53 protein-coding genes and 2 tRNA genes (2 of these 55 running past the window's edge) are annotated in these 55558 nt (G+C 62.7%); 34 read left to right on the top strand and 21 right to left on the bottom strand.

The genetic code is table 11. The features are described from left to right. The 5 genes from Q1K29_RS08975 to Q1K29_RS08955 form a co-directional block, all read right to left on the bottom strand. Window positions 1-301 carry the 5' portion of a YbjN domain-containing protein gene (locus tag Q1K29_RS08975; protein ID WP_300393577.1) on the bottom strand. 182 nt of this gene lie to the left of the window's left edge, so only the first 301 of its 483 coding nucleotides appear in the window; the start codon lies at window positions 299-301; the stop codon falls past the left edge of the window. Window positions 302-366: 65 nt separating this feature from the next. After that, window positions 367-843: a YbjN domain-containing protein gene (locus Q1K29_RS08970; RefSeq protein WP_300393574.1), complete on the bottom strand. Its 477-nt coding sequence runs from the start codon at window positions 841-843 to the stop codon at window positions 367-369. 111 nt (window positions 844-954) lie between these two features. Beyond that, window positions 955-1857 (bottom strand): endonuclease/exonuclease/phosphatase family protein, encoded by a 903-nt coding sequence (locus Q1K29_RS08965; RefSeq protein ID WP_300393571.1) that lies wholly within the window; start codon window positions 1855-1857, stop codon window positions 955-957. Between the two features lie 71 nt (window positions 1858-1928). Next, on the bottom strand, window positions 1929-4085 hold the full coding sequence (gene scpA / locus Q1K29_RS08960; protein ID WP_300393568.1) for a methylmalonyl-CoA mutase: 2157 nt from the start codon (window positions 4083-4085) through the stop codon (window positions 1929-1931). Continuing rightward, entirely contained in the window at window positions 4082-6022 is a 1941-nt protein-coding gene (locus Q1K29_RS08955; protein ID WP_300393565.1) for a methylmalonyl-CoA mutase family protein, read from the bottom strand. The genes scpA and Q1K29_RS08955 overlap by 4 nt, the downstream gene beginning before the upstream one ends. Before the next feature lie 176 nt (window positions 6023-6198). Between Q1K29_RS08955 and Q1K29_RS08950 the strand changes: the two genes are divergently transcribed. Together Q1K29_RS08950 and Q1K29_RS08945 are read left to right on the top strand one after the other, a co-directional pair. Further along, entirely contained in the window at window positions 6199-6423 is a 225-nt protein-coding gene (locus Q1K29_RS08950; protein WP_300393562.1) for a hypothetical protein, read from the top strand. Between the two features lie 263 nt (window positions 6424-6686). Next, window positions 6687-7310, top strand: a complete 624-nt coding sequence (locus Q1K29_RS08945) for a hypothetical protein (protein ID WP_300393559.1) — start codon at window positions 6687-6689, stop codon at window positions 7308-7310. Here Q1K29_RS08945 and Q1K29_RS08940 read toward each other — a convergent pair. Next, on the bottom strand, window positions 7307-8053 hold the full coding sequence (locus Q1K29_RS08940) for a pyridoxine 5'-phosphate synthase (protein ID WP_300393556.1): 747 nt from the start codon (window positions 8051-8053) through the stop codon (window positions 7307-7309). The genes Q1K29_RS08945 and Q1K29_RS08940 overlap by 4 nt on opposite strands. 90 nt (window positions 8054-8143) lie before the next feature. Then, window positions 8144-8497: a hypothetical protein gene (locus tag Q1K29_RS08935; protein WP_300393553.1), complete on the bottom strand. Its 354-nt coding sequence runs from the start codon at window positions 8495-8497 to the stop codon at window positions 8144-8146. Between the two features lie 271 nt (window positions 8498-8768). On the opposite strand from Q1K29_RS08935, the gene Q1K29_RS08930 reads away from it, so the two are divergent. After that, complete coding sequence (locus Q1K29_RS08930) at window positions 8769-9719, top strand: calcium/sodium antiporter (RefSeq protein ID WP_300393550.1); 951 nt, start codon at window positions 8769-8771, stop codon at window positions 9717-9719. A 62-nt stretch (window positions 9720-9781) separates the two neighbouring features. Here the strand turns inward: Q1K29_RS08930 and Q1K29_RS08925 are convergent, their stop codons facing one another. Next, a complete protein-coding gene (locus Q1K29_RS08925) occupies window positions 9782-10552 on the bottom strand; it encodes a hypothetical protein (RefSeq protein WP_300393547.1) in 771 nt (256 codons plus the stop codon). Window positions 10553-10777: 225 nt separating this feature from the next. Here Q1K29_RS08925 and Q1K29_RS08920 point away from each other — a divergent pair, with 225 nt between their 5' ends. Both Q1K29_RS08920 and Q1K29_RS08915 read left to right on the top strand, forming a co-directional pair. Next, on the top strand, window positions 10778-11338 hold the full coding sequence (locus tag Q1K29_RS08920; protein ID WP_300393544.1) for a carboxymuconolactone decarboxylase family protein: 561 nt from the start codon (window positions 10778-10780) through the stop codon (window positions 11336-11338). Continuing rightward, window positions 11335-12150 carry an SDR family NAD(P)-dependent oxidoreductase gene (locus Q1K29_RS08915; protein WP_300393542.1) on the top strand — a complete coding sequence of 272 codons (816 nt, stop codon included), beginning with the start codon at window positions 11335-11337 and terminating at the stop codon, window positions 12148-12150. The genes Q1K29_RS08920 and Q1K29_RS08915 overlap by 4 nt, the downstream gene beginning before the upstream one ends. On the opposite strand, the gene Q1K29_RS08910 is transcribed toward Q1K29_RS08915, so the two are convergent. Then, window positions 12147-13724 (bottom strand): ABC-F family ATP-binding cassette domain-containing protein, encoded by a 1578-nt coding sequence (locus Q1K29_RS08910; RefSeq protein ID WP_300393540.1) that lies wholly within the window; start codon window positions 13722-13724, stop codon window positions 12147-12149. The two genes, Q1K29_RS08915 and Q1K29_RS08910, sit on opposite strands and share 4 nt — an antisense overlap. A gap of 184 nt (window positions 13725-13908) precedes the next feature. Between Q1K29_RS08910 and Q1K29_RS08905 the strand changes: the two genes are divergently transcribed. Then, on the top strand, window positions 13909-15198 hold the full coding sequence (locus Q1K29_RS08905; protein WP_300393537.1) for an NADH:flavin oxidoreductase/NADH oxidase family protein: 1290 nt from the start codon (window positions 13909-13911) through the stop codon (window positions 15196-15198). Window positions 15199-15297: 99 nt separating this feature from the next. After that, entirely contained in the window at window positions 15298-16017 is a 720-nt protein-coding gene (locus tag Q1K29_RS08900; RefSeq protein ID WP_300393534.1) for a LuxR family transcriptional regulator, read from the top strand. Between the two features lie 9 nt (window positions 16018-16026). Here Q1K29_RS08900 and Q1K29_RS08895 read toward each other — a convergent pair whose 3' ends face one another. Together Q1K29_RS08895 and Q1K29_RS08890 are read right to left on the bottom strand one after the other, a co-directional pair. Beyond that, window positions 16027-16839 carry an SDR family oxidoreductase gene (locus tag Q1K29_RS08895; protein ID WP_300393532.1) on the bottom strand — a complete coding sequence of 271 codons (813 nt, stop codon included), beginning with the start codon at window positions 16837-16839 and terminating at the stop codon, window positions 16027-16029. Between the two features lie 58 nt (window positions 16840-16897). Further along, the gene (locus Q1K29_RS08890) at window positions 16898-17338 is read right to left on the bottom strand and encodes a hypothetical protein (RefSeq protein WP_300393530.1); all 441 of its coding nucleotides are present in this window, start codon (window positions 17336-17338) and stop codon (window positions 16898-16900) included. Between the two features lie 275 nt (window positions 17339-17613). Between Q1K29_RS08890 and Q1K29_RS08885 the strand changes: the two genes are divergently transcribed. From Q1K29_RS08885 to Q1K29_RS08875, 3 genes are all read left to right on the top strand, one after another. Then, on the top strand, window positions 17614-18633 hold the full coding sequence (locus Q1K29_RS08885) for a nitronate monooxygenase family protein (protein ID WP_300393527.1): 1020 nt from the start codon (window positions 17614-17616) through the stop codon (window positions 18631-18633). A gap of 109 nt (window positions 18634-18742) precedes the next feature. Next, window positions 18743-19171, top strand: coding sequence for a D-Ala-D-Ala carboxypeptidase family metallohydrolase (locus Q1K29_RS08880; protein WP_300393525.1), 429 nt, complete (start codon window positions 18743-18745; stop codon window positions 19169-19171). After that, complete coding sequence (locus tag Q1K29_RS08875) at window positions 19159-19629, top strand: hypothetical protein (protein ID WP_300393522.1); 471 nt, start codon at window positions 19159-19161, stop codon at window positions 19627-19629. Before Q1K29_RS08880 ends, Q1K29_RS08875 begins: the two co-directional genes overlap by 13 nt. 67 nt (window positions 19630-19696) lie before the next feature. Here Q1K29_RS08875 and Q1K29_RS08870 read toward each other — a convergent pair whose 3' ends face one another. The 3 genes from Q1K29_RS08870 to Q1K29_RS08860 all read right to left on the bottom strand — a co-directional run bounded on the left by Q1K29_RS08870 (window position 19697) and on the right by Q1K29_RS08860 (window position 25585). After that, on the bottom strand, window positions 19697-21685 hold the full coding sequence (locus Q1K29_RS08870; RefSeq protein WP_300393519.1) for a prolyl oligopeptidase family serine peptidase: 1989 nt from the start codon (window positions 21683-21685) through the stop codon (window positions 19697-19699). A gap of 134 nt (window positions 21686-21819) precedes the next feature. Continuing rightward, window positions 21820-25083: a TonB-dependent receptor gene (locus Q1K29_RS08865; RefSeq protein ID WP_300393516.1), complete on the bottom strand. Its 3264-nt coding sequence runs from the start codon at window positions 25081-25083 to the stop codon at window positions 21820-21822. A 427-nt stretch (window positions 25084-25510) separates the two neighbouring features. Next, a tRNA-Thr gene (locus tag Q1K29_RS08860) sits at window positions 25511-25585 on the bottom strand. Window positions 25586-25662: 77 nt separating this feature from the next. Here Q1K29_RS08860 and Q1K29_RS08855 point away from each other — a divergent pair. From Q1K29_RS08855 to Q1K29_RS08835, 5 genes are all read left to right on the top strand, one after another. After that, on the top strand, window positions 25663-25812 hold the full coding sequence (locus tag Q1K29_RS08855; protein WP_300393514.1) for a hypothetical protein: 150 nt from the start codon (window positions 25663-25665) through the stop codon (window positions 25810-25812). A 78-nt stretch (window positions 25813-25890) separates the two neighbouring features. Beyond that, window positions 25891-27171, top strand: a complete 1281-nt coding sequence (murA, locus tag Q1K29_RS08850) for a UDP-N-acetylglucosamine 1-carboxyvinyltransferase (RefSeq protein ID WP_300393511.1) — start codon at window positions 25891-25893, stop codon at window positions 27169-27171. Window positions 27172-27185: 14 nt separating this feature from the next. Continuing rightward, window positions 27186-27641 carry a DUF2948 family protein gene (locus Q1K29_RS08845; RefSeq protein ID WP_300393508.1) on the top strand — a complete coding sequence of 152 codons (456 nt, stop codon included), beginning with the start codon at window positions 27186-27188 and terminating at the stop codon, window positions 27639-27641. Then, complete coding sequence (gene hisD / locus Q1K29_RS08840) at window positions 27641-28948, top strand: histidinol dehydrogenase (RefSeq protein ID WP_300393506.1); 1308 nt, start codon at window positions 27641-27643, stop codon at window positions 28946-28948. Before Q1K29_RS08845 ends, hisD begins: the two co-directional genes overlap by 1 nt. Further along, a complete protein-coding gene (locus tag Q1K29_RS08835; RefSeq protein ID WP_300393503.1) occupies window positions 28941-29429 on the top strand; it encodes a UPF0262 family protein in 489 nt (162 codons plus the stop codon). Before hisD ends, Q1K29_RS08835 begins: the two co-directional genes overlap by 8 nt. Window positions 29430-29504: 75 nt before the next feature. Here Q1K29_RS08835 and Q1K29_RS08830 read toward each other — a convergent pair whose 3' ends face one another. Beyond that, window positions 29505-30527: an HWE histidine kinase domain-containing protein gene (locus Q1K29_RS08830; RefSeq protein WP_300393500.1), complete on the bottom strand. Its 1023-nt coding sequence runs from the start codon at window positions 30525-30527 to the stop codon at window positions 29505-29507. A gap of 206 nt (window positions 30528-30733) precedes the next feature. On the opposite strand from Q1K29_RS08830, the gene infA reads away from it, so the two are divergent. Both infA and Q1K29_RS08820 read left to right on the top strand, forming a co-directional pair. After that, a complete protein-coding gene (gene infA, locus Q1K29_RS08825) occupies window positions 30734-30952 on the top strand; it encodes a translation initiation factor IF-1 (protein WP_084394245.1) in 219 nt (72 codons plus the stop codon). A gap of 1 nt (window position 30953) precedes the next feature. Then, window positions 30954-31529: a nucleoside triphosphate pyrophosphatase gene (locus tag Q1K29_RS08820; protein ID WP_300393491.1), complete on the top strand. Its 576-nt coding sequence runs from the start codon at window positions 30954-30956 to the stop codon at window positions 31527-31529. On the opposite strand, the gene Q1K29_RS08815 is transcribed toward Q1K29_RS08820, so the two are convergent. Further along, window positions 31526-32323 (bottom strand): hypothetical protein, encoded by a 798-nt coding sequence (locus tag Q1K29_RS08815; RefSeq protein ID WP_300393488.1) that lies wholly within the window; start codon window positions 32321-32323, stop codon window positions 31526-31528. The genes Q1K29_RS08820 and Q1K29_RS08815 overlap by 4 nt on opposite strands. A gap of 169 nt (window positions 32324-32492) precedes the next feature. Between Q1K29_RS08815 and Q1K29_RS08810 the strand changes: the two genes are divergently transcribed. From Q1K29_RS08810 to Q1K29_RS08790, 5 genes are all read left to right on the top strand, one after another. Further along, the gene (locus tag Q1K29_RS08810; protein ID WP_300393486.1) at window positions 32493-33209 is read left to right on the top strand and encodes a sulfur transferase domain-containing protein; all 717 of its coding nucleotides are present in this window, start codon (window positions 32493-32495) and stop codon (window positions 33207-33209) included. Window positions 33210-33284: 75 nt separating this feature from the next. Beyond that, window positions 33285-33593 (top strand): hypothetical protein, encoded by a 309-nt coding sequence (locus Q1K29_RS08805; protein WP_300393482.1) that lies wholly within the window; start codon window positions 33285-33287, stop codon window positions 33591-33593. A gap of 88 nt (window positions 33594-33681) precedes the next feature. Further along, window positions 33682-33984 (top strand): hypothetical protein, encoded by a 303-nt coding sequence (locus Q1K29_RS08800; RefSeq protein ID WP_300393479.1) that lies wholly within the window; start codon window positions 33682-33684, stop codon window positions 33982-33984. A 120-nt stretch (window positions 33985-34104) separates the two neighbouring features. Then, window positions 34105-34992, top strand: a complete 888-nt coding sequence (locus Q1K29_RS08795) for a hypothetical protein (protein ID WP_300393476.1) — start codon at window positions 34105-34107, stop codon at window positions 34990-34992. 39 nt (window positions 34993-35031) lie between these two features. After that, window positions 35032-36015 carry a hypothetical protein gene (locus tag Q1K29_RS08790; RefSeq protein ID WP_300393473.1) on the top strand — a complete coding sequence of 328 codons (984 nt, stop codon included), beginning with the start codon at window positions 35032-35034 and terminating at the stop codon, window positions 36013-36015. A gap of 3 nt (window positions 36016-36018) precedes the next feature. On the opposite strand, the gene uvrA is transcribed toward Q1K29_RS08790, so the two are convergent. Then, window positions 36019-38946, bottom strand: a complete 2928-nt coding sequence (uvrA, locus tag Q1K29_RS08785) for an excinuclease ABC subunit UvrA (protein ID WP_300393470.1) — start codon at window positions 38944-38946, stop codon at window positions 36019-36021. Between the two features lie 213 nt (window positions 38947-39159). Between uvrA and ssb the strand changes: the two genes are divergently transcribed. From ssb to Q1K29_RS08765, 4 genes are all read left to right on the top strand, one after another. Then, the gene (gene ssb, locus Q1K29_RS08780; RefSeq protein WP_300393467.1) at window positions 39160-39645 is read left to right on the top strand and encodes a single-stranded DNA-binding protein; all 486 of its coding nucleotides are present in this window, start codon (window positions 39160-39162) and stop codon (window positions 39643-39645) included. Between the two features lies 1 nt (window position 39646). Then, window positions 39647-41092, top strand: coding sequence for an amidohydrolase family protein (locus tag Q1K29_RS08775; RefSeq protein WP_300393463.1), 1446 nt, complete (start codon window positions 39647-39649; stop codon window positions 41090-41092). Between the two features lie 96 nt (window positions 41093-41188). Beyond that, window positions 41189-41722 (top strand): hypothetical protein, encoded by a 534-nt coding sequence (locus tag Q1K29_RS08770; RefSeq protein ID WP_300393460.1) that lies wholly within the window; start codon window positions 41189-41191, stop codon window positions 41720-41722. A 60-nt stretch (window positions 41723-41782) separates the two neighbouring features. After that, a complete protein-coding gene (locus Q1K29_RS08765; RefSeq protein ID WP_300393456.1) occupies window positions 41783-42520 on the top strand; it encodes a hypothetical protein in 738 nt (245 codons plus the stop codon). Between the two features lie 89 nt (window positions 42521-42609). Here Q1K29_RS08765 and Q1K29_RS08760 read toward each other — a convergent pair whose 3' ends face one another. Both Q1K29_RS08760 and Q1K29_RS08755 read right to left on the bottom strand, forming a co-directional pair. After that, entirely contained in the window at window positions 42610-43236 is a 627-nt protein-coding gene (locus Q1K29_RS08760; RefSeq protein ID WP_300393452.1) for a YitT family protein, read from the bottom strand. Window positions 43237-43269: 33 nt separating this feature from the next. After that, window positions 43270-44295 (bottom strand): kelch repeat-containing protein, encoded by a 1026-nt coding sequence (locus tag Q1K29_RS08755; RefSeq protein WP_300393449.1) that lies wholly within the window; start codon window positions 44293-44295, stop codon window positions 43270-43272. 175 nt (window positions 44296-44470) lie between these two features. Here Q1K29_RS08755 and Q1K29_RS08750 point away from each other — a divergent pair, with 175 nt between their 5' ends. The 6 genes from Q1K29_RS08750 to tgt all read left to right on the top strand — a co-directional run bounded on the left by Q1K29_RS08750 (window position 44471) and on the right by tgt (window position 52496). Beyond that, the gene (locus Q1K29_RS08750) at window positions 44471-45706 is read left to right on the top strand and encodes an acyl-CoA dehydrogenase family protein (protein WP_300393446.1); all 1236 of its coding nucleotides are present in this window, start codon (window positions 44471-44473) and stop codon (window positions 45704-45706) included. Between the two features lie 261 nt (window positions 45707-45967). Further along, window positions 45968-48742, top strand: a complete 2775-nt coding sequence (gene gyrA / locus Q1K29_RS08745) for a DNA gyrase subunit A (RefSeq protein ID WP_300393443.1) — start codon at window positions 45968-45970, stop codon at window positions 48740-48742. Between the two features lie 49 nt (window positions 48743-48791). Then, window positions 48792-49286, top strand: a complete 495-nt coding sequence (gene coaD / locus Q1K29_RS08740; protein ID WP_300393440.1) for a pantetheine-phosphate adenylyltransferase — start codon at window positions 48792-48794, stop codon at window positions 49284-49286. Between the two features lie 2 nt (window positions 49287-49288). Further along, window positions 49289-50194: a peptidylprolyl isomerase gene (locus Q1K29_RS08735; protein ID WP_300394059.1), complete on the top strand. Its 906-nt coding sequence runs from the start codon at window positions 49289-49291 to the stop codon at window positions 50192-50194. 11 nt (window positions 50195-50205) lie between these two features. Then, window positions 50206-51258, top strand: a complete 1053-nt coding sequence (queA, locus tag Q1K29_RS08730; RefSeq protein ID WP_300393437.1) for a tRNA preQ1(34) S-adenosylmethionine ribosyltransferase-isomerase QueA — start codon at window positions 50206-50208, stop codon at window positions 51256-51258. Between the two features lie 92 nt (window positions 51259-51350). Next, complete coding sequence (tgt, locus tag Q1K29_RS08725; RefSeq protein WP_300393434.1) at window positions 51351-52496, top strand: tRNA guanosine(34) transglycosylase Tgt; 1146 nt, start codon at window positions 51351-51353, stop codon at window positions 52494-52496. Here tgt and Q1K29_RS08720 read toward each other — a convergent pair. After that, window positions 52441-53292, bottom strand: coding sequence for a hypothetical protein (locus tag Q1K29_RS08720; RefSeq protein WP_300393431.1), 852 nt, complete (start codon window positions 53290-53292; stop codon window positions 52441-52443). The genes tgt and Q1K29_RS08720 overlap by 56 nt on opposite strands. 113 nt (window positions 53293-53405) lie before the next feature. On the opposite strand from Q1K29_RS08720, the gene Q1K29_RS08715 reads away from it, so the two are divergent. Both Q1K29_RS08715 and Q1K29_RS08710 read left to right on the top strand, forming a co-directional pair. After that, window positions 53406-53481 (top strand) — tRNA-Lys (locus Q1K29_RS08715). Between the two features lie 217 nt (window positions 53482-53698). After that, window positions 53699-54772, top strand: coding sequence for an acyltransferase (locus Q1K29_RS08710; protein ID WP_300393428.1), 1074 nt, complete (start codon window positions 53699-53701; stop codon window positions 54770-54772). Window positions 54773-54947: 175 nt separating this feature from the next. Here the strand turns inward: Q1K29_RS08710 and Q1K29_RS08705 are convergent, their stop codons facing one another. Then, on the bottom strand, window positions 54948-55558 hold the 3' portion of the coding sequence (locus Q1K29_RS08705; protein WP_300393425.1) for an ABC transporter ATP-binding protein. It continues 151 nt past the right edge of the window; the window shows 611 of its 762 coding nt (coding positions 152-762); its start codon lies off the right edge, out of view; it ends in the stop codon at window positions 54948-54950.

Here is a 55558-nt window from a genome sequence, read left to right as displayed (position 1 = left end):
AGGCATTCGCCTTCTGAAGCAGGCCTTCCCAGCCTTCGGGAGAGATCTGGAAGGTTGCAAACGTCATGACCCAGCTGCAGCTGCCGGCTTCCGTGCAGGCGCCTAGCCGGACCGAAAAATTCATGTTTGTATCGGCCCAGCTGGCATCGATGACGTAGACATCTGAGCCAACCGCATTCTCGTCGCTGATGATCGCGCCGGACGCCTCGATGGCAGCCTTTGCCGCCTCAGGCGTGATAGGGGCGGCGTGAGCGGTGAAGGCTGCTGCCGAGGCAGCAAGAGACAGAAGCGTATATTTCAAGGCATCACCTCATTTGGCGAAAGGGACTGCAACCGTTTGGGGTGCGGGGAGCCGGCGTTGCCGGCCTAGCTTTCGTTGCTCGTCCAGTGATCGACATAGGCCCTGACGGCGCGCTCGAAGCGCTGCAGGTCACCCGAATCGATGACCGATTCACCGGAGACATCGATGACATAATCGATGCCGATCATGTTGCCGCCAGCCTCCGACGGGTACACGAAAGCGCGCCCGATCGGATAGCTGTCATTATAGCGATTGGTCTTCTGCAGCGTTTCCGCGTCGATCTCATCCTCGATCTCGAAAGCCGTGAACAGGACGACCAGGCCGCACTCGTCGAAGCTGTCGCACTCATCGAGGCGTACATACATGGCGAGGTCATCAAGCTTTGCATTGATGACATGGGCATTCTCGCCGACGCCCTGTGAACTGGCGACAGTGGCGCCGTAGTCCTCAAGCACCATTTCGACCTCGCTCGGCGTGACGGGGCCGGCCTGGGCCACCATGGGCAGGCAGGCGGCTGCGGCGATCGCGTACACAGCTTTCATGAAGGCATTCCTCGGTCTGTTTGCGGACTGGAGCGTGGGCGAAGACTGGCATGGGCAGGCCTCACGCGCAAGCAAGTGGCCGCCTTAACCGGTGCCCCGCGCCGTCCCGGTTCACTGCGCCGTACCGCTCCCGGCTAGCCGAACATTGAAGCTGACCGCGCGGTGGTCAGAGCCGTGTAAGCCGGCGACGCTATGGTCGCTGCAAATCGCGCCGTCGCGGCAGAAAGCGAGGTCTATCGGGATCATGGCGAGATGTGGCCATGTGGGAACGTGGCGATGGTTCACGAGCTGGAAGTCCTGCTCGTGGACTATCCGCTGCGCCAGCCGACCCCAGGCAGCGGAGTTGAAGTCGCCCAGCACAATGAGCGGTCCGTCTTCCTCCTTGATCCATTCGAGAAGGCCTGAAAACTGCCGAATCTGGGCGTTTGGCGTGTCGAAGGGCCATGGGCGGGTCATGTGGACGACGATGACGGTCAGCGCGCCGTCCGGCGTGGCAAGCCTTGCGCGAAGGAGCGCAGGGGACTTGCGGGGGCGGCGCACGTCCCAGCTTTCGATCTCGTGTTTCGACAAGAGCCTCAGGCGGGCGTAGCGCATGGGCGAGTTGTCCGACCAGGCCTGATGCGGCCAGTGCTCGGCGAGGCGGCGTTCGAAAGGTGCAAACCGGTCAGGACGGGCCTCGACCAGCGCGACAATGTCGGCATCGGCCGACTCCATGGCGCGAACCAGCCCGTCCATGTCCGGATTCCGGACCCAGATATTGTGCTGGTAGACGGATATGGCCTGAGCGCTCTGCGGATTGGCGGGTCCTGGCGGGGTCCTGAGGGTCAGGCCGCCACCGGCGAGGGCCAGCAGGGCGACCGCGATGAAGACACCGTGACCCGCGCCATCGGGCTGGATCAACGTCAGTACGATCAGCAAGACGAAGACGGCGAGCAGGATGCACAGCGCCGGCAGCAGAAACTGGCCGGCAAGGTCGAACGTCCAGTGCAGGCGGGACAGGAGGGCGCCCAGCACGCTGAGGCTGCACAGGATGACCAGGCCATCCAGCAGCGCAGCAAAGCGGGTAAGGGTCTTGTCCAGCCTGTCTATTCCGCGGCTGCGTTGACGGGGTCGTCTTCCAGCGACTCCAGCATCGCCCTGGCGGCATCGGCGATCACCGTGCCCGGCGGGAAGATGGCCGAAGCGCCCGCTGTGCGGAGGGCATCATAGTCGCCGGGCGGGATGACGCCGCCGGCGATGATCTGTGTGCTGGCCGCGCCCTCATTGCCGAGCGCGCGCCTGAGTTCAGGGATCAGGGTGAGGTGACCAGCTGCAAGCGACGAGGCGGCGACAATGTCGACACCAGCCTTGCGGGCGTCACGGGCGGCTTCTTCCGGGGTCTGGAAGAGGGGGCCGATCTCGACATCCCAGCCGAGGTCCATCAGGGCCGAAGCGACGACCTTCTGGCCGCGGTCATGCCCGTCCTGACCCATTTTCGCGATATAGATCCTGGGCCTGCGGCCCTTCTTCTTCTCGAAGGTCTCTGCCAGCGCGCGCGCTTCATTCGCCTTCTCGTCCTTGCCGATGGAGCCGCCATAGACGCCCTTGATCGAGCGGATGACCGCCTGGTGGCGGCCCTGACTGCGTTCGACGGCTTCGGAGATTTCGCCAACCGTGGCCTTGGCGCGGGCCGCATCGACAGCCAGCGCGAGCAGGTTGCCTTCGGTGCCGGCGGCCGCTTCGGCGATGGCGTCGAGCTTTGCCTCGACTTCCGCCTGGTTCCGGTCCTCCTTGAGGCGGGCGAGCTTGTCGAGCTGCATGCGGCGCACGGTGGCGTTATCGACCTTCAGCACCGGCACGTCTTCGTCCTGGTCGAGCTGGAACTTGTTGACGCCGACCACGGTCTGTTCGCCGCTGTCGATACGCGCCTGCGTGCGGGCGGCCGCTTCCTCGATGCGCAGTTTCGGGACGCCTTCCTCGATCGCCTTGCGCATGCCGCCGAGCTTTTCGACTTCCTCGATATGCTCCAGCGCCTTCGCGGCGAGATCATGGGTCAGGCGCTCGACATAGTAGGAGCCGCCCCACGGGTCGATGGTCTGGCAGGCGCCGCCTTCCTGCTGCAGGAAGAGCTGCGTATTGCGCGAGATGCGGGCGGAGAAATCCGTCGGCAGGGCAAGCGCTTCGTCGAAGCTGTTGGTGTGCAGCGACTGGGTTTGCCCGCCGACCGCCGCGATGGCTTCCAGGCAGGTGCGGATGACATTGTTGTACACGTCCTGCGCGGTCAGCGACCAGCCGGAGGTCTGGCTGTGGGTGCGCAGGGACAGGGATTTCGGGTTCTTCGGGTTGAAGTTCTCCTTCACCAGCTTCGCCCAGAGCAGTCGCGCGGCGCGGAGTTTTGCGACCTCCATGAAGGTGTTCATGCCGATCGCCCAGAAGAAGGACAGACGCGGCGCGAACGCGTCGACATCGAGACCCGCATCGACACCGGCGCGGATATATTCGATGCCGTCAGCCAGTGTGTAGGCAAGCTCCAGGTCTGCCGTCGCCCCGGCTTCCTGCATATGGTAGCCGGAGATCGAGATTGAGTTGTATTTCGGCATGTTTTCAGACGTGTAGGCGAAAATGTCCGAAATGATCCGCATGCTCGGCTTGGGCGGATAGATATAGGTGTTCCGCACCATGAACTCTTTGAGGATGTCGTTCTGGATCGTGCCGGCGAGCTTGTCCGGAGAGACGCCCTGTTCCTCAGCCGCCGCGATATAGAGCGCGAGGATCGGCAGCACGGCACCGTTCATCGTCATCGACACTGACATCTGGTCGAGCGGAATGCCCGAGAAGAGCGTGCGCATGTCGTAGATGGAGTCGATCGCCACACCGGCCATGCCGACATCGCCTGTCACGCGAACATGGTCGGAGTCATATCCCCTGTGGGTTGCAAGGTCGAAGGCGACCGAGAGGCCTTTCTGACCGGCCGCGAGGTTGCGGCGATAGAAGGCGTTGGAGTCTTCCGCCGTCGAGAAGCCGGCATACTGGCGCACCGTCCAGGGCCGCTGGGTATACATGGTCGGGTAGGGGCCGCGGCCAAAGGGCGCGAGGCCCGGAAAGTCATCGAGATAGTCGAGGCCCTGGGTGTCGGCGGCGGAATAGGCCGTGGCGAGGTCGATGCCTTCCGGCGTCTCCAGCGTCCGCTTTGTGGAGCCAGACGGTGCTTTCGCCTCCGGCGTGCCGAGGTCGAGCTTGGTGAAATCGGGGAAGGTCGTCATTTGGCAACTCCCAGTTCGGCCTGCGCGAGGGTGAGCACGTCGACCGCGTCGCAGCCCATGAAGATGTTGGTGTCGCAATAGGGCGCTTCTGCCTTGCCTGCGATGAAGACGCGCTGGGCACCGGCCTTCTTGAGGGTTCGGGCCGCGTCGCCGGCTTCGGTCTTGTAGCGCTCGTCATTGCCGCAGATGACAGCGATCCGGCATCCCGACGCCTTGAAACCGGCTTCGATGTCTTCGAGCGAGGTTGGCAGGGAGGGCGCTTCCTTGCCCTCGATGCCGCCGGCGGCGAACAGGTTTCGCGCAAAGTCGACGCGCGCATTGTGTTCGGCGAGTGGACCCAGCGTTGCGATGAAGATGGCCGGGCGCTTGCCGGTCTTCTCTTCGTGGGCGGCTGCGCGGTCCCGCAGGGCTTCGAAGTCACGGGCAAGATGGATCGGCTCAAGCGCTTCGGCTGTCGTGTCGTCGCCGGAGCGGTCGGGCAGGTCCTTGAGGAAGGATTTGATCCCCTCATTCGAGACGCGCGTGGCCTTGCTGGCATAGGTGACATCGGCAATCGGGGCGCCGTCTTCCTCGATCAGCGGGAACTCGCTGACGCCGGTGACAGGGATCTTGCGCTTCGCGATGGCCTTGTAACGGTCGTCTCTTACGCCCTTGATACGGCTCTGGAATTTACCAGCCGCAAGGCTTTCGGCCAGGCCACCTTCGCTTTCGATCTGCTGGAATTCCTTCCAGGCGTCTTCGGCGAGATCGGTCGCGAGCGTTTCTTCAAACCAGGCGCCGCCGGCCGGGTCGGCAATACGGCCGAGGCCGGACTCTTCCATCGCGATGATCTGGGTGTTGCGGGCGGTGCGGCGGCCAAGCTCTTCCGGTACGCCGAGCGCTTCATTGAAGGCGCGCACCGTAACGACATCAGCGCCGCCGACAGAGGCGGCAAAGCAGGCCGCGGTGTTGCGCAGCATGTTTACCCAGGCGTCATAGCGCGTCAGCATGCGGGCGGAGCTGACCGACTGGAGCCGCATGGGGTCGGCCTCGAGACCCATCGCGTCGAGCACGCGGGCCCAGAGGCGGCGCGCGGCGCGCAGCTTGGCAATCTCGAGCCCGTAATTGCCGCCCGTTGCCAGCGTGAAAACGGTCTGGGCCGGGAAGGTGTTGATGTCATAGCCGGCTGTCTGAAGCCGGCGCATCGTGTCGACGGCATGGGCGATCAGGCCACCCAGTTCCTGGGCTTCCGAGCCACCTGCTTCATGGATGGCGCGGCTATCGGCGCGCAGCGTGGTGGCGTTCGGGAAGCTCAGGGCCAGCAGACGCGCCAGTTCGGCGGTGCGGACGAAGGCAGCGTCGAGCCCGCCCTCGACACGGCCGGTGCGTATCAGCAGGCCGAGCGGGTCGATATTGAAGGCGAATTTCAGCGACTTGGGCTCGTCCTGCTTTTCGCCCCAGAGCGCCAGAAGCGCGGCCACCGAGGTTCCGGCGCCGGCGCCGCGATGGTCGAGCGCGATGGTGGCGATGTCGGCACGGACACCTTTCAGGACGCTTGCCAGCGTGTTGGCGTCCTCGATGGCGCAGCCATGCTCGCCGGTGCAATCGACGGCCAGCTCTACAGACGACACGCCCCGCTCGAGGTCGCGCAGGATCTCGGCATTGGTGGTTTCCGGATCGGGATGGGTGAAGGCCTGGCGGATGTCCCAGGGCAGGTAGGCGTCCGGCTGGGCCTCCGCGCCGCGCAGGTATGGCGCTTCGCCGGGGGCGCCGAGCGGGTCGGTCGCGCTTGCAAAACCGTCTTCGCGATAAAGCGGCCGAATCGCAATGCCGTCATCAGTCTTGCGGGTGAGCCGTTCGAGACCGCCGCCCTTCAGGGCCTTTTCAACGGCGGCCAGCCATTCGGCCTCGGTGGCCGTTTCGAACTGGCTGCTCAGGGAGAGAAATCCGTCTGCCATATACCTACTCGTACATATCTTGTCGTGACCGGTATAGGGCGGCGGTTGACGTGCAGGTCAAGGCTTTCCATTGCGTCAAAGCGTGCGCTTTGTCGCAGTCGCCTCAATACGAGCCCCTTGACGGCCCGCGCGAATTATTTGCAAATGAGAACCATTCGCAAATATGGAGGTTCGCGATGATGACAGCGTGGCAGCAGGAAGAGGCGGGTAACGGACCGGCCTGTCAGGCGGCGGGCAGCAAGGTCCGCATTCTGGACTGGGTCGAGAGCCAGTCGAAGGTGACCCGGATCTGGCTCGACGAGCTGATCGCCGAGGGAGACCCGAATGACCTGGTCAGCGTCATTCACCGGCAGGCCGCCTGGCTGGAGCTGATGCGCGACCGGCTGAAACAGGCCTCCTAGGTCCGCATTCCGGACGGGTATCTGTCCTACACCTGAACTCAGGGATAGTCCGGCATCCCTCCACCGGACTATCCCTGAAAAAGGACGTTCCGAAAACAGTCCGGTTTTAGTCCGGAAACAGTCCGGTTCTGGCGCGGCTCGCCCGCTTGGCCTTGCCCCATGAGTGGCTCAACCAGATTTTCCCTCCGGCGTGACCCGCCGCGGCAGGCGATTGGGCGAATCCATCAGACGACGGCTCTTCGAGTGGCAGTTTACCAGACCTCATGACTGACCCGCTCATCTCGCTGCTCGACCAGATGCCCATCGGGCGGATGCTGGCAGTCCGTGTGGTCGAGACCGGGCTGCGGACGGGACTTAGCTATGACAAGGCGGCGGCAAAAGCACGGGTGTCGAAAACAACTGCTGCGGAATGGGCCGCCTTGCTCGGCATCCGCAAGAAGAACCTTGCTGCCGAGACGACGGAGATGCGCCGGGCGCGGCATGCAAGCTGGGCGCTGGCGCTGGCCGAGCTTGGCCGCATGGATGAGGCGGCGGCGTGGGAGACCGAGACAAGGCGGCTGGAAACCACGCTCAGCCGGATCGACCGGCGCGCGGCGGTTTCCGACGTGGTGGGCGATTTCTATGCGGCTCCGAAGGCCTTCCTGGCGAAGGTCGCCGGGACGCTGGAAAGCGGCGGCGCGATGGACGCGTGGGCGGTGGTGTTCGACTATTTCCTCAGCCTGAGGACGCTGGGGGCGGCGCTCGCCGAGGATGGCAAGGCGACATGGCCGGAGGGCGTGCCGGACGCGGTGCCGCCAACGCCGCCCTGGCTGCCCTGCGACCCGTGGGCGGTCGAGGATGAGGATGCGTGGGAGGCTGAGGTCGGCGCGGCGGTGCGGCTGCTCTAGACCACCTGTCCGCAGGCGCGGCGGAAGCGGCGCACCGTCTCGGCCATGCCATAGGTCAGCGCATCGGCGGTCAGCCCGTGGCCGATCGAGACTTCGGCGAGATCCGGAATGCGCAGGGCCAGCGGCGTGAGGTTCTCGACGGTGAGGTCATGGCCGGCATTCACCCCAAGGCCGAGTGCGATGGCCGCTTCGGCCGTTTCGGCGAGCTTTTCAAGCTCGCGCGCCTGCGCCTCAGGGTCGTCATGGCAGCCGCCATAGGGGCCGGTATAGAGTTCGACACGGTCACAGCCGGTTTCGGCGGCCGCCGCCATCTGGGCCGGGTCGGCATCGGCGAAGAGGGAGATGCGCGCGCCGGTGGTGACCTTTAGGCGCGCCACGATCTTGTGAAGATGCGCCCCGTCAGCCTTGAAGTCCCAGCCATGGTCCGAGGTGGCCTGGGCAGGGTCGTCGGGCACGAGGGTCACCTGTTCGGGCTGGATCTCCTCGACCAGTTCGAGGAAGTCCTCGCTCGGATTGCCTTCGATGTTGAATTCGCGGTCGGGGAACTCAGTGTCGATCAGGGTGCGCAGGTCAGGCAGGTCGGCCCGGCGGGTGTGGCGCTCATCCGGACGCGGATGAACCGTCAGCCCGACGGCCCCGGCCTCGAGCGCGATGCGGCCAAGCCCTGTCATGCTCGGCCAGGGCAGGTCGCGCCGGTTCCGCAGCAGGGCGACAGCATTGAGATTGACGGAGAGTTCGGTCATCGCCGCAGGGCTCCCATGGGGTCCGGGGTTCTTGGACTTGCCATTTAGGATACCCCTGCGGCGATGACCATAGCCTGCCGCGAAGACAGGCTATTCGGGCTGGGTTTCTCCCGGCGCAAATCCTGCGTCAGTCTGGGTGTCCGCCGAGATGTCTGCCGGTGCCACATCGCCATGAACGTGGGTTTCCACAACCGTATCGACAGGTGTTTCGAGCGGGCTGACGCCGATATCTTCAAGGCCGGTGGCCTCAATCGATCCGGTAACAGGCGCCGCCGGTTCCAGCTCAGCAAGGCTGGTGGCTTCATCGGTCAGTGGTGTCTCTTCCGAGAAGGCCGACTTTGGCTGGCTGGTCTGGGTGTTGGTGTAGTAGGTGAAGGCGGCCGCGCCGCCGAGGACCGCGACGCCTGTGACAGCGGCCACGATATACTTGTTCCGTGCGCTCATCTGCGCACTCTCCAAAAGCAAGAGTTGGGACGGACTCGCAGTCCGGCCCGCGGGACTTGTTCATCCGCGCATCCGGATATGGCGAGAGTCCCATGCGCGTGGAAGATGGCGGGCGGCCGGCTCTCCAAAATTTAATCCGCATGGGGACAAAACCGGCATCTTGATTTCGGGTGTGCGCAGAGGCATATCGCGCCAACAGGGACCGGCCCGCGTCAGAAACGACGATTTCCCGCGCGACGGCGGCCGCCCCCTTTTACCCAAGATCCCCCTCATGCTTATTGTTTTCCTGATTACCGGTCTCGTCCTTTTGCTGGTGGGCGGCGACCTTTTCGTGCGCGGCTCGGTCTCCATCGCGCAGCGCCTTGGCGTGTCACCGCTCCTCATCGGCCTGACGCTTGTCGGCTTCGGCACCTCGACGCCGGAACTCGTAACCAGCCTTCAGGCGGCCCTGGCGGGATCGCCCGGTGTCGCGACCGGCAATGTCGTCGGGTCGAACATTGCCAACATCCTGCTCATCCTCGGTCTCGCTGCCGTGCTGAAGCCCGTCCTGGTGGACGGTGGCGCGCTGAAGCGGGACGGGCTGGCGCTCGCTGTCTCGGCGCTGCTCTGCCTGGGCGTGACGATGAGCGGCGTGCTCGACCGGCTGTCGGGCGTGGTCTTCCTCGCCGGCCTTGCGGGCTATCTCGGCTTTGCCATCTGGCAGGAGCGGCGTGCGGTTACAGCGAAGGCGGGCATTACCGTCGATCCCGGCCCGCCGGTGAAGCCCGCGGACCGTCCGCTGATGGCTGGCTTGATGACGCTGGGCGGGCTCGCGCTTGTCATCCTTGGTGCCTCGCTCCTGATCGACGGGGCGGTGGGGCTCGCCACACGATTCGGCATCTCCGAGACGATCATCGGGCTCTCCATCGTTGCCATCGGCACCTCGCTGCCGGAGCTCATTACTTCCGTGATCGCCGCGCTGCGTGGCCAGAGCGATGTCGCCTTCGGCAATGTCGTGGGATCGAACATCTACAATGTGCTCGGCATTCTCGGTGTTACGGCGCTGGTCCAGCCGATCCCGGTCCCGCCAGAGATCATGGCGGTGGATATCTGGGTGATGCTCGGTGCGACGGCGGCGCTCATCATCCTCGCGCGGACCGGCCACCGCATCAACCGCACCGAAGGCGCCCTGATGCTCGCAGGCTATGCCGGCTACACCGCCTGGCTCGCCAGCCAGATCTAGCGTACAAAAAGGCCCGGCAGGGCATTCGCCTGCCGGGCCTGGTGGCACGGGATGTTACGCGACTAGCTTGCGCTTGAGGTGATGAAGGTCGCTTCGAGCTCCAGTTCCTCGAAGAGTGGATCGTCGATCTCGCCGGTCACCGAGACCCAGTCGCCCACGGTGATCTTCTGGAAGCCTTCATCATCCAGCGGATTGTAGCCGAGCTTGTCGGTATCGGCATCGACCTCTAGATCGTAATAGCCGGTGTCGATGATGAATTCGCCTTGAAGCGGCATCGTCTCGGTCACGATACCGGAGAAGGTAACGCTGTTACCCGTATCTATCGTCGTGGAATATGAACTCCAGCTACGCAGGGCTTCCTCGTCTTCTGCCGAGGCATAGAAAACGGTGTTCAGATCGGCGACATAGACGCTGGAGGCTTCGATACTCGTCGTCTCCAGGAAGTCATCATCGATGCGGCCCGTCACGGCGACGGTCTGTCCGTCGACAATGCCATAGGCGTCGCCCCAGCTATCCCAGTCATCCATCTCGACTTGGACCGTACCATCGCCATAGTCGAGCATGAAGCTGGACAGGGTGGAGTCGGTCACTTCGCCGGTCAGGGTGACCCACGCCTCATCCGATTTAAGGTAAGGACTGTCGCCTGTGAGGTCGATCTGCACGCCGCTGTCATCCATGTCGGCTTCTTCATCCGTCATGGCGTCGGCTTGTGCCTGGGTTTCATCATTGCTTGCGTCGTTTTGCATATCGTCCTGCGCAGCAGCCGTTCCGGCTGAGGCGGCGAAAGCAAGCGCGATGAGGGAACTAAATGCGGTAGAATTAGTGAGTTTCATAATGGAACTCCTTTCTGGGGTTTCATTACCATTTTTGGAGGGGCAGCGGGATGCGCCCCTTCAGTTTTCAAAACGGACTTCCGCTTTTCGTGTTCCAGCCACATTAACCTTGGCATGCCGCCGGGTCCGCACTTGCCCGCTTCGGACTTGGCGCGTTTACTGTAGTGAAAATGGGTGTAACCGGTTTTGGACCGGGGCCCGAAAAAATAGAGGGAGGAGACCTGGATGCGCCTGAACAAACCGCGGATTGCACCGCTTCAAGACCATGAGATCGGCGAAGAGCAGCGCGCGCTGCTGGGGGAGCGGTTCAAGGGCCAGATCTACAACATCTTCCGCACGCTCTCGCGCGCGCCGAAGGCCTATAAGCGCTTCATGCTCTATGGCGGCTATATCCTGTCGGAGCATAATGATCTTGCGCCCCGCGAACGCGAGCTCGTCATCCTGCGGGCGGGCTTCAACTGGAAGTCCGGCTATGAATGGGCTCAGCATGAGCGCATCGGCCTGCAGTGCGGGCTCACCGAAGAGGAGATCGCGCGCATCAAGGCCGGTCCGGAGGCGGCGGGCTGGAGCGAGGAAGACGCTGCCCTCCTGCAAGCCACCGACGAGCTGACCGCCGACGCCTTCATCACCGATGCAACCTGGGCGCGGCTCGGCTTTCTCACCGAGAAGCAGAAGATGGACCTCGTCATGACGGTCGGCCAGTACACCCAGGTCTCGATGATGCTGAACTCGTTCGGCGTGCAGCTCGATGACGACCTCACGCTGGATCCGGACCTCGCAAAATGAGCGGGATCGATGTCGCTGGCCGGCTTGAGGGAAAGGTCGCGATCATCTGCGGGGCGGGCCAGACGCCGGGGACGACGGTTGGCAATGGCAAGGCCTGCGCTCTCGTCTTCGCGCGCGCCGGTGCCAGCGTGGTCTGCGTCGACCGCGATCTCGATCGCGCCGATGCGACGGTGGCGGCGATCCGCGAGGAGGGCGGCGATGCGCTGGCGCTCGCGGCCAACGTCGCGAAGGCGGACGAAGCAGAAAAGATCGCCCGCGTGACGCTTGAGACCTATGGCCGGATCGATGGGCTGGTGAACAATGTCGGCATTGGCGGGGGCGGCGACGGCCCGGCGAAACACCTCACCGAGGAGGCCTTTGACCGGATCCTGTCGGTCAATTTCAAGGCGGCCTGGCTGGTCACGAAAGCCTGCCTGCCCATCATGGAAAGCCAGGGCGCGGGCGCCATTGTGAATATCTCCTCGCTCGCCTCCATCGCGGGCCATCACATGCTGGCTTACGAAACCTCCAAGGCGGCGATGAACCGGATGACGCAATCGGTCGCGCTGTCGGGCGCGAAGAAGGGCGTGCGGTGCAATGCGATCCTGCCGGGCCTGATGGATACACCGATGGCCATCGAGGGCATTTCCCAGCGCCGCGGCGTGCCGGCCGATGACCTCCGGGCCGAACGGGCCGCGCAGGTGCCGATGGGGCATATGGGAAGTGGCTGGGATACCGCCCACGCGACGCTCTTCCTCGTCAGCGAGGAAGCGCGCTTCATTACCGGCGTGCTGCTGCCGGTCGATGGCGGCCAGGGCGCACGGCGGGGTTAGTTTAGCACGATGCGCCGCTCCACCCCGATCGCATCCAGGAAGCGCTCGTCGTGGCTGATGGCGAGGATGGCGCCGTCATAGGCTTTGAGGGCGGCTTCCAGCAGTTCGACGGCGTCGATGTCGAGATGGTTGGTCGGTTCGTCCAGCAGCAGGAGTTCGGGCGGCTCCGGCTGGGCGAAGGCAGCCGCGAGGCCGGCGCGCAGGCGTTCGCCGCCCGAGAGCGTGCCGGTGGCCTGCAGGGCGTCATCGCCGCGAAAGGCGAAGCGGGCGAGCTGGGCGCGGGCTTCATTGTCGTTGAGGGCCGGGGCCAGCGTCTTCATATTGTCGATCAGCGAACGGTCCGGAGCGAGGCGCGCGACATGCTGGTCGAGCAGGGCGATGCGGGTGGTGTGGACGCTTACCTCGCCGGAGAGGGGCTGCAGCGCTCCGGTGATCAGCTTCATCAGCGTCGACTTGCCCGAGCCGTTCGGCCCGGCAATCGCGACCCGCTCGGGCCCGCGCAGCTCAAAGGATAGAGGGCCGAACAGCGGACGTCCTCCGAACCCCATGCTGACATCTTTCAGCGTCACGAGCTGGCGCGCGGCGGGCAGGTCGCAGGCGGGAAGGTCGATGCTCAGGGGGGTAACGATTTCGAGCCTGGCTTCGGCCTCCGACAGCGTGGTTTCGGCCTCGCCCAGCTGGCGATCGGCAAGATGCTGACCGCGCGCACCGGTCGCTTCGGCGCGTTCGGCGCGGGCATCGAGGACGAGTTTCGGCTGGTCGCCGCGGGCGCGAACGGCCCGGCCGTGTGCGTCGGAGCGGTCCTTGCGCTCCTTCGCCTGCTGGACCTTGCGGGTGGTCGATTTCAGCTTGTTGGCAGCGCTCTCGGCCTCCTGAGCCGCACGGTCGCGGGCAGCCTGTCTCGCTTCGTCGAATTCGCGCCAGCCGCCGCCGAAGACGGTGCAGCCGACCGGCGTCAGCTCGACGATCCGGTCCATCGCCTCGAGCAGGGCGCGGTCATGGCTGGCGACAACCAGGCCGCCTTTCCAGCGCTCGATCAGCGCCATGACGGCGGCGCGGCCATCCTTGTCGAGATTGTTGGTCGGCTCGTCGAGCAGGATCAGGTCCGGTTCGGCCAGCAAGAGACGGGCGAGACCGACGCGCGTGCGTTCGCCGCCTGAAAGGGTGGCGAGGCGGCGGTCCAGCGGCATGGTCCCAAGCCCGGTTTCGGCAAGCGCCTTGTCGAGGCGGGGTTCGAGCGTCCAGTCGGCGGCGTCGAAATCCTCTGCCGTGCCGTCACCGGTCGTGATGCGGGCGAGACAGGCGAGGGCGCCGGAGACCCCGAGCGCTTCGGCGACACTCAGGCTTTCGTCAAAGCGCTGCTCCAGCCGCGCGAGACGGCCATGGGTATGGATCGCGCCGGCGGAGGGCTGGACGTCTCCGGCGATAGCGGCAAGCAGCGTGGACTTGCCACAGCCATTGCGGCCGACAAGGCCGATGCGTTCGGCGCTGACAGACAGCGTCAGAGTGTCGAAAAGCGGAGAACCGTCAGGCTTTGAGAGCGAGAGCTGGTCGAGGGTAAGAAAGGCAGACATGGAAAGGGGCCCGGGCAGAATGGAAGATCGTCGCTAGTCTCATGCGGGCGAAATCCATTGCGGGGCTCCATGTCTCTTGTTTCAGGAGAGCGATACCTAGGCGGGGGTCCGTGAAAGTGCAAGTCTGGACGGGTCCGGGGCGGCACGTCATGCTTCCGGCAAAGATGGCCGGGGAGGGCTTTCCATGACCAGCATACTCGAACAACCGCTTGACCTGCCCTGCGGGGCGCAGCTGCCCAACCGGCTCTGCAAGGCGGCGATGACGGAGCAGATCGCCATCGGCAATCGCGCCCATGAAGGGCATGTGAGGCTCTACCGGGCATGGGGCGAGAGTGGTTGCGGGATGCTGCTGACGGGAAACGTACTGATCGACCGCCACCATCTTGAAGCGCCGGGCAATGTCGTCATCGACGCGCGCCCGGACGCCGACCATATGGCGGCGCTGAAGGCCTGGGCGGCGGCCGGGCAGGAGCATGGCGCGAAGATGTGGATGCAGATCAGCCATGCCGGGCGCCAGACGCCGAAGCTGATCAACGAGGCGCCGCATGCGCCCTCGGCGGTCCCGCTGGCGCTGCCCGGCGGCCAGTTCGGCAAGCCGGTGGCGATGGAGGGGCACGACATCCGCAAGGTGATCGAGGGCTTTGCGCTCTGCGCGAGCGTGGCGCGGGAAGCCGGCTTCGACGGCGTGCAGGTGCATGGCGCGCATGGCTATCTCATCAGCCAGTTCCTCAATCCGCGCGCCAACCAGCGCGAGGATGAATGGGGCGGCAGCCTCGAGAACCGCGCGCGGCTGCTGCTGGAAACCGTCGAGGCGGTGCGCGCGGCGGTGGGCACGGATTTCCCCGTCGGAGTGAAGCTCAACTCGGCCGACTTCCAGACCGGCGGCTTCAGCTTCGAGGAATGCCGACAGGTCGTGGCCTGGCTCTCGGAGAAGAAGATCGACCTGCTGGAGATCTCCGGCGGCAATTACGAGCAGCCGAAACTTCTCGGCATCGAAGGCCTGCAGGCGGCAGAAGACCAGCCGGTGCGCGAAAGCACCAAGGCGCGCGAGGCCTTCTTTGTCGATTATGCCGGCGAGGTGCGCGGCGAAGCGTCCATGCCGGTCATGGCGACCGGCGGCTTCCGTTCAAGGGTCGCGATGGAGGAGGCGGTTTCTGCAGGGCTGGCCGACATGGTGGGCATAGGCGCCCCACTCTGCACCGATCCGCGCGGGCCTGCAAAGCTGCTGGCGGGCGAGATCGACCGGCTGGAAAACCACTCCAAGGGCATGCGGCTGGGGCCCGGTTTTCTCGGGCCGAACAGCTCCATCGGTCTCATCAAGATGCTGAATGCCCTTGGACAGCAGGCATGGAACTATCTCGCCATTCTTGCCTTGTCTGAGGGGCAGGACGTGCCAATGCGCATGAGCCTGCTCCAAGCCTATAACCGGCATCAGAAGCGCCTGAAACAACAGGCAAAAGCGCTTTCGCAATAGCGGAAGGAGCCTGAGCACGCCCAAAAGAATCGACCATCCTCCCTTGAGGTTGATGACTGCCGGGATAGGTTGAGTTTGAGAGGAAGGGAAAAGGCCCTCATGGACCTGTCAGACTACCTCGATGGACTTTACGCCTGCACATCCAGGGATGCGCTGGACGAGGTGCTGATCGATACGTTCGAGGAGATCGGCGCAACAGCTCTCTCTGGCTATACCTTCCCCTATGGCGGCGGTGTCACGACTGACAAACTGCCCATTCTCTCGACATGGCCGGATGCGGTGAAGTCTGCCTATCGTCGGCAGATGGCGGGTGACGACCCGATCATGTACGCGGCCATGACGCTCGGCACGCCGGTTCATTTCCTGAAGCTCGAAGCATCGCTCGACTTCAACGAGCGTGGCGCCGCCGTCATCAATGCGATGCGCCAGGCCGGCTTCCAGGATGGTGTGACGACGCCGGTCTACGCAAAGCCGGGGGATTTCGCCTATTTCGTCGCGGCTTTCCCGGAAGAGCGCCCGGACCTGACGCCATCGGATCTGAGGCGTATCAAATTCCTCTTCTCGGAATATTTCTACCGCTATCGTGAGCTCGATACGGCTGGTGTCGGGGCCCTCTCGCGGCGCGAGCTGCAGGTGCTGGTGGCCATGGTCAACGACAAGTCCAACAGCGAGATCGCGCAGATGCTGGGCGTATCGGAGCACACGGTCGGCACCTATGTCCGCCGCTGTTTCGAGAAGCTCAATGTGCGCAGCCGGACCCAGGCCATCCTGCGCTATATCGGGGCCGGGACAATGAAGCTGCCCTCCGTAGAGCCGTAGTACGCCCGCCTAGATCTGGCCGCGCTCCCGCAGGCGCTGCACGAGAATCCGGACATCGTATTCCTCATCGCCCTCATAGCGCGGCGCATATTTCGTAAAGGCGCTTTTCAACGCCCCCATACGCTGCTCGATGCGCACGGCATTGTAGGCATGGCTCACGACGAAACGCTCGCCCGCCTTGATCTGGGGGTAGATGATGTCGGCGAAGGCGTCTGTTTCCATCGCGTATTCGTTGAAGTCCGGATTGAGTTCGGAGGCGACCCAGCCGGGAATGATCAGGCCGATCTTGATGAAGTCCGGCATCTGGTCCCGGAAGGTCTCTGTCAGACCGAGGACGGCATGCTTGGACGCGATATAGGCGGCGGCCGTCGTGGCGCAGAAGAAGGAGTTCTCCGAGCCGGTATTGTAGATCATGGCCGGGGAGCCTTGCTCCTTCATCCGGTTGCCGAAGACGCGGCAGCCATGCCAGACGCCCCAGAAATTCACGTCCATGATCCGGTGGGCCTCTTCCATGGGCACATCCGGCAGGCGCTTCTCGCGTGAGCCGATACCGGCATTGTTGAGGAGCACATCGCAGCGGCCATGCTCGTCCCAGGTGAAATCCGCCAGCGCCTCGACATTGTCGAGGCTGGAAACGTCACAGACGGTGGAGCGGGCATCGATGCCGAGGGCTTCGAGCTTTTCACACGCCTCCTTCAGGCGATGTTCGCGCGGCTCGCCGATGACGATTTTCGCGCCATCGGCGCCGAACTTTCTCGCCAGCGCGAACCCGATCCCCGTCGCGCCGCCCGTAATGACGACCACCTTGTCCTTCATGTCCATTCGTCTGTCTCCCTTTTTGGAAAGACTATCCGACAGTCTGGACGGGGGCGAGTGGAAGTTAGTCGGCGACCGTCTCGGGGGCGCCGGTACCCTTGTCGAAGGTCACGTCCTTCACGGTGACATTCTCGAAATTGTCGCGATAGCGCTGGATCGTGGCGTCCCGGTGCTCCGTGGCGGCGTCTTCGCTCTCGAAGCATTGTGACGAGCTGCCCTGCAGGCCGACACCATGCTGTTCGTCGATGACATAGTAGAAGAGACTGCCGAGCGAGGAGCGGTCTTCGGCGCTGTCCGGGATCACGTTGGACATGAACAGCATGAAGGCGGGGTCTTCACCGGGCGCATGCTGGCAAAGATCTGTCTCGCCCTCGCCATCGGCCTCCTGCTGCAGGCACTGGCTGAAGACGAAAACATAGCCGTCCTCCTCGGTGCATTGCGCGCTGGCGGTTCCGGCGAAAGCGGCGGCCGCGGCGCTGGCGGCGATGAGCGGAATACGTTTCATGAATCGGTCTCCCCCTGTAATGGATATTGCAGGGAGGGGAGCGCATCAGGACAGCCATTTCAACCCCTGGCCCGGTCAGACCCGTCAGGCGTGGCGAGAGAGAGCGCTACGGCCCCGGTCAGTTTCAACTCGATCCGTTGTGGCGGTGGGCAAGGATGAGGCTGGCTGAATGCGCGCCGCTGAGAGGCGCGTTTCCCAACGTCACATCTTGTCCGGACGGACGGGACGACTAGGTTGCGGCGATAGAGGAAACATCACCAGAGGGAAGACCCATAATGGCCCTGCCGCCCGTGCTCCAGAACATGCGCCTGCCTGTCATCGGCTCGCCGCTCTTCATCATTTCCAATCCGGAGCTGGTGATCGCCCAGTGCAAGGCGGGCGTTATCGGCTCCTTCCCGTCGCTGAACGCGCGCCCGATCAGCCAGCTCGATGAGTGGCTGGACCAGATCACCTCTGAACTCGACAGCTACAACAAGGCCAACCCGGACCGTCCGGCCGCCCCCTTTGCGGTCAACCAGATCGTCCACAAGACGAACAATCGCCTCGAAGAGGACCTTGAACTCTGCGTGAAGTACAAGGTGCCGCTGGTGATTACCTCGCTTGGCGCGCGCCAGGAAGTGAATGACGCGATCCACTCCTATGGCGGCATCGTCATGCACGACATCATCAATGTCGTCTTTGCGCACAAGGCGCTGGAGAAGGGCGCCGATGGCCTGATCGCGGTCTGTGCGGGGGCCGGTGGCCATGCTGGCACGCTGTCGCCGTTCGCCCTGATCCAGGAGATCCGGCAATTCTTCGACGGGCCGCTGGCGCTGTCGGGCTCGATTGCGAATGGCGGGGCAATTGCCGCTGCCCAGGCCATGGGCGCCGACCTTGCCTATATCGGCTCGGCCTTCATCGCCTGCGACGAGGCCAATGCGGTGGACGGCTACAAGGACATGATCGTCGACTCCAAGGCTGGCGACATCGTCTATTCCAATCTCTTCACCGGCGTGCATGGCAACTATCTCGCCCCGTCGATCTCGCGCGCCGGGCTGGATGTGAACGATCTTCCCGAAAGCGATCCGAGCAAGATGAATTTCGGTTCCGGCGGCAACCAGAAGTCCAAGGCCTGGAAGGACATCTGGGGCTGCGGCCAGGGCATCGGCGCTATCGAGAAACGCATGTCGACGGCGGAGTTCGTGGACCGGCTGGCCAGCGAGTATGAGGGCGCCATCGAGGCGCTGAACCAGCACAAGGCTTTCGTGCCCATGACGGCGCGGGCCAAACAGGCAGAATCCGCCGGTATCGGTTGATAACCTCGCTGTAGAGCGCAGATTTCAAACAGGGTTTTTGCGGTCCTGACGTAATTCATCCGACAGCGGACAGGCTGAGGGAAACTATGCTCCGTTAAAGGAGGATGGTTTGCTTTATCGATCGGTCCTATCTGCTGACGCTTCGCTGAGAACGGGGTGGTGCTGGCCGCACTTCTCGGTGGCCGAGCTGGCCTGCCGATGTGGCGGGCGGTTCTGCGGCGGGGAATACTGGCACGCGCCGGGCTTTCTCGATGGGCTGGAGACGGTGCGCGCGAAGGTTCGTGCCCCGCTCATTATCAATTCCGGCCATCGCTGTGCGGGCTGGAACGCAGCCGTCGGCGGCGCGCCACTCTCGCAGCACAAGACCATCGCCGCCGATATCAGGCTCGCCGGGCATGACCGGTTCACGCTTCTGGCGGCGGCTGAACAGGCCGGATTTACCGGCCTCGGACTGGCGCGAAGCTTCCTCCATATCGACAGGCGGGCGCGGCCGGCGCGCTGGTTCTATCCGGGGAGCGAGACAGTATGGAAGAGGTAGCAGGACTAGCCGCAAGCGCGGCGGGTGGCGGGATATTCGGGCTGGTCGGGACGGCGCTTGGCCGCGTGGCAGGCTTCATCGAAAGACGCCAGACGAACGCCCATGAGCGTGAGCGCTGGGTGCATGAGACAAGGCTGATCGAACTGCAGCAGGCCGCGCGTGCCGAAGAGACAGAAGCCGAACTGGCGCTGGCCGAGACCGCCGGCAGCTGGGCGGGCCTGCGCGCCTCGATGGAAGCGGAGGCCGCGATCGGGGAGAGCTATCCCTTCGTCAATGCCGTGCGCGGGCTGACCCGGCCGGTGTTGACGCTGCTCCTCTGGGGCATTGCGGGCGGCATCTGGCTCGGCGCGGACGCAGGCGCGCGCACCTCCATCACCGAAACCGCCACCTTCGCCGCAACGGCGGCCACCCTCTGGTGGTTCGGCGACCGCAGCCCGCGGCAGGGGCACTCCCTTTAGCGCCGCACATAAAGAAAAGGCGGGCCCGAAAGCCCGCCTTTCCGGAATTGTCGTTCTTGCTCGAAGATCACAGGCCGCCCGGCCCGCAATCATTCTGCAGGAAGTCCCGCATCGAAGTGTAGAGCTTCAGCTGGTGGTCGTAGAACAGGGTATTGTAGAAGTGGTCGGCGCCTTTCAGCACCACTGACTCATAGTCTACACCGGCCTTGTCGAGCGCATTGGTGTACTTCTCATAGTGCTCGAACGGCACACGCTGGTCGACATCGCCATGGATGACCATGAGGGGAATGTTGACCTTCGTGACCTCATCCAGCGGCTGAACACCTTCCCGGCGACGAAGCTCCCAATATTCCGAGGCTGGCAGAAGATTGTCGCGATAGTAGTTCAGCTGCATGTTGCCATCGACAACGGCGGCACCGGCGATCGTGCATTGATAGATGTTCGGGTCCCGCGATGCAGCGACTGCAGCGGCGTAACCGCCATAGGACCAGCCGAACATGGCCAGCCGGTCAGGGTCGGCGAAACCTTCCTCAACGAGGTAGAGCGCGCCGTCATCCTTGTCGTCCTGCATCTTCAGGCCACCCTGGCCATAGGCGCTCTTCCAGTGGTCGAGGCCATAGCCCAGCGATCCCCGGTATTGCGGCTGCAGCACGGCGTAGCCATTGTTTGCCAGGAATTGGGCCCACTCGTCATAGGTCACGATTTCCGCCACGAACGGACCGCCATGCGGCAGCACGATGAGCGGGTAGGGGGCCTCACCCTTGTTGGGCACGGTGAGATAACCTGCGACTTCTCTTCCATCGCGTGTCGGATACTTGATATAGCGGATTTCGCTCAGATTCTCCGGCTTGAGCAGCGGGTTCTTGGTCCCGATAAAGCTGAGCTGGCCGTTCTCCAGGAGATAATATGAACCTGGATCCTTCGGTCCGACATTGTAGACCACCATCGTGTCACCATCGCGCGAGCGCGAGGTGATGGAAATCTGGTGAGCATTCGGAACAGCGCTCTGCAGGCCATCGAACAGCGCTTTTTCTTCTGCATCAAACCAGGCCGTTTCCAGCTTCGCGCCGTAATAGGTGACGCCAACCGGCTTGTTGCCCTCTTGCCAGAAGTTGGAGCTTGTGCGCACGCCCGCGACGTCCACATCTTCGCGTCTGTAGATCTCATCGCCGAATTCGCCCTCGCGGATATCGAACTGCCAGAGACCGACCTTGTCGTTGCCGTTATTGGCGGTGACGTAAGCGATGTCCTCATTGTTGGGATCGAATGCCGCAACGCCGAAGTTGGAACTCTCGAGGCTGAAGCTGTCCATGCGGACCACTTCGCGCCAGCTGTTCTCATCAGGATTGCGGGCGTAGAAGATGAACTCCTTCGAGCCGGCATCATAGCCCTGCGAGAAGCGCGGATTGCCATCATCATCGAAGATGGCGGAGGCTGTGCGGTTGTTACCCTTGAGAACGAGGCTTTTCTTGCCGGTCTCGAGGTTGAGCTCGTAGTAGGTGCGCGGCCGGAAAGCGGCGAACGGGTCATCCTCGACATTCAGGCCGAACCGCGAATTGGGTTGCTCGATGATGATCGTGTTCGGTTCATCCGGAAGCAGCGACGCAATCGAGAAGTTGTCGCCAAGCTCGGTAAACCTGCTGGTTTCTGTATCGAACATGGCGAGCTTGTTGGCATAGACCCCCTGATTGAAGTCTTCGATCCTGTTGCGGATTTTCTGCCTGAACGCGACGATCATCTTTGTGTCGGTCACCCAGGAGAAGCCCATGATTTCCATATTGTCGGCGCCGACATTGGTTGGCTTTTCGTCGAACTTTCCAGTCTCGTAGATCTGGATGATCGGATCGCCTTCACGCGACGGGTTGGACATCCAGGCGATATGCTCGCCGCTCGGATTGATCTCGACATTCTGCATGACTTCGCGCAGCGCCCAGGCTTCCAGCGGCACCGGGTCAGATGCGGTGGTTTCCTGAGCGGTTGCTGTAGGCAGGGAAATGGCGAGCGCCGGAAGGGCGAGCGAGCATGCAAGAAGTGTTCGGAAAAGTCTGCGGTACATTCATGGCCTCCTTCACGCCTTTGGGGCGCGTCTAATGACATCTAGTACATAAAAGAAAAAGGCGGCAGGCAATCGGGAATTTACACCCGGAGCCTGCCGCCTCCATCAGACGTTTAGGTCTTGATCAGCAAATCTTAGAATTGCTTGCCGACCCGGACGAAGGCCGTGCGGCCGAAGATACCCGGTGTGTAACCAGCACCCAGCGGCACATTACCACCATTGGTGGAGTACTCGTCGTAGTTCACCAGCGGCGGCTCCTCGTCGAAGACGTTACGGACACCAACCGTCATGTTGAACGTGTCACCCGTGTAGCCGAGTGCCAGGTCGTGGCTGAACCACTCGTCAGCGAAGTCGACGTCACGGCAGCCTTCGTCACCAAGGCAGGTTACACCGCTACCCGGAGCATCGGAGTCCGGCTGCTGAGCATCACCGATGTAACGGGTCGACCAAGTCAGACGGAAGTCGTCATACTCGGCAGCCAGCGAAGCGTTGGCCGTCCACTCGACGAAGCCGAAGCGGCCGAGCAGATCCGTGGTGGTGGCCACGCCGTTCTCGTCGATCTGGGTGACATCACGCTCGATTTTGTGGTTGGCGTCGAGGTCGGCGAAGATGCCGACATTGCGTCCACCAATCGTGAACTCCTGATTGTAGTTCAGGTTGATGTCGAGACCCTTGGCCGTTTCGCTGTTCACATTGATCGGCGAAGCCGAAATGAAGGTCAGCGACTGGTCGGCCGGATCACGAGTAATCCGTCCGCAGAAGGCGCTCGGGAAGGTTGGCTGGATCGTGTAGCAGTCATTGATGATGAACTGCGCGCTCGGCTCGGCAATCGAGTCCTCGATCTCGATGTCATAGTAGGTGACACGAGCCGAGAAGTCGAAATCGTCGAACCAGGGCTGTTCGAAGGTCAGGCCTGCCGTCCAGGAGTCCGAGGTTTCTTCCTGCAGATTGACGTTACCTTCACTTGCAATCTCGGTGGAGAAGTTGCTGTTGCCAGCGCCGTTCGGCGCAAACGTCGTCGGGTCGATACCGGCAGCGAGACAGTTGTCCAGTGTATTCTGGTCACGCGGATCCTGGGTCGGATCGTAGCCACCACCGATGGAGAAGGCATCGTCCGGAACAACACAAGGGTCGCTCAGGGTCAGGAAGCCTGTTTGCGGTTGCAGGAACTGCTCGCGCACGTTCGGGGCCCGGAAGGACGTGCCGATCGTACCCGAAGCCTGAAGCCACTCGACCGGGCGGTAGCCCACCTTGCCGGAATAGGTCCAGGCAGACCCGTAGAACTGCTCTTCCGTCCAGCGGCCAGAGAAGTTCGTGGTCAGCTCATAGATACCCGGAGCGTTGGCAACGACCGGAATCTCGACTTCTGCGAAGGCTTCGTAGAGATCCTTGGAACCCGAGGCGCCGCCGTCAGAGAAGAAGCCGAAGAAGAGGCCATCTTCTGCAACATCGTCCGGACGGGAGTCGATGGAGTCCTGACGATATTCGACACCTAGAGCGGCAGACGCCATGCCGGCCGGAAGCTCGACCAGGTCACCACGGACAACACCGCTCAGAATCGTTTGCTCGTAGACCGTATTGAAGGTCCGGCGGCCAAACAGATAGTCGCGCTCTTCCGGGGTAGCGAAGTCACCGAAACCCGTCTCGTAGAGAGAGGGCGCAAACAGGTTGACGGGCACACAGCCGCCCGGCGTGCCGGACGGATCCGGAATGCCATCGCCATCGACGTCCAGACCACAGATGTAGTTACCCGGATTGTTCGGGTCTTCCATTGTCGTGTTCAGCGACAGTTGCAGGCGGTCGTCACGGATACCGCGGCGGATCGAGTTACCGTCCGAACGGGAGTAGGATGCGTAGACATCATAGTCCCAGGTCGATCCCGTAACCGGGTTGACGAACGGAAGGTCGCCCTTGAAGCCGCCAACGAGACGGTACTGGGCAACATCGACATCGACGCCGCTGCGGTCGCCGAGAACAGTGACGATCGGCTGGACATCGTAGTTGATGCCTTCAACCGCGTCATCGCCGCCGAAAACGGAAAGCGGTGCGCCGTAATTGTTGATGTAATAGTTGTTACGAGCCGCGCCACAGTCAGTGCCACCAGCATCGATATTACAGGGGTTGAACGGGTTGTCGCCCGAGACTGTCGGGAAGAGCTGGGCTTCACCAGAATTGATCGATGTTTCACGCTGGGCGTAAGACGCCTCATAGTAAGCGGTGATATCGTTGTTGAGCGTGTACTCACCGTAGGAGAAGAAGGAGAGTTGCTCCGTACCGGCCAGCAGGTCGGTCGAGCGGTCACGCGGCAGGCCGTTCGTCGTATAGTCGAGGAACGAGAAGTCCGCGAGCCCATCGCCATTTCCGTCGGCTACGTTACCGAATGCATCGCCGCTTTCCGAGAAGTTCGGGATGCCGACATTGGAGAAGCCTGGCGTGTAGTAAAGGCTGCCGAAACCGAAACGGCCACCTGGGGCCTGAGTGCCTGTGGCGCCCGGGAATTGGGGGCTTGTCGGCAGGAAGGATGCACGGCGTGCCAGCGGGAAGATATCACAATCCGTTGTGCCCATGCCCGGAAGCAGGGTCAGGTCCTCATTATGGATGCTGCCATCGTCCCAGACTTCGACATTCTTCGAGCACTCGTCCGAGAAATCACGGTCGGACAGCTTGATGGTCTTGCGGTCGAAGTACTCGACGCCGAAGCCGGCAAAGCCGCGGTCACCGTTCACACCCCAGGCGAGGTTGATCTGGGTTTCTTCACCGCTGCCCTGGAAGGGCTGGGTGCGGAAGACGTCGATCTCGAGACCGTCGAAGTCCTTGCGCAGCGTGGCGTTGATCACGCCGGCCACAGCGTCCGAACCGTAGATTGAGGATGCGCCGTCGAGCAGCAGGTCATAGCTTTCGACCAGGCCCGACGGGATCAGGCTGAGGTCCGGCGAGGAAGGCGCGCCTTCCACACCAGCTGGCGAGAGGCGGCGGCCATTGACGAGAACCAGCGTGCGGCCTGCGCCGAGACCGCGAAGGTCTGCAGTGGTGGCACCCGGGCCATTGTCCAGCACGAAGCCGGCAAAGGATGCGTCGATCTGCTGACCGGCGGAAACCGGTGAACTTTGCAGAATGGCCGTTGCGTCAATGAGACCCTTGTCGCGCTGAACGTCGGCGCGGATCACCTGAACCGGCGAGATGGACGTGTATTCGCTACGCGACAGCAGCGAACCGACGACCACGACCGTTTCCTGGCGGGACTCATCAGTTTCCTCGACTTCCTCGATGACGGTTGGTGCGTCATCCTGGTCGTCATCAGCATCCTGGGCGATGGCTGCGCCGCTCCAGATGCTACCAGCCACGCCCACGAGCAGTGAGGTGGTTAGAAGCTTCTTCTTCCAGTTATCTTGGGTCAAATTGACCTCCTCCATAAGCGCTCGCCCGGAGGTCTTACCTCCGGGGAGCCTACCCTGACAGTTTTGAGACTGTTCGACGCCCGAGCAGCCTTGTCTGCACGCTAGGCAAGCGCCCGGAAGGGCGTCAACGACTAAATGAACGATTTGTCACCCGCTGCTGCAATCGTGACGAAACTGTGTCGCAAGAGACACATTTTTCTTCTTCAGCCTGATTACAGCAATGTTCGTCCGGCAAGAGGGGTGGTTAGCGAAAGGGCAATCCCCGAACGTGTTACGAGTGTAGCGTATCTGCATGGCCGGCCGGCGAGGGCGGCTCCTGGCGTTTTGGGATGAGACTTGAGGGTGCCCGACACAGTCATTCATCTTCGCGCGACCCTGGCGCAGGTGTTGCGCCGGCCCGTCAAAACCATGTTATCCGGAGAAGAGCTGGTGCCGCGGGGGAGGATTGAACTCCCGACCTCGTCATTACCAATGACGCGCTCTACCACTGAGCTACCGCGGCATTTGAAGCAGGTGAGGGAGGCCCTTAGCTTATGCGGGGAATGATGAAAAGACCGTTTCGGAAGGTTCACTGAACAAATGACTGCCAAAGACAGCTCCAGCGACCGTGATGCCCGCCGAAAGGCGGCGCTGAGGGACAATCTCAAACGCCGCAAGCAGGCCGCGCGAAAGGCCCGCGAGGAGGGCGGTGACACCCCCTCGCAAAAGCGCGGCGACGACAAGGCGTAAACGCGCGCTTCATCCTTTCGGCGAAACCGCCGCATTCCCGCCTTTTCCATGCCGCCAAGACCACTATAAGAGGCCGCCATGGACAAACTGAAGATCACTGGCGGCAAACCGCTTTCCGGCACCATCCCGATCTCGGGCGCGAAGAATTCCGCGCTCAAGCTGATGGCGGCCACGCTGCTCACACCTGAGCCGCTGACGCTGACCAACATGCCGCGCCTGGCGGATACCCGCTTCCTCTCGCAGCTGCTGCAGACGCTGGGGGTCGAGGTCTACTGGCCGAAGGGCGATTCGACCTGCCGGCTGAATGCCGCCGAGCTCACCTCCACGATCGCGCCCTATGAACAGGTGCGGAAGATGCGGGCGAGCTTCAACGTTCTGGGCCCGCTGCTGGCGCGCTATGGGCATGCCACCGTGTCGCTGCCGGGCGGGTGTGCCATCGGCGCGCGGCCGGTCGACCTGCACCTGAAAGCCTTCGAGGCGATGGGAGCCGATCTCGTGGTCGAAGAAGGCTATGTGAAGGCGGCCGCGATTCGCGGGCTGAAGGGCGCGCACATCAACTTCCCCTTTGTCTCTGTCGGTGCGACGGAGCATGCCATGCTGGCGGCTGTCCTGGCCGATGGCGAGACGGTGCTGGAAAACGCTGCGCGGGAGCCGGAGATTCATGATCTCGGTGTCTGCCTCAACGCGATGGGCGCAAAGGTGTCCGGCGCCGGGACGGCGACCATTACCATTCAGGGTGTCGATACGCTCAAGGGGACGACCCATCCCGTCATGCCGGACCGGATCGAGGCGGGCACCTATGCCATGGCCGTGGCAGCCGCCGGTGGCGATGTGACCCTGACCAATGCGCCCGTGGCGGCGCTGAGCGCGCTGACCGGGGCGCTGCGCGATGCCGGTGTCATCGTCGAGACCGACAAGGAAGCCGGCACGATGCGCATCATCCGCAATGGCTCGAAGCTCAATGCGGTGAGCGTCGATACCGCGCCGCATCCGGGCTTCCCGACAGACCTGCAGGCGCAGTTCATGGCGCTGATGGCGATCGCCGACGGCACCTCGGTGATCCGCGAGAACATTTTCGAGAACCGGTTCATGCATGCGCCGGAGCTTTCGCGGCTTGGCGCCAATATCGCCGTGCGCGGTCATGAGGCAATCGTGAAGGGGGTTGAGCAGCTCAAGGGCGCGCCTGTGATGGCGACCGACTTGCGGGCCTCGGTCTCCCTTGTCATTGCTGCGCTTGCTGCCCAAGGTGAAACCGAAGTCAGCCGCATCTATCATCTGGATCGGGGCTTCGAGCAGCTTGAAGACAAGCTGAGCGCGGTCGGGGCCGACATCCGCCGCGTCAGCGACAGTGAAGAGTAGGAATAGGGGCTAAAATGGCTGAGACGACGCCGCTGCGACTGATCGCCGAGGATACAGATGACCTGACCGTGATTGCCGCGGCCGTGCAGGACGCTGTGACCAAGGCCGAGAACCTGAAATACGAGTCCCGCAAGCATCGTTTCTCCATCGAGCTCAACCGCTTCCGCTGGGAAGCGAAGACCCGCCGGCGCAAGGGACCGCAGACGCGGATACGCTCGCTGCTTGCCTTCGATGGAGTCCTGGCCGTGAAGACTCTCGGCATCACCAAATCCGATCCGGACATGGTGTATTCCTTGCTCAACGTGGAATTCGTTCCAGATGAAGATCCGCCGGGCGGCGTTGTGCGTCTTCTGTTCGCGGGCGATGGCGAACTGGCCCTCACGGTCGAGGCGCTGGATGTCACGCTGCTCGACAGCGACTATGAATGGACGACGCGTCATACGCCGAGCCATGAACGGAGAAAGCGCTGATGGGCCGCTGGATTGATGCAGGCGATGCCGGATTCAGGGAGACGTTTACCGCCTTCCTGAACGAGCCGCGCGGCGAGGTCGAGGATGTCGCCACGACCGTGCACGATGTCATCGCCGATGTGCGGGCGAATGGCGGCGAAGCGGTGGCCCGCTACACCTCGAAATTCGACCGGCTCACGCTCGATCCGGTGACGCTGCAATCGGACAATGTCGACCTGCATGCGCTGGCGGCGGGCTGTCCTGACGACCTGAAGGAAGCCATCGACTTCGCGGCTGAGCGCATCGACGCCTATCACGAGAAACAGCGGCCTGTGGACCATGTCTTCAAGGATGCCGTGGGCGTGGAGCTGGGCTGGAAATGGTCCTCGCTCGACAGTGTCGGGGTCTATGTGCCGGGCGGGCTCGCCTCCTATCCAAGCTCGGTGCTGATGAACACGATACCGGCCAAGATTGCCGGTGTGGACAGGGTCGTGATGACGGCACCGGCGCCGGGCGGCCAGCTGTCGCCAGCCGTGGCCTATGCCGCGCTCAAGGCGGGTGTGGATGAATTCTATCCCATAGGCGGCGCGCAGGCGATTGCCGCGCTTGCCTATGGGGCCGGCCATCTGGTCCGCGTCGACAAGATTGTCGGGCCGGGCAATGCCTATGTGGCCGAGGCCAAGCGGCAGGTTTTTGGCACCGTCGGGATCGACACGATCGCCGGCCCTTCAGAGATTCTGGTGATTGCAGACGAGAGCGCGAACCCCGACTGGATCGCCGCTGACCTGCTCAGCCAGTCCGAACACGACACCTCTTCCCAGTCGATCCTGATCACTGTGAACAAGGGTGTGGGCAAGGCTGTGGAAAAGGCTGTGGAAAAGCAGTTGAAAACTTTGTCCACAGAGGCGCGCGCCCGCCACGCCTGGGACCATCATGGCGCGATCATTCTCGCCACTTCGCTTGATCAGGCTGCAGACATCGCCAACGAGATCGCCGCCGAGCACCTGGAGCTTGCGGTCGAGGATCCCGACCTCCTGCTGCCGCAGATCAGGCATGCCGGTGCAGTCTTCCTCGGCCACCACACGCCGGAAGCGCTGGGCGACTATGTCACCGGGTCAAACCATGTCCTGCCGACAAGCCGGGCGGCGCGCTTCAGCTCCGGTCTCGGCCTGCAGGATTTCATGAAGCGGATGAGCATCCAGCGTGCGAGCAGCGAAGGCTTCGCGGCGCTTGCGCCAGCGGCGCTGCGTCTCGCTGAAGCCGAAGGCCTGCCCGCGCATGCGCGCTCTGTTTCCATCCGGACAAATGCTGGCGGAGGTCATGACTGACAAACGCCTCATCGCTGTCGAGATCGACGAAGAGACGCTGACCTCAAGCGGGCCGGACGCCGAGCACGAGCGCCGCGTCGCGATCTTTGATCTGATCGAGGAAAACAGCTTCGGTGTGATCGACGATGATGGCGGGCCCTATGTGCTGCACCTCTCCATGGTCGAGCGCAAGCTGGTCTTCGACATCCGACATGAGGACGGCGAAAAGGTCCACGCCTTTATCCTCTCCGTTTCGCCTTTCAGGGGAATTATCCGCGACTATTTCATGATCTGCGAGAGTTACTATTCCGCGATCAAGAACCAGACCCCGCACCAGATCGAGGCGATCGATATGGCCCGGCGCGGTATCCACAATGAAGGCTCATCGCTGCTGGCCGAGCGCCTCGAGGGCAAGATCGAGGTGGACTTCGACACGGCGCGGCGCCTGTTTACCCTGATCTGTGCCCTTCATGCCGGGCAGGCGCGCGGGCCCGGCAAGTAAACCGGGCGTTCAGCTGTCTTCCTGCTTGGGCAAGTAAGGTCGGTCCGCGAGCGCATGGCGCCAGGGCGGGCCGGGTCAGGCAACTTCACGTGCGGGTTTGGACAGGCGGACCCATGTATGGGCCCGCATGCCGTGGTCGAAAAAGTCGCGTTCGACGTTCAGGTCTGGCATGATCGAGGCGAGCTTCGTTCCGAAGCCTGTCCGCTTGGGCGGCTTGATACCGCTCATGCCCGTCTCTTCCCAGACAACCTCCAGGACACCATCGCCGTCGATCGACCAGTTTACGTTCAGACGGCCGCCCGGGTGTTTGAAGCATCCGTACTTTGCCGCATTGGTCGCAAATTCGTGAAGGACCAGGGATGTGATGTGGCAATCGTTCCCGCTGAGGAGGATGTTCGGGCCCTTGAGCCGAATTCGGCTGCTGGCTGACGGCGGGCCAAAGGGCGCGAGTGACTCTTCCAGGACCTGGCGCAGGGTCATCCCTTTCCAGTCGGTCCGCTGTAGTCCGACAAACGTCCTGTCTATGGCGATCAGGCGTTCCTCGAAGCTTTCAAGGAAATCGTCGAGATTTTCGGAGGAGTCCGCGCTCATCATCGAGACAGACTGGATCATGGCCAGCATGTTCTTGACGCGGTGGTTCAGCTCGTCTGCAAGGATCTTTTTTTCCCGCCTGAGCGCGACAGTCTCGGTTATATCCCTGCAATTGAAGATGATGTGGGTGACGCTGCCGTCATCGTCGAAATAGGGCGCGTAGGTAGCCTCCCATATGCGCAGCGCCTCCTCTCCGTCAGCGCCACGGAGTGTGTAGGGCAAATGCGGTTCGGTGACGGATTTCCCCTGCTGGAGGACCGATAGCATTCGTTCACGGGCAAATGCCATACGTCCCGGTGTGTCGGGGAAGACGTCGAACACATACCGGTCAAGAATAGCCTCAGGCTTGCGCTGCATAATGTTTAGATAAGAAGCATTCGCATAAACAATTCGAAGCTTAGAGTCCAACACCACGTAGGGCGTAACCATTTCATCGACAAAACGACGAAATTCTATATTGCCGGAGGATGGCGATATTGGGAGGTCTGACTTTGACCGATGGGGCATTCTGCTTTCCCGCTTCTCTTATTAAGCGAGATTCTGGGTCGCTTTTATCTTAACACGCAACCATTAGGTGCAGAGAAAGCTGCATGTAACTGTTACTCGTTAAACGTGTCCGTGATGAAATTGGTTGCATCAGGCAGGTGACGCCAGTACCGAACCGCACCATATAGCGAAGGTTAAAGATAACCGCCGCCATCAATGGAGTGCCAATGGCAAAAGAAGAACTGATCGAATTCAACGGTACCATCATGGAACTGCTTCCCAACGCGACCTTTCGCGTGAAGCTGGAAAACGACCATGAGATCATCGGCTATACGGCCGGCAAGATGCGCAAGAACCGCATCCGTATCCTGACGGGCGACAAGGTGCTCGTCGAAATGACGCCCTATGACCTGACCAAGGGCCGGATCACCTACCGCTTCAAGTAAGATGACCACCCCGCGCGCGCCCCTGGTGCTGGCGAGCGCGTCACCCCGGCGCCTCGATCTTCTCGCCCAGGCCGGTCTCCGGCCGGATGAGATCAAGCCCGCCGACATCGACGAGTCTCCCCGAAAAGATGAAACGCCCCGCGCGCTGGCAGAGAGGCTGGCGCGCGAAAAAGCGCTGGCTGTCCATGTGTCGGGCCAGTTCACGCTGGCTGGCGATACGGTGGTCGCGCTCGGCCGGCGCATGCTGCCAAAGGCTGGCGACGCCCAACAGGTGCGCGCGTGCCTGGAGATGATGTCCGGCCGGGCCCACCAGGTGTTGAGCGGCCTCGCCGTGATTGGTCCGGATAGCCGGGAATCGGTGCGTGTCGTGACCTCGCGGGTTGTTTTCAAAAGACTGACGCCGGAAGAGATCGAGCGCTACGCCACAGAGGGCGACGGCGTCGGCAAGGCTGGCGGCTATGCGATCCAGGGCGGAGCGGCGCCGTTCATCAAGCGCATCAACGGCTCCTACACCGCCATTGTCGGCCTGCCGCTCTATGAGGCCGTGTCCATGCTGGACGGTCTTGGTTACCGCTAGCCGGCGGGTGCTTCGAGCGGGCCGGACCAGGTGCGCAGGGCTTCGACGCCCGTGCCTGATTGCGGGGCGAAGACATTGTCCAGCGTTACCGTCACGCGCGCGCCCTCGGTAACGCCCTCTGCGAGCGGCAAGGTGAAGGTCCGGTCGCTTGTCTCCAGCACAACCAGATTGGAGATCGGCAGGCTTGTCGTCTCGCCACTTGCTGCCTCGATCCGGACCTCTCCGTCGAGCCGGGCATGCGCATTCCCGGCATTCGACACTTCGATGTCGAGCCGGGTCGGGCTGGCCATCCGGACATCGGTGATGGCCGGGTCGCTGACGGCAGGCGCGATTGTCAGATAAAACAGGCTGGACGCCTCGATCTTGCGCATCTGCCCATTGGGGCCGGGAGACACTTCAGAGGCCATCAGGGCGAAGAGGTAATCGCCGCCATGATCAGGCTTTGCAGGCACGATCATGTCGAGGATGACATTGCCGGACTGGCCGGGCTCAAGCGACAGGAAGCCGGGCGTGAACCGCGCCCAGCTTGCCGCCGAACGGTCCGCCTCGCCGGGGGGCGACAGGCTCAGCTGACCACTGCCTGTAAGCGTCCAGTCGGCCAGCCCGATGGTCAGGGAGCGGGTCTCTTCGGCCGACATATTGGTAATGCTCAGTACCTGGCGGTGGCGCATGCCCGGCTCGGCGGGGATTTCCACCGAGGTCGGCTGGATGTCGAGCGTCTGGGCAAATGCGCCCGGCAGAAAGGCCCAGAGGGCAAGCATGGCGCTTAGCAGACGGGCTGGAGAAAGGGGCATGCAGTCGGGCATCCGGTGAGGCTGTCTGCCCGGTCATGGGGCAGGTTTCGAGCGTGATGTTAAGCCTGTCTTCTTACTGCGCGTTTAAGGGAACGGGTTGAACCTTCGCAGGCGCCGCCGCATCTGGCTGCTTGCCCGGAGGGCTGAGCTTGGCTAGGCGGCAGACGAGATGAGTGACGACACGCCCAAGAAGAAAAAGCGCAAGAAGAAGCGCCCGCCGCATGTCGCGGCCGACCTGTCGACGGTGGCCGGCCGGTCGCGGGCGGAACGCGAGATGATTCTCGGCGATCACGGCTTCCTGCGCGAAAGCTTCCAGAATCTGCACCAGATCAGCCCCGAGATGTGGCGTTCCAACCAGCCCAATCCGCGGCAGGTGGCCGAACATGCGGCCGCGCGCGGCATCCGCACCATCATCAACCTGCGTGGCGAGAGCACCAAGGGCTATTACCTGCTGGAAAAGGAGGCCTGCGATGTAGCCGGCATTGCGCTGGTCGATTTCCAGGTCTTCTCCCGCGATACCCCCAAGGTCGAGGCCATCGAGAAGGCGAAGGCCCTGTTCGAGGAGATCGAGTATCCGGCGCTGATGCACTGCAAGTCCGGTGCGGACCGGGCCGGCCTGATGAGTGCGCTCTACATGATATTCCGGCGCGGCATGCCGGTCGCCAAGGCGGCCGAGCAGCTTTCGGGCCGGTATCTGCATGTGAAGTCCGGCAAGACCGGCATGCTGGACGCTTTCTTCCAGACCTATCTCGATGAAACCGCCGAGAGCGGCAAACCGTTCATGGACTGGGTCCGTGAGGATTATGACCCTGCCGCGGTAAAGGCGGCTTTCCTGAAGCGGATGGGCAACAGGTTCCAGTGGGACCGGCTACTTCGCCGGGAGTAGGCTTTTTTTACTGGCCAGCCCCGGGAAATCATGGAACGGTCCCCGCGGAAATCTGACTGAAGAGGGAAATTCGCCATGAAAAAGATATTCATTGCTTCGGCTGGCCTGCTGGCCCTGGCTGCCTGTGGCGGCGGCGGTAACGACCGGCAAGCGATCATCGATGCCTGTGTCAGCGATGGCACCAGTGACCAGAAGACCTGCGAATGCATGGCGGACTCGGCCGAAGAGAATCTCGACGATGATCTCTACTCCAAGCTGGCCGATGCTGCGCGCGAGGGCTCTGAGGGCGCTGAAGAGATCATGGGTGATCTCACGCCGCAGCAGCAGACCCAGTTCATGTCCTTTGCCATGCAGGCCGCAATGACCTGCGGCATGAGCGAATAAGCGTCACAAACAAGCTGAAGACAGGCCGGACCTGAGCCGCTATGGTCGGCACTGAGGTTTTTGCCCTCAATGTGGAAAGGGGACGCATATGAAGTTCTTCATCATCAACAGCTTCCGCACGATGGTCTATGTCGCATACATCGCGATCATCCTGAGCGGGATCGGCACGGGGCTCTATAACGCCTATGAAGAGACCGGCGGGACGGACGAAGTCGGCTTCGCTGGTGTTATCTTCGCGCTTGAGGGCGTGGCGGCACAGGTCGTCGATGTCGTGGTCTTCACGGTTGCGGGCTGGATTTCCGCCAGCCTTGTCTGCGGCCTGATCGTGACACTGCTCGACATCCGCGACGACATCAATGACCGCCTGCCGGACGCCCGCCGCGACGACTAGGACGGGCCAAAGTCAACTGCATGGCCGGGGTGGACCGAAAGGCCCGCCCCGGCTTTTCATTGGCGCGAGGGGCCCATATCGAGAGGCATTGAAGGGTCACCAGGGCTGAAGGGGCTGGCCATGACGACATCACCGCTCGCACACGGCGCTATCATGCGGGAAGCGTTCACGCATGCGCGCCGCATCGCCTTGCCGACTTTCCCGGCGCTGCTGCTGTTCGCTGTCGCCATGGGCATGCATGCCTATTTCCTCACCCTGGCCAGCGAGGGCGCGAACCTCTTCCTGCTCTGGTTCGGGACCGGCCTTGTCACTGTCTTTGTGGGCTGTTTCTGGTCGGCTGACATGTACCGCCACCTGCTGCCGGATGCCGGCAGGGGCAGCATATTTCCCGATGCGGCGCGGCTGTTTCTCGCCAATCTGGCGGTCTATGCGCTCTATTTCATCCTGCTCTTCCTGCTGACGCTGTTCTTCTCGCTGTTTGCCGGCGTGCTGATCGGGACGGCCGGTTATGATCCGTCCACGGTGGGTGACTCGGCGGAAAGCGTGCAGCAGTCGATCGAGGCGCTGGCGGATTCGGGCGGGGCGACGGTGCTCTACATCCTGCTCTTCATCGCCTCGCTCGGGCTCTTGTGGCTGGGAATGCGGCTCTTCCTCTTCGGGGTGGCGACGGTCGCCGAAGGGCGGCTTGCCATCTTCCGGACATGGTCGTGGACGCGTGGATACGTCCTGCGCATCGGCTTGCTGTGGCTCGTCCTGCAGGCCCTGCCATGGCTGGTCCTGAGCGCGCTGACCATTGCCATACAGCATCTCGCCGGCATGGAGACACTGCTCACCTGGTTCGGCCCGGTCCCGTCCGGCCCTGAGCCGTCCATGCTCAAGGTGTGTATCGTCGACGGGTTCTGCGCGCTGCTGATGGCCCCCTGGATCTGGATCGGCCATGGGCTTGCGGTCGCGCTTTACCTGCGCCTTAGCGCAAATGCAGTTGACGCGGAGACGACATTCGGGTGATATATCGATAAACGATAATCACGGGAGATCGCGCACAGGATGGCAACTCGCTTCAGTTTCGATAATGCCTTCCTGCATTTCGCGAAAACCGACGGCCCGCGCGGCTTTCTCTGGAAATACCTGCTGGCCTATCTCTTTGGCGCGCTCTGCCTGATGGCGATCAGCTATCTGCTGTTCCGGCCGCTGATCAATATGGCGATGAGCGCCATCTTCGAGATCATTTCCGCTGGCATGAGCGAGCCTGAAGCCGACCAGATGATCGAGGCACTTGTCGCGCGCCGCGCGACCGAGATTGCCGGCTGGATCGTGATGGGCAACATCTCGATGCTGGTGCTCGGCGTCCTGTTCTGGGCGGTGTTCGAGGCCGCCGTGCAGCGGCGCCTGGTGCGTGATGAGGGCTTCAGCCTGCAGATTGGCGCCGACGAATTCCGGCTGATGCTGATTGGCCTGATCTGGTTCGGCCTTGCCGTGACGGGACAGATCGTCAGCATCATCTTCATCCTGGTGAGCACAGCTTCGCTGGTTTACGCGCTCGACAATCCGGCGGGCGGGGCGATCGCGGTGCTGGGATGTCTCGCGCTGGTGAGCGGCATCTGGATATGGATCGGCGTCCGCCTGGCCCCGGCCTCGGCGATGACGATCCGGGATGGCAAGATCGCCTTCTTCGATGCCTGGCATGCGACGAACGGGCGGTTCTGGCCGCTGTTCGGCGCCTATGTCGTGCTCGCCATTTTTATCGCCGTGCTGTCATACTTCACATTTTACGTGGTCGGGACGAGCGTGGCCGCGGCCGTGATGGAGAATATCGCGCGCTTCGAACGCGCCGTGGAGGCGCAGAACCCGTTCGCGCTGCTGTCAGCCATCCTGCACTTCGACATCCTCGCGCCGCTGATCGGCGGGGGCGTGTTCTGGATCCTGATGCAGGGCTTCTTCTTCTATGTCTGGGCCGGGCCGGCTGCGCTGGCCGCCAAGACCGACCCGCGCGGCGGCGGCGTCGCGCAGGCACCGGATGTGTTTGCGTGATACCTACTCGGCGGCCTGTTTCTGCTTGGCTTTCTTGCGGGTGACCTTGTTGCGCTGGGCGCGCCTCTCATCCTGGCGGCGGAAGGTTTCGGCGAGGAATTTTCCTGTCCAGCTTGAGTCACTTGCAGCGACTTCTTCAGGTGTCCCTGTAATGACGACCTTGCCGCCGCCATCGCCGCCCTCGGGGCCGATATCGATGATGTGGTCGGCGGTCTTGATGACGTCGAGATTGTGCTCGATCACGATCACCGTATTGCCCGCATCGACGAGTTCATGGAGCACTTCCAGGAGCTTGCGGACATCCTCGAAATGCAGCCCCGTGGTCGGTTCGTCAAGGATGTAGAGCGTGCGGCCGGTAGCGCGCTTGGAGAGTTCCTTGGCGAGCTTCACGCGCTGCGCCTCACCACCGGACAGGGTCGTCGCCTGCTGGCCGACCTTGATGTAGGAAAGCCCGACGCGGTTCAGCGTTTCCATCTTCGACTGGATCGACGGCACGGCGGAGAAGAACTTCTCGGCTTCCTCCACAGTCATGTCGAGCACGTCGGCGATGGATTTGCCCTTGTAGAGCACTTCCAGCGTCTCGCGATTGTAGCGCTTGCCGTCACAGGTCTCGCAGGTGACGTAGACATCCGGCAGGAAGTGCATCTCGATCTTGATGACGCCGTCGCCCTGGCAGGCCTCGCAGCGCCCGCCCTTCACATTGAAGGAGAAACGTCCCGGCTTGTAGCCGCGCGCCTTGGATTCCGGCAGGCCGGCGAACCAGTCACGGATCGGGCCGAAGGCGCCGGTATAGGTGGCCGGGTTGGAGCGCGGCGTGCGTCCGATGGGCGACTGGTCGATATCGATGACCTTGTCGAGATGATTAAGCCCCTCGATGCTCTGATAGGGGGCAGGGGCCGCCGAGGCGCCATTCAGCTTGCGCGCCAGCGCCTTGTAGAGCGTCTCGATGATGAGGGTCGACTTGCCGCCGCCGGAGACACCGGTGATCGCAGTGAACGTGCCGAGTGGCACCGACGCATCGACATTCTTGAGATTGTTGCCGGTCGCGCCCTTGATGGTGAGCGAGCGCGACTTCTTCGACAGGCGCCGCTTTGGCGGGATGGCGATCTCTTCCTTGCCCGACAGGTAGGCGCCGGTGAGGCTGTTCTCGTCGGCGATGATGTCTTCCGGCTTGCCCTCGGAGACGACGTGGCCGCCATGCACACCGGCGCGCGGGCCCATATCGATGACATGGTCGGCAGTGAGGATGGCGTCCTCATCATGCTCCACGACGAGCACGGAGTTGCCAAGGTCGCGCAGGCGTTTCAGCGTTTCCAGCAGGCGCTCATTGTCGCGCTGGTGCAGGCCGATGCTTGGCTCGTCGAGCACGTAAAGCACGCCCTGCAGACCGGAGCCGATCTGGCTGGCAAGCCGGATGCGCTGGCTTTCCCCGCCCGACAGGGTGCCCGAGGCACGGGACAGCGAGAGGTATTCGAGGCCGACCGCGTTCAGGAAGATCAGCCGGTCATTGATCTCCTTCAGGATACGCGTCGCGATTTCCTTTTGCTGGTCGGTCAGCGAGTCCACCACCGTGGCGAACCACTCGCCGGCATGCTTGATCGAGAATTCGGACGCATCCGCAATGTCATGATCGGCGATCCGGACCGCCAGCGCTTCCGGCTTCAGGCGTTTGCCATTACAGGCCGGGCAGTCGGCCGCCGACATGTACTTGGTGATCTCGTCGCGCACCCACTGGCTGTCAGTCTCGCGATAGCGGCGGTTGAGGTTGGGGATGACGCCCTCGAACGTCTTCTTCACCTCATAGCGGCGCAGGCCGTCATCATAGACGAACTGGACTTCCTCATCGCCGGTGCCGTGGAGGATGATGTCGCGGACGTTTTGAGGCAACTTGTTCCACGGCTTGTCGAGATCGAAATCGTAATGGTCGCCGAGTGCCTGAAGGGTCTGTGTCTGATAGGGCGAGGCGCCGCGGGCCCAGGGGGCGATGGCGCCTTTCGACAGGGCGAGATCCTTGTCCGGGACGATCAGTTCCGGATCGACCTTGGATTGCTGGCCGAGACCGTCACAGGTCGGACACGCCCCGAATGGGTTGTTGAACGAGAAGAGACGCGGTTCGATTTCCGGAATGGTGAAGCCGGAGACGGGGCAGGCGAAATTGGCGGAATAGGTGATCCGCTTCGGCTCTGTCTCGCCCTCGGCCAGGTCGGCATATTCCAGCACGGCGATCCCGTCGGCAAGGCCGAGCGCGGTCTCGAAACTTTCCGCCAGGCGCTGCTCCATGCCTTCGCGGATGACGATGCGATCGACGACGACATCGATGTCATGCTTGAATTTCTTGTCGAGCGTGGGCGGGGTTTCCAAGTCATGAAACTCGCCATCAACCTTCACGCGCTGGAAGCCATTCTTCAGCAGTTCAGCGAATTCCTTGCGATACTCGCCCTTGCGGCCGCGGATCATCGGCGCGAGCAGATAGAGTCGCGTCTTTTCAGGCAAGTCCATCGTCCGGTCCACCATTTCCGACACGGTCTGGGACTGGATAGGAAGGCCCGTGGCCGGCGAATAGGGGATGCCCACGCGCGCCCATAACAGGCGCATATAGTCATAGATCTCGGTGACCGTGCCCACGGTCGAGCGCGGGTTCTTGGAGGTCGTCTTCTGCTCGATGGAGATGGCCGGCGAGAGGCCCTCAATGCTCTCCACATCCGGCTTCTGCATAAGCTCCAGGAACTGGCGCGCATAGGCCGACAGGCTCTCGACATAGCGGCGCTGGCCCTCGGCATAGATCGTGTCGAAGGCAAGCGAGGACTTGCCCGAGCCCGACAGCCCGGTCAGCACGACCAGCTGGTCTCGAGGGATATCGACATCGATATTCTTCAGATTGTGTTCTTTCGCACCGCGGACGCGGATCATGCGAAGGTCGGGAGCAGTCATAGGCAGGAGCCTCTGGGAAGAGCGTCTTTTGGTTCAATCTACATGTGTGCCCGGAGTCCAGCTTGACGACAAGAACAAAAAATGAACATCATGTGGCTGACTGATGTGTGGGCGTCGACTTGTGGAAATATGGGGTGCGAGGGCGACACGCGCCAAGTCACGTATTACATCGATTGCTGAAAAGATTCGAACACGAAATGAACGGAGCCCGACATGGCAGGCAGCGTGAACAAGGTCATCCTCATTGGTAATCTGGGCGCGGACCCGGAAGTGAGGCAGTTCCAGAATGGCGGGCAGGTCTGCAATCTGCGCATCGCGACCTCGGAAAACTGGAAAGACAAGAATACCGGCGAGCGCCGCGAGAAGACCGAATGGCATTCGGTGGCCATTTTCTCCGACGGGCTTGTGCGCATCGCGCAGCAATACCTCAAGAAGGGCTCCAAGGTTTATATCGAAGGCAAGCTCCAGACCCGCAAGTGGCAGGACCAGAATGGCCAGGACCGCTATTCCACCGAGGTCGTCCTGCAAGGCTTTGACGGCACGCTGACCATGCTCGACAGCCCGGGCGGCGGTCAGGGCGGTGGCGGTGGCCGCACGGGCGGCGGCAATTATGGTGGCGGCGGCTCCGGCGGTCCGCGCGAGCTGGACGGCCCGCCGCAGGACTTCAACCAGGATTTCGACGACGAGATCCCGTTCTAGGATGAGGCGAGCCGGCGGCCGGGGGACGAGCGCGCTTCTGACGCTCATGCTTGCAGCCTGCACCGGCCAGCCCGCGCCGGGCCCGGTCGAGACCGGCGACCTGCTGATACAGAATGCACGCCTCGTCGATCTGTCGGGCGAAACTGCGTCCATCCGTGAGAGGGCATCGCTGCTTGTGCGCGCGGGCGATATTGTGGCGATCGGCGAGTCCACGGCCCGTTTCGATGCGCCCGAGGTGCTTGATGCCGAGGGACGAACCGTCACGCCGGGCCTCGCTGACATGCATGTCCATGTCTGGGACGAGGCCGAGCTTGGTGCCTATCTCTCCTATGGCGTGACGACCATCCGCAATCTGTCGGGCATGCCGTTTCATCTGTCGCTGCAGCGCGAGGTCGAGACGGGCGAACGGCCTGGGCCGCGCCTGCTGACATCGGGACCGATCCTGAACAGTGCCGGGCCGAATGCGCAGGTCAATCACAAGATCGTCGAGGAGGCGGAGGCCGCGCGGGCCGCCATCGACTGGCAGGCCGAGGCGGGTTTCACCCGGATCAAGGTCTATTCGAACCTGCGGCGTGAAGCCTATGAGGCCATTCTTGCCGCCGCCGCCGAGCATGGGATGCGCGTGACCGGCCATACGCCGGAAGGGCTTCGGCGGTCGGGCGTGCCGCTGACGCAGCCTTTCGCCATCGCCTTCGAGGACGTGCTCGATGACGGATTCGAAACCATCGAACATGTGGAATCCATCGTCTGGCACGGCCTGCGCGACCGCCATGACGAGGATGCGGCCCGCGAGCTTGGCCGCAGGATTGCAGCCGTTGGCGTGCCGGTGACGCCGACGCGGGTGGCTCACCACAACCTGCTGCGCATGGCCGAAAGCGACGGTGCACGTGCCCAGCGCGAGGAAATGGCTCTGCTCAACCCGTTCGTACAGGGCATGGAACAGGGCGTTATCGCGTTCTGGGCAAGCCAGCCCTCCGCACCGCTTGCTGCCAATGATGCGTTCCAGGCGCGCGTGACGAAGATCTTCCAGGAGGAAGGCGTGGTCCTGGTTGCCGGCAGCGACGCCGGTATCTTCATCAATGTGCCGGGCCTGTCCCTGATCGACGAGCTGACCTTGCTGGTCGAGGCGGGCCTCACGCCCTATGAGGCGCTTCAGGCGGCGACGTGGAATGCGGCGCTGGCTGTGGGAGAGGTCGATGAGCATGGCTGTATGGCGGAAGGCTGTGCGGCCGATCTCGTCATCTATGCCTGTGATCCCCTCATCGACATTTCTTGCGCGGGTGATCTGACGGGCGTGGTCCGGGCCGGTCAGTGGCTGCCAGAGGAAAGGTTGCTGGCGCTTCGGGCTGCAGCCGTTGATGAGCAGGATATCGCCCGGACGCAGGCCAATCTGTTTGCCGGGCTCGAGGCCCAGGGCACACCGCTGCCGGGCCTGCCGGACGACTGACTGGCAGAACGGCCCATGGCATAGGGCTGGCCTGCGGAACAGGAGAGCTCGCAGACGTGTTTCTGCAGTGTGCCCGCCACGTGAAGGAGTGCCTGCATGAAACGCCTTGCCCTCTTGCCGCTCCTGGCGCTTGCGGCCGCCTGTAACCCGGCGGGACCCGACGAGACCGTGCCGGCAGCGCAGGGGACCGATACACAGGACGCCATTCCCTCAAAGCCTGTCGCGTTACCGGAAACTGGCGCAGACGAGCGCGTCTCGCGTCCGGCCGAGCCGCAGGAGGTGCTGCGCGACTGGGCCGATGCGCTCGAGTCCCGGGACTGGGTCGCCGCCCGCGCCGTCTGGGGGGAAGAGGGCGAACAGAGCGGACTCTCGCCCAAGGAATTCGCGACCGCCTGGTCCAAGTACAAGACCATCGAGATCGAGATTGGCGAGGCCGAGATCGAAGGGGCTGCCGGCTCGCTCTATTACGAGCCGACCGTTACCATGTCTGGCGTTTTGCAGACGGATGAGCCCTATCTCATGGAAGGTCCGGTCACGCTGCGCCGGAGCAATGATGTGCCCGGCGCGAGCCCGCAACAATTGCGCTGGCATATCCAGTCCACGGACCTGCGCCCGCGCCGCGTAGACTAGAGGCGCTTGCCCGCAGCTTGTGGCCCGTTAGGGTCGGCCTCATGGCGAAAGGGGGTGCGCATGGACCAGGCCGGGCATCAATCAACTGCAGGAATCGGGACGATCGCGTCGAGGCTCGCCTCGCTGGCAGCGCCCTCTGATGGGCTTGTCGTCGGGCTGACGGGCTCGGTCGCCTCCGGCAAGACGACACTCGCAGCATCACTTGCGACGACGCTTTCGGCCCGCATGAAGGTCGAGACGGTTTCGACGGATGGGTTTCTTTATCCGAACGCCATTCTCGAAGACCGCGACCTGTTGATGCGCAAGGGCTTTCCGGAAACCTATGACCGCGCCGGCATGACCGCGGCCCTGTCCGGACTGCGCGAGGGGGCGGCGGAGTTTCCGGGCTATAATCATGTCATCTACGATATCGATCCGGCGCTCACCCGGCGCGTCGAGCAGCCGGACGTGCTGATCCTCGAGGGGCTTGGCTTCGCTCGACCGTCCGGCCCTGACCGCGAAGAGGGCGAGCCGGATGTGCTCATCTTCCTTGATGCGGAACTGTCTGACCTCGAGGCCTGGTTTCTCGACCGCTTCATGCGCTTCTGGCATGCCGCCGCCGATGACCCGACATCCTTCTATGCCCGCTTCCGCCATATGAGCGTGCCGGAAGCGGAGAATTTCGCCATGCAGGTCTGGCGCGATATCAATTTCCCCAACCTCACCGACCACATCCTGCCGATGCGCGAGCATGCCGATATCGTCCTGAAGAAGGATGCCCGCCATTCAGTGCGGATCGTGGAAGACCGGTTGGGGTGAGGTGATAGGGTTTTCTTATTTCGCCATACCCAAACACCGTCCTCCCAGCGCAAGCTGGGACGGCGGATGGCTGGGTGAGGTAGGAGTGCCTAGCTCATGCCGCGATAGCGGCCGGGCTTGTGGTTGATGGCGACAGTCAGGTTCAGCACGAAGGCCCCGACGATTGACAGGGCGACGAGCTTCAGCGGCAGCATGAAGAGCGCGACGACCAGAATGGCGAGGTCGACGATCAGCTGGAAGATCCCGGCGCGGACCACGCCCTTGTCCTGCAGAAATTGCGACAAGATGGTCACCCCGCCAATGCCCGCGCGGTGGCGCAGCAGCACGACCAGACCAACGCCCATCATCGCCGCGCCCATGACGGCGGCGAAGGCCGGGTTCAGCATCGAGAAGTCGGCCCAGAGCGGGATCAGCCGTGTCAGGCCGGAAATGAGCGCGATGGAGATGAGCGTCCGGATTGAGAAGCCCCAGCCCATCCGCATGATGGACAGGGCGAAGAAGGGCAGGTTCAGGACGAAGAAGACCGGGCCGAAGGTCAGGCTGGTGCTGAACTCGATGAGCAGGCTGGTACCCGCCACGCCGCCGGTGATCAGCATCGCCTCGCTGTAGAGGGTCACGCCGAAAGAGAGAAGCAGCGTACCGAGCAGGAGGGCCTGAAGGTCCTCATACCATTTGTGCTGCTGCAGCGGGATCTGGTTTTCTGCGGTGTCTGCCATGAGGCGGGCTATTCGCGCGGCCCCGTCACAAGGTCAAGGCCGATAGATCTCGACGGCTGCGCTTGTCTGGTTGCCGCCGCGTTTGCGGGCTCCACCGATCAGGTAGATATCCTTGCCGACCGTGACGCCGCCGAGGCCATGGCGAGGCTTAGGCATGTCGGGCAGCGCGCGCCAGCGGTCGCGGATGGAATCGTATTCCCAGGCTTCGGGGAAGACGCCGCCGCCATTCTCGAAATACTCCCCGCCAAAGACGTAGAGCTTGTGGCCGACAACACCTGCGGCGAGCCCGGCCTGTGCGATCGGCATAGGGGCAAGACGCTCCCACCGGTCCGACCATGGGTCGTAGCATTCGTGTACGGCGGTGTTGCCATCGGCGACGGTGCGGCCGCCCACGACATGCAGGCGCTCGTCCACGACAATGCCAGCGGCACTGTTGCGAGGCGTTGGCATCGGCGCGCCATCGCGCCAGCGTTCGCCATCGAAGACCCAGTGCGCGCCTGTATCTGTGTGATCGGTCCAGTCGAGATTGCGGTCGCCCGCGGGCTGGCGCCCCCCCACGACGTGCAGCCGGTTGCGGATGACACCAGCTACGCTCTCGGCGTTTGGCGCAGGCAGGTCCGGGCCCCACGCCCAGCTGTCATCGTTTTCGTTGTAGAGCCACATGTCGCCCTGCATCTGCCAAGCGCCATTCTCGCGCGCTTCGAACCCGCCAATCGACAACAGGCGGCCCATAAAGCTGACCAGCTGTGGATGGTGGCGCGCGACCGGCAGCTCGGCGCGGATATCCCAGAGGCCGCTCGCAGGATCCAGCGCATGATGGGCGGTGGTAGGGCCGGTGATCGCGCCATTTTCCGAGATGAAACCGCCAGCGACATGGATGCGCCCATCATGCAGGCAGGGGTAGATTTCCTGGACGGGGAAGGGGAGGTCAGGCCCGGCTCGCCAGCCCGACCGGGTCGCAGGCGCCTCCGCAAGGGCGCCGGGGGATGTTGTGCCGGCCGCAAGCCCGGACAGGGTTATCAGGAAAGCCGAGCGCCTCGTGAAGCGGGGTGTCTGCATGATGATTCTCCGGACCAGTCTGATGACAGGTTAGCGGCGTCCCGGCCCGCATCAATGGCGCAGTGCGGCGGCGTCTGCTCAAGCCGCCATGACCTTGCGACAAGCCGCTGGGGAATGGCTGTGCAACGACCGGTATGGCGATTAGCGTGGTCCCAAAACAAGAGGGAGAAATGCCATGTCGATCGATTTCACGATTCCGGATGATGCCAAGCAAATTCGCGAGCGCGTGCGCCAGTGGGTGCAGGACGAATGCATCCCGGCAGAGAAACGCCTTACCGATGGCGAGGACTACAAGACTGTTCTCAACGAGCTGCGCGCGAAAGCCCGCAAGCAAGGGTTGTGGTTGCCCTTCATCCCGCAGGAGCATGGCGGTATGGGCCTCGGGCCGCTCGCCAATGCGCTGGTCCAGATGGAGCTCGGCCAGAGCCATCTCGGCGCGCTGTCGATGAATTCTCAGGGGCCGGATGATGCGACCATGCTGACGCTGCTCGCGCACGGCACCGACCATCAGAAGGAAAAGTTCCTCAAGCCGATCCTGAACGGCGAGAAACGGGTCTGCTATTCCATGACCGAGAAAGCCGCCGGCGCCGATGCGACGGGCATGCAGACCCGCGCGGAGAAGAACGGCAACAGCCATTATGTGCTGAATGGCGAGAAGTGGTTCTCCTCCGCAGCGTCGGTCGCCGACATCGCCGTCGTCATGGCCAAGACCAATCCGGACGCGCCGCGCCATGAGCAGTTCTCGACCTTTATCGTCGAGCTGCCGAATGAGGGCTACAACATCAAGCGCGACATCCCGACCATGGCCGTCCATGGCCCGCTCTACGAGATCATGGGCGGGGGCCATGCCGAGGTCGAGATCAAGGACCTCCGCGTCCCGCAGGAAAACCTGCTTGGCGGTGAGGGCAAGGGCTTTGCCATGGGGCAGCACAGGCTCGCCTATGGGCGGCTGCGGCACGGCATGCACAATGTCGCTATGGCACAGCGCGCGCTCGACCTCGCGACCGAACGCGTCACCAGCCGCTCGACCTTCGGCAAGGAGCTGGAGGACAGGCAGGGCGTCCAGTTCATGCTGGCCGAGTGCGCGAGCGAACTCTACATCGCCCGCCTCATGCTGATGCATATCGCCTACAAGGCGGAAAATGGCCTGGACCTTCGCCAGGAAAACGGCATCGCCAAGGTCTTCCTCGCGAACATGGTCCACAAGGTGGTAGATACCGCGATCCAGCTCCACGGGGCGCTTGGCTATTCGCTCGATACGCCGTTGGCAGCCTGGTACACGCATATCCGCTCGCAGCGGCTGGTCGATGGGCCGGACGAGGTTCACAAGTGGATCACGGGCAAGAATGTCATCCGGGCGTTCAAGAAGGATGGCACCACGGCGGCTGCTGCCGGGGGGGATTTGCTTTAGGGCCAAGACCTGCCTCCCCACCGCAAGGTGGGGCCCATGGCGGCTGGGAAGTGCGGTCTCAACCGCCATGGGTCCCCGCTTTCGCGGGGAATGCGGTTGCCGGGTGAGACGGAGCCGCATCAGGCCGGCCAGAGCGCGCTGTGGAAAGGCTCGCTCCAACCGCCATGAAAGTTTGAATAGCTGGGGGGCGCCTGCTAGTCTTTTATCCAGATTCTGCGGGCGATTCGACGCCTGCACCGGTAAGCAAAAGGCAGGTTCCCTGTGAGCGACGAAAACACTCCGCCGGAAGAGCCCGAAAATCCGATTCCGCCGCATCAGGACGGCATTGACCCGGTCGATATCGAGGACGAGCTGAAGCGCTCCTATCTCGACTATGCGATGAGCGTCATTGTCAGCCGTGCGCTGCCCGATGTGCGCGATGGCCTGAAGCCGGTCCACCGCCGGATTCTCTACGCGATGCATGTCGGTGGCAACACGCCTGACAAGGCGTACAAGAAGTCCGCCAACATTGTTGGTGCCGTGATGGGTAACTTCCACCCGCATGGCGACAGCGCGATCTATGATGCCCTTGTGCGCATGGCGCAGCCTTTCTCCATGGGCCTCACCATGGTCGACGGGCAGGGCAATTTCGGCTCCATCGACAACGATCCGCCGGCGGCGATGCGTTACACCGAATCGCGCATGACCAAGGCGGCGCAGTACCTGCTCGCCGATATCGACAAGGATACGGTCAACTTCCAGGACACCTATGACGGCACCCAGCAGGAGCCGATGGTCCTGCCGGCGCAGTTCCCGAACCTGCTGGTGAATGGTGGCGGCGGTATCGCCGTCGGCATGGCGACCAACATCCCGCCGCACAATCTCGGCGAAGTGGTCGATGCCACGCTCGCCATGATCGACAATCCGGCGATTGATGATGAAGAACTGCTCGACATCGTGCCCGGTCCGGATTTTCCGACCGGCGGCCTGATCCTCGGCCATGCCGGTTCGCGCAAGGCGCTGATGGAGGGCCGTGGCTCGGTCCTGATGCGGTCGCGTACCGAGATCGAGGATGTGAAATCCGGGCGCCAGGCGATCATCGTGTCGGAAATTCCCTACCAGGTGAACAAGTCCGCCATGGTGCAGAAGATCGCCGAACTGGTCCGGGACAAGCGGATCGAGGGCATTGCCGACCTGCGCGACGAGTCCGACCGTCACGGCATCCGCGTGGTCATCGAGATCAAGAAGGATGCGAGTCCGGAAGTCGTGCTGAACCAGCTCTTCCGCTATTCGCAGCTGCAGACCTCTTTCCCGGTCAACATGCTGGCGCTGAATGGCGGGCGCCCGGAACAGCTAAACCTGCGCGCCGTCCTTCAGGCCTTCATCCAGTTCCGCGAGGAAGTGGTTGCCCGGCGCACCAAGTTCGAACTGAACAAGGCGCGTGACCGCGCCCACGTCTTGGTCGGCCTTGCGCTGGCTGTTGCCAATATTGACGAAGTGATCCGCATCATCCGCCATTCGCCGGACCCGAATACCGCGCGCGAGCAGCTGCTTGCCAAGGCGTGGCCGATCATGGATATGGGGCCGTTGCTCGACCTGATTGCCGACCGCCGGACACGGCGCGGCGAAGGCGATACGATCTACCTGTCGGATGAACAGGCCCGCGCCATTCTCGCGCTGCAGCTCTCCCGCCTCACCGGCCTCGGCCGTGACGAGATCGGCAATGAAGCCAAGGGCCTGTCGGAAAAGATCGCCGACTATCTCGACATCCTGCGCTCGCGTCCGCGCATCCAGGACATCATCCGGGCTGAGCTGAACGAAGTGAAAGAGAAATTCGCCGTGCCGCGGCGCTCGGAGTTCACCTTCGCTGACGCCGACATGGATGATGAGGACCTGATCGAGCGTGAAGACATGGTCGTCACGGTCACCCATGGTGGCTATGTGAAGCGCGTCCCGCTCTCGACCTACCGGATGCAGCACCGTGGCGGCAAAGGCCGGTCGGGCGTGTCGATGAAGGACGAGGATTTCGTGACCCGTCTCTTCACGGCCAATACGCATACGGAGATCCTGTTCTTCAGCTCCGAAGGCATGGTCTACAAGGAGAAGGTCTGGCGCCTGCCGGTCGGTTCGCCGCAATCACGCGGCAAGGCGCTGGTCAACATCTTCCCGCTGGCCAAGGATGAGCGCATCGAGAGCGTCATGCCGCTGCCGGACGATGAGGAGAGCCGCAACGAGCTCGACGTCATGTTCGCGACACGCTCCGGCACGGTGCGCCGCAACAAGCTGAGCGACTTCATCCGCGTGAACCGCAACGGCAAGATCGCGATGAAGCTCGACGAGGGCGATGGTATTGTATCGGTGCGCATCTGTTCGGAAGACAATGACATCATGCTGACGACCGCGCTCGGCAAGTGCATCCGCTTCAAGGTAGACGATGTGCGTGTCTTTGCCGGCCGTAATTCGACCGGCGTGCGCGGCATCCGCCTTGAAAAGGGCGATGAGGTCATCTCGATGGCCGTGCTGCACCATATCGAGTTCACTTCACCGGAGGCGCGGGCCTATCTGAAACATGCCGCCGCCATGCGCCGGGCGGCGAGCGGTGAGGAAGAAATCGACGAGAGCGATGCCGTTGCCGATGATGATGCGGATGACAACGGTGATGAAGAAGCCGCGCTGAGCCCGGAACGCATTGCGGAGATGGGCGCAGCCGAACAGTTCATTCTCTCCATCGCCGATGACGGCATGGGCAAGCGTTCGTCTTCCTTCGACTACCGGGTCACGGGACGCGGCGGCAAAGGCCTCGTCGCGCACAATATCTGGAGCGGCGACAAGAAGAAGGGCCCGGTCAAGAAGATCGCGCAATCCTTCACCGTCGATGACAATGACCAGGTCATGCTCGTCACAAATGGCGGCCAGCTGATCCGCACCGGGGTCGACCAGATCCGCATAGCGGGCCGGGCCACATCGGGTGTCTGGGTGCTGCGGACCAATGAGGGCGAGCGTGTTGTTTCTGTTGCACGCCTTGTAGAAGACAGCGAAGACGATACAGAAGAGTAGCGGGTCTTCAGGCCCGCATTCTTTCATCGACGGGGCAGGGAGGACCTCAATGGAACGCGTCGGACTTTACCCCGGAACTTTTGATCCGATCACGATGGGTCATCTCGACATTATCGGTCGGGCGCTGAAACTGGTCGACAAGCTGATCATTGGCGTTGCGGTCAACGAAGCGAAGAAGCCGCTCTTCTCGCTCGAGGAACGCGTCGCCATTGTCGAGCAGGACGCCGCCGACCTTTACAATCCGCGCAATGTGAAGATCGAGGTCCGGCCTTTCGACAACCTGCTCATGCACTTCGCTGAAGCGTGCGAAGTCAACGTCATCGTACGTGGCCTGCGTGCGGTCTCGGACTTCGAATACGAATTCCAGATGACAGCGATGAACGAGCAGCTGAATCGCGAGATTGAAACCGTCTTCCTGATGGCGGATGTTCAGCATCAGGCTGTCGCCTCTCGGCTGGTGAAAGAGATCGCGAAGTTCGGGGGCGATATTACCTCCTTTGTCACGCCACGTGTCAGGGAGAAGCTTCTGGAGAAGTACAAGTGAAGATGACACGTCTGGTTTCCATCTCTCTGGCCTGCAGTGCGATGGCCGTTGCTACGGCCTGCGCACAGGAAGGCGAAAGCGCCGCTCAGGAAAACGCACCCACCGCGCCGGAATGGACGATGGAAGACGTCGACGCCAGTCCCGATGAGTGGCGCAAGGTCGACCCGGAAAACATGCTCGTCTTCGAGACGACCAAGGGGCGCATCATCATCGAGATGCTGCCGGCCGTTGCGCCGGCCCATGTCGAACAGTTCCGCACCATTGCAAAGTCCGGCAAGTTTGACGGCACGAGCTTCCACCGTGTGATCGATGATTTCATGGCGCAGGGTGGCGACATCTATGCGCTCAACGGCGAAGGCTCCGGCCTGCCGAACCTGGAGGGCGAGTTCACCTTCCGCCGTGATCCGCAGGAGATGAAGATCAATCCGGCCGGGACTGAGGGCGACGCCACGGCGGGGCTTTACAAGGGCTTCCCGATCGCGACGCAGAGTGCCTATCTCGCCGAGATGACCAAGGATGCCAGTATCGACAGCTGGATCCCGCATTGCCCGGGCATCGTCTCCACGGCGCGGACCAATGATCCGAACTCGGCCAACAGCCAGTTCTTCCTGATGCGGTATCAGGCCGATCATCTCGACAAGCAGTACACCGCCTGGGGCCGCATCATCGACGGCTTCGAGGTTGTCCGCTCCATCAAGACCGGTCCCGAGCCGAGCGGTACGCCCATCGAGGATCCGGACATGCTGAAAGAGGCCTATATGGCCACGGAGCTCGCCGAGGATGAGCGCCCGGTGGCTTATGTCCAGCGCACAGACACGCAGGTCTGGTCCGACAAGCTTGCCGCGGCCGCGCAGCTGAAAAGCGATATCTGCGACGTCCCGCGGGTGCCGGCCGTCATCGAGGAATAGGCTTTTCCGCCTTGGACCTTTCGGCCTTTGCCTTCGACCTTCCCGAAGAGCTGATCGCGCTGCGGCCCGTGGAGCCGCAGGATGCCGCGCGCCTGCTGGTCGTGCATGGCGACGGACGGCTGGAAGATGCAGGCGTTCGTGATCTGCCGCGCTATCTCTCGGCGGGCGACACGCTGGTCTTCAACGATACGCGTGTCATCCCCGCGGCGCTGAAAGGTACTCGCCTCGCACGCGATTCTGCTGGATCGGACATCTCCATAGACGCGAATCTTGTCGAACGTGTTGGCCCGTCGACATGGCGCGCGCTGGCGCGTCCCGGCAAGCGGCTGAAGCCCGGTGACCGGGTGGTCTTCGGCGAGGGGTTCGAGGCGGAGATTACGGGCAAGGCCGAAAGCGGCGAGATCACGCTGGATTTCAATGTCGAAGGCGAGGCGCTGGACCTTGCGCTCGATGCGTTCGGGGCCATGCCGCTGCCGCCCTATATTGCGCGCCGCCGGGCTGCCGATGGCAAGGATCGCGAGACCTATCAGACAAGCTTTGCCGGGGATGAGGCGGAGTCGGTCGCCGCGCCGACGGCGGGTCTGCACTTCACACCGCGCCTGCGCGCCACCATCGTCGATGCCGGGATCGACAGCGAGACGGTGCGTCTGCATGTCGGCCTTGGCACCTTCGCGCCACTCAAGGAGAGCCAGCTTGAGAGCGGGCGCCTGCATGAGGAATGGCGCCGCGTCAGCCCGGAAGTGGCCGAGCGGCTGAACGGCGTAAGGTCGGCGGGCCATCGCGTCGTCCCGGTCGGCACAACGGCGCTCAGGACGCTGGAAAGTTCGGTCGAGGGCGGCAAACTCGTGCCGACAGTGGGGCCGACGGATATCTTCCTGAAACCCGGCGACAGGCTGCAGGTGACTGATGCGCTGGTCACCAATTTCCACCTGCCGGAAAGCTCGCTCTTCATGCTGGTCTGTGCGCTGATGGGGACCGAGGTGATGCAGGCCGCCTACGCGCATGCCATTAAGGAGAAATACCGTTTCTATTCCTATGGCGATGCGTGCCTGCTGTTACCTTAAGCCGTCAGCGCCGGGGTGATTGTCGGGGGGAGCGAAGGTTGGCCTGCCGCTTTCATCTTGTCAGCAGCCAGCTAATCAGCGAAAGCGCCCCCATGACCACCTTCCCCTTCGAGATCAAGGCCCGCGAGGGCGCGGCCCGGACCGGCGTTCTGAAGACGTCGCGCGGAGATATCCGTACGCCGGCCTTCATGCCGGTCGGCACGGCCGGCACCGTCAAGGCCATGTATATGGACCAGGTCGAGCAGGCCGGCGCCGATATCATCCTAGGCAATACCTACCATTTGATGCTGCGCCCGGGTGCGGAGCGCGTAAAGCGGCTTGGCGGGCTGCATGAATTCTCCGGCTGGTCCGGGCCGATGCTGACCGACAGTGGCGGCTTCCAGGTCTGGTCGCTCTCCCAATTGAGGAAGATGGACAAGGACGGCGTCACCTTCCGCAGCCATATCGACGGCTCCGAGCACCGGCTGACACCGGCGCGGAGCATCGAGATCCAGGCCGACCTTCTGGGCGCCGATATCTCGATGCAGCTCGATGAGTGCACCGATTTTCCCTGCAGTCATGAAGAGGCGCTGCGCAGTCTCGAGCTTTCCCTCGACTGGGGGCAGAAGAGCCTTGATGCGTTCGGGGCGCGCGACAGCCAGACCCTGTTCGGCATCATCCAGGGCTCGAACTTCGAGGACCTTCGCGAGCGCTCGGCCAAAGGCGTTGTCAGCCAGGGTTTTGGCGGCATCGCGCTGGGCGGTCTCGCTGTCGGTGAAGGCCATGACCAGATGTGCCGGACGATCGACATGACAATGCCGCACCTGCCCGATGACAAGCCGCGCTATGTCATGGGCGTCGGCAAGCCGATCGATCTTGTCGAGAGCGTCGCGCGCGGGATCGACATGTTCGACTGTGTCCTGCCGACCCGGGCCGGCCGCCACGGACAGGCCTGGACCTGGAAGGGGCCGATCAACCTGAAGAATGCAAAGTTCGCCGAGGATACCTCACCCATCGAGGAGGGCGTCGATTGCCCGGCGAGCCGCGACTATACCCGTGCCTATCTCCACCACCTGATCAAGTCGGGCGAGTATCTTGGCTCGATGATCCTCTCCTGGCACAACACGGCCTTCTTCCAGGCCCTGATGGCCGAGATCAGGCTGGCGATTTCAGAGAACCGGTTCGAGGCGCTGCGCGCTGAACTCAGTCGTAGGTGGGAAAAGACGAAGTCGGCACCGAAGCCGGACGAGAGTCCGTAGTCGCATTCTCGCCGGCCTCGTCATCCTCCGGCCATTCCTTCTCAGACCATTCTTCTTCTGCCCATGGATAGGGCTCTTCCTGGACATCTGCCGGGTTCTGGAGGGCGAAAGCATCATCGCTTCCTGTAGCGAATCGGTCGGATGCCGGATCAGCTTTGGGCTCGAACGGTTCGATGGGCGGGCCCACTTGCTCTGCATAGCGCGGGGGGACGGAGGCTTTGAATTCGATGGAAGGTCCAGCCGTTTCACTTGCGGCGACCTGCCGGGGCGCGGCAATCCCGTCGCATTCCTTCATCAGGCCGATGGCCTTCAGATAGGTTCGCCGGTGGCTGCCTTTCTGGATCGCCCGCTTCACCTTCTTCTGGTGAGACTTGGCGCCGCTCAGACGCCGCACCCAGCTGCGATACGGAATGAGGGCACTGGCTTCGTCCGCGATGATGTCGAGGACCTCCTCTGACGCCTCGTCGGCGGCATAGTCGGACACCGTCGGGTCCTTTTCGTCGCGCGGCAGGGCATCCCAGTCTGGGCCGAGGACGGCATTGAGTTCCTCGATCTGCACCGCGATTTCCTCGCAGGTGATGTCGGCGGCGATATCGTAGGGATTATCGATCTGCTGCAGGATGACCGGAATCTGCTCTCGCGTCAGATTGAGATCACGCAGCGGCGTCATGGCTGCACCGGCCGCACCGGCACGCGTTTCCTGCACGGCGCGATTGGTCGCCGCGCTGGTATGCTGGTTCGCGCAGGCCGTCAGGAGACCGGCGCAAGACAGGGTAATTGGAAGAGTCCATCTCATGATCCCGATTCCAGCCGATCATGACGGCGAAAACATGGCGTGAACTGACCTGCAATTCACGCATCCAGCTGCGTTGACCTCTCCCGCACACCCGGCTAGGTAAGCCGCTCGGCGCGCCCATAGCTCAGTTGGTAGAGCAACTGACTTTTAATCAGTAGGTCACAGGTTCGAATCCTGTTGGGCGTACCATCCTTTCTGTCGTCATGACGGGACGTTCAGCCGTTCACGTCCGTTCCGTTTTTGGGCTTCTGGGACTTCCGCGTTCGGAAGGTGTTCCAGCCAGACGAAGATTGTCTTTCTGCATACTGCGCTCGAAGCGATTCTGGGCTACTCGTCCTGGTGCTGACGCAGCTAGTCAGAGACTCCCCGTCCCGCTATGGTTGCGGCGAGAACAGGAGAGGGATTCATGGGTGACATCCGGCCGCTGACCAGTCTTCGGGGTATTGCAGCAGCCATGGTGGCCTGGGGGCATTTCCATCTCGAATTCCCTGCACCGCATCGCATTACGCTGTTCGTGGACCTCTTCTTCATCCTGTCCGGCTTCGTCATCATGCTGGCCTATAAGGACCGGATGAAGTCGCCGATCGACTATGTCCGCTTCCTCGGTCTCAGGCTCGGCCGGATCTACCCGGTGCATCTGGTGACGCTTGCCGCCGCCGTGCTGGCCATCGGTTATGTCAATGCGATGAGGGGGCGGGATCTCTTTTACTGGCGCGATACCCTGGACAGTCTGTGGCGAAACCTGACGCTGACGCAGGCCTGGCCGGGCGTGGAGAATTATAGCTGGAACATGCCGGCCTGGTCGATCTCCGTGGAGTGGGCGGCCTATCTGGCCTTTCCGCTGTTTCTCTTCCTGTCGCGGCGGCTGGGGGCGGCTTTCATCCTGCTTGTCATTGCCGGGTATGCCGGGTTCTGGCACCTTCGCGACGGGGCCTCGAGTTTCGGGACCGGGTGGCAGTGGGGGCTTCATCGCTGTCTTCTCGGCTTCGCGCTGGGCGTCTGGCTTTATTCGGTGCGGCCGCAGGCGGGGCGGGTGGCCGGTTTCCTCTATGGTGATGGGGTGGTATTCGCTTCAATGGTCGCGGTCGCTGCGGTCTGGCTAGTCCCCTTGCCGGACTGGTATGTGATCGCACCGATGGCGCTGCTCATCCTCAGCCTGTCCGGCAACAAGGGGGTTGCTGCCCGTGTGATGGGCCTGCCGGTTCTCCACGGCCTCGGCCTGATCAGCTATTCGCTCTATATGGTACATTATCCGGTCTACAAATTGTGGCAGCAGTATCATCGCATGGCCTTTCCCGACGGGATGAGCGACATGCAGATGCTGGCCATGGGCGGTCTCTGTGCCGTGCTTGTCCTGATCGCTTCAACGGTGTGCTGGTATCTGGTGGAGGAGCCGTGCCGCAAGGCAAGCAAGGTCATGCTGCGGCCGCGCGACAAGGCGGCCGGTAGTGTGGACCTTCCGGTGAAAAACGCGGCTTAAACTGTGACTGGCACATCTATAATGCATTGTGTTTATTGATATATATGCTTACTTTTAATGTGTAGGTCACAGGTTCGAATCTTGTTGGGCGTACCAAACATTTCCAGAAGACATGTCGTCATCGGGACGGGCTCAGGCCCGTCTTCGTCGTATTTATTTGGGCTGAGTGTTGCCGCTAGAGCGCGCCTTCGATCTCGACGGTCCGTCCGGCCACACGGGCGCGCACGCCGTAAATGTCTGCCAGGCGTTCTGCCGTCAGTGTGTCTTCCGGTGATCCGTCAGCGATAATGCGGCCATCCTTCATCCAGATCATGCGTGTGGCATAGCGCGCCGCCAGCGCAATGTCGTGCAGGACAACAAGCGCGCCGCCGCCGCCATCAACAAACTGACGGACAATGTCCATCACGCGGAACTGGTGACGCGGGTCGAGAGCGGCGACGGGCTCGTCAGCGACCAGAAGCGGCGCGTCTGCGGCGAAGGCGCGGGCGCAGTGTACGCGGGCAAGTTCCCCGCCTGACAGCGTGTCGGTCTGCCGGTCGCTCAGCCCTGTGAGATCACAGCGGGCGATGGCCTGATCGACCGCCTCCGCATCGCTTGGCCCAAGCCGTCCGGGAGCGGCGCCATAGGCGAAGCGGCCGAGGGCGACGACATCGCGCACGGTATTCGGCCAGGCAAGTGGGCGCTGCTGGGGCAGGTAGGCGACGCGGCGGGCCCGTTGCATGGGCGAGAGTTTCTCGCTGTCTGTGCCGTCCAGCGTGGCGAGGCCGGCGCTGCGCTTTTCGAGGC

It is taken from the genome of Henriciella sp. (assembly GCF_029937755.1).
Taxonomy (GTDB): Bacteria; Pseudomonadota; Alphaproteobacteria; order Caulobacterales; family Hyphomonadaceae; genus Henriciella.
The sequence above is the reverse complement of the archived record's forward strand: the minus strand, read 5'-3'. Positions and strand labels throughout refer to the sequence as shown.

Excerpts from the sequence above, each read along its gene's own strand:
- Q1K29_RS08970 (WP_300393574.1), bottom strand. The coding sequence starts at position 843 with ATGAAAGCTGTGTACGCGATCGCCGCAGCCGCCTGCCTGCCCATGGTG.
- Q1K29_RS08910 (WP_300393540.1), bottom strand. The coding sequence starts at position 13,724 with ATGTCTGCCTTTCTTACCCTCGACCAGCTCTCGCTCTCAAAGCCTGAC.
- Q1K29_RS08770 (WP_300393460.1), top strand. The coding sequence starts at position 41,189 with ATGAAACGCCTTGCCCTCTTGCCGCTCCTGGCGCTTGCGGCCGCCTGT.
- Q1K29_RS08765 (WP_300393456.1), top strand. The coding sequence starts at position 41,783 with ATGGACCAGGCCGGGCATCAATCAACTGCAGGAATCGGGACGATCGCG.
- Q1K29_RS08915 (WP_300393542.1), top strand. The coding sequence starts at position 11,335 with ATGAGCGGGATCGATGTCGCTGGCCGGCTTGAGGGAAAGGTCGCGATC.
- Q1K29_RS08875 (WP_300393522.1), top strand. The coding sequence starts at position 19,159 with ATGGAAGAGGTAGCAGGACTAGCCGCAAGCGCGGCGGGTGGCGGGATA.
- Q1K29_RS08870 (WP_300393519.1), bottom strand. The coding sequence starts at position 21,685 with ATGTACCGCAGACTTTTCCGAACACTTCTTGCATGCTCGCTCGCCCTT.
- scpA (WP_300393568.1), bottom strand. The coding sequence starts at position 4,085 with ATGACGACCTTCCCCGATTTCACCAAGCTCGACCTCGGCACGCCGGAG.
- Q1K29_RS08820 (WP_300393491.1), top strand. The coding sequence starts at position 30,954 with ATGACCACCCCGCGCGCGCCCCTGGTGCTGGCGAGCGCGTCACCCCGG.
- Q1K29_RS08845 (WP_300393508.1), top strand. The coding sequence starts at position 27,186 with ATGGCTGAGACGACGCCGCTGCGACTGATCGCCGAGGATACAGATGAC.
- Q1K29_RS08760 (WP_300393452.1), bottom strand. The coding sequence starts at position 43,236 with ATGGCAGACACCGCAGAAAACCAGATCCCGCTGCAGCAGCACAAATGG.
- Q1K29_RS08930 (WP_300393550.1), top strand. The coding sequence starts at position 8,769 with ATGCTTATTGTTTTCCTGATTACCGGTCTCGTCCTTTTGCTGGTGGGC.
- Q1K29_RS08935 (WP_300393553.1), bottom strand. The coding sequence starts at position 8,497 with ATGAGCGCACGGAACAAGTATATCGTGGCCGCTGTCACAGGCGTCGCG.
- Q1K29_RS08955 (WP_300393565.1), bottom strand. The coding sequence starts at position 6,022 with ATGGCAGACGGATTTCTCTCCCTGAGCAGCCAGTTCGAAACGGCCACC.
- Q1K29_RS08775 (WP_300393463.1), top strand. The coding sequence starts at position 39,647 with ATGAGGCGAGCCGGCGGCCGGGGGACGAGCGCGCTTCTGACGCTCATG.
- Q1K29_RS08925 (WP_300393547.1), bottom strand. The coding sequence starts at position 10,552 with ATGAAACTCACTAATTCTACCGCATTTAGTTCCCTCATCGCGCTTGCT.
- tgt (WP_300393434.1), top strand. The coding sequence starts at position 51,351 with ATGACCACCTTCCCCTTCGAGATCAAGGCCCGCGAGGGCGCGGCCCGG.
- Q1K29_RS08940 (WP_300393556.1), bottom strand. The coding sequence starts at position 8,053 with ATGACCGAACTCTCCGTCAATCTCAATGCTGTCGCCCTGCTGCGGAAC.
- Q1K29_RS08830 (WP_300393500.1), bottom strand. The coding sequence starts at position 30,527 with ATGCCCCATCGGTCAAAGTCAGACCTCCCAATATCGCCATCCTCCGGC.
- Q1K29_RS08920 (WP_300393544.1), top strand. The coding sequence starts at position 10,778 with ATGCGCCTGAACAAACCGCGGATTGCACCGCTTCAAGACCATGAGATC.
- Q1K29_RS08890 (WP_300393530.1), bottom strand. The coding sequence starts at position 17,338 with ATGAAACGTATTCCGCTCATCGCCGCCAGCGCCGCGGCCGCCGCTTTC.
- Q1K29_RS08750 (WP_300393446.1), top strand. The coding sequence starts at position 44,471 with ATGTCGATCGATTTCACGATTCCGGATGATGCCAAGCAAATTCGCGAG.
- Q1K29_RS08905 (WP_300393537.1), top strand. The coding sequence starts at position 13,909 with ATGACCAGCATACTCGAACAACCGCTTGACCTGCCCTGCGGGGCGCAG.
- Q1K29_RS08755 (WP_300393449.1), bottom strand. The coding sequence starts at position 44,295 with ATGCAGACACCCCGCTTCACGAGGCGCTCGGCTTTCCTGATAACCCTG.
- coaD (WP_300393440.1), top strand. The coding sequence starts at position 48,792 with ATGGAACGCGTCGGACTTTACCCCGGAACTTTTGATCCGATCACGATG.
- Q1K29_RS08800 (WP_300393479.1), top strand. The coding sequence starts at position 33,682 with ATGAAGTTCTTCATCATCAACAGCTTCCGCACGATGGTCTATGTCGCA.
- infA (WP_084394245.1), top strand. The coding sequence starts at position 30,734 with ATGGCAAAAGAAGAACTGATCGAATTCAACGGTACCATCATGGAACTG.
- Q1K29_RS08720 (WP_300393431.1), bottom strand. The coding sequence starts at position 53,292 with ATGAGATGGACTCTTCCAATTACCCTGTCTTGCGCCGGTCTCCTGACG.
- Q1K29_RS08835 (WP_300393503.1), top strand. The coding sequence starts at position 28,941 with ATGACTGACAAACGCCTCATCGCTGTCGAGATCGACGAAGAGACGCTG.
- Q1K29_RS08855 (WP_300393514.1), top strand. The coding sequence starts at position 25,663 with ATGACTGCCAAAGACAGCTCCAGCGACCGTGATGCCCGCCGAAAGGCG.
- hisD (WP_300393506.1), top strand. The coding sequence starts at position 27,641 with ATGGGCCGCTGGATTGATGCAGGCGATGCCGGATTCAGGGAGACGTTT.
- murA (WP_300393511.1), top strand. The coding sequence starts at position 25,891 with ATGGACAAACTGAAGATCACTGGCGGCAAACCGCTTTCCGGCACCATC.
- Q1K29_RS08815 (WP_300393488.1), bottom strand. The coding sequence starts at position 32,323 with ATGCCCCTTTCTCCAGCCCGTCTGCTAAGCGCCATGCTTGCCCTCTGG.
- Q1K29_RS08885 (WP_300393527.1), top strand. The coding sequence starts at position 17,614 with ATGGCCCTGCCGCCCGTGCTCCAGAACATGCGCCTGCCTGTCATCGGC.
- Q1K29_RS08790 (WP_300393473.1), top strand. The coding sequence starts at position 35,032 with ATGGCAACTCGCTTCAGTTTCGATAATGCCTTCCTGCATTTCGCGAAA.
- Q1K29_RS08900 (WP_300393534.1), top strand. The coding sequence starts at position 15,298 with ATGGACCTGTCAGACTACCTCGATGGACTTTACGCCTGCACATCCAGG.
- Q1K29_RS08810 (WP_300393486.1), top strand. The coding sequence starts at position 32,493 with ATGAGTGACGACACGCCCAAGAAGAAAAAGCGCAAGAAGAAGCGCCCG.
- Q1K29_RS08945 (WP_300393559.1), top strand. The coding sequence starts at position 6,687 with ATGACTGACCCGCTCATCTCGCTGCTCGACCAGATGCCCATCGGGCGG.
- Q1K29_RS08895 (WP_300393532.1), bottom strand. The coding sequence starts at position 16,839 with ATGGACATGAAGGACAAGGTGGTCGTCATTACGGGCGGCGCGACGGGG.
- Q1K29_RS08950 (WP_300393562.1), top strand. The coding sequence starts at position 6,199 with ATGATGACAGCGTGGCAGCAGGAAGAGGCGGGTAACGGACCGGCCTGT.
- Q1K29_RS08710 (WP_300393428.1), top strand. The coding sequence starts at position 53,699 with ATGGGTGACATCCGGCCGCTGACCAGTCTTCGGGGTATTGCAGCAGCC.
- ssb (WP_300393467.1), top strand. The coding sequence starts at position 39,160 with ATGGCAGGCAGCGTGAACAAGGTCATCCTCATTGGTAATCTGGGCGCG.
- Q1K29_RS08805 (WP_300393482.1), top strand. The coding sequence starts at position 33,285 with ATGAAAAAGATATTCATTGCTTCGGCTGGCCTGCTGGCCCTGGCTGCC.
- Q1K29_RS08795 (WP_300393476.1), top strand. The coding sequence starts at position 34,105 with ATGACGACATCACCGCTCGCACACGGCGCTATCATGCGGGAAGCGTTC.
- Q1K29_RS08735 (WP_300394059.1), top strand. The coding sequence starts at position 49,289 with ATGACACGTCTGGTTTCCATCTCTCTGGCCTGCAGTGCGATGGCCGTT.
- uvrA (WP_300393470.1), bottom strand. The coding sequence starts at position 38,946 with ATGACTGCTCCCGACCTTCGCATGATCCGCGTCCGCGGTGCGAAAGAA.